This is a genomic window from Cupriavidus necator N-1, assembly GCF_000219215.1.
GTDB classification, from domain to species: domain Bacteria; phylum Pseudomonadota; class Gammaproteobacteria; order Burkholderiales; family Burkholderiaceae; genus Cupriavidus; species Cupriavidus necator.
On the sequence record NC_015726.1, the window covers coordinates 3,099,108 to 3,155,522 of the forward strand.

A 56,415-nucleotide genomic window follows, 5' to 3' on the forward strand; every position below is an offset into this window, starting at 1 on the left:
CGATCGAGCGCTTGGCCGACGACGTGATCGCCATCAAGCTGCAGCTGCCGGCGACCGAGCGCATGCAGTACCTGGCCGGCCAGTACGTGGAATTCCTGCTGCGCGACGGCAAGCGCCGCAGCTATTCGATCGCCACGCCGCCGCATGAAGACGGCCCGATCGAGCTGCATATCCGCCATATGCCGGGCGGCGCCTTCACCGACTACGTGTTCGGCGCTAAGGAAGGCCAGCCGGTCATGAAGGAGCGCGACATCCTGCGCTTCGAGGGCCCGCTGGGCAGCTTCTTCCTGCGCGAGGAATCCGAGGCCCCGATCATCCTGCTGGCTTCCGGCACCGGCTTCGCGCCGATCAAGGCCATCGTCGAGCACGCTGCCTACACCGGCATCGAGCGCCCGATGACCCTGTACTGGGGCGGCCGCCGGCCCAAGGACCTGTACATGCACGCGCTGTGCGAGCAGTGGGCGCGCGAGCTGCCCAACTTCCAGTACGTGCCGGTGGTCTCCGACGCGCTGCCTGACGACAACTGGCAAGGCCGCACCGGCTTTGTCCACCAGGCCGTGATCGCCGACCATCCCGACCTGTCGGGCCACGAGGTCTATGCCTGCGGCGCCCCGGTGATGATCAATGCCGCGCGCGGCGACTTCACCCGCCAGTGCAACCTGCACGAGGACGCGTTCTTCGCCGACTCGTTCACTTCCGAGGCCGACATGCACCCGGCCGGCTCGGCCCCGGCGGCCTGAGGCGCAAGCCGCCGCCAGCCGTTCCGTCAGCGCAACAATGCCCGGGCCTGCCAAAATTCGTTTTGACACCCGGGCGCATGCGCCTTATATTTGCCCGCATGCACATGACCTTCAACCGACGCCGCAGCTTCCGTACGTCGCTCCCCACTGGGGTGCCGCGCGGCTAACCGTCGACTGCGTCTGTTCATGTCAACGAGCCACGGGCAACCCCCGTGGCTTTTTGTTTTTATCCCGGTTGTTACGCCCGTCCGTCCATCGTTTAAAGCCGACCCCTGGAGTCCGCCATGGCATTTGCTGAGTATCCCGTCCAATCCCTGATGTACATCACCAACCGGCCCGAGCTCGTGTTCACCGAGGGCAAGGGCTCCTGGCTGACGGATCACAACGGCAAGCGATACCTGGACTTCGTGCAGGGCTGGGCAGTGAACTGCCTGGGCCATTCCAACCAGGGCATGATCGACGCGCTGGTGGCCCAGTCGCACCGGCTGATCAACCCGAGCCCGGCCTTCTACAACGAGCCGATGCTCAAGCTGGCCCGGCAGCTGACCGACCACAGCTGCTTCGACAAGGTCTTCTTCGCCAACAGCGGCGCCGAGGCCAACGAAGGCGCGATCAAGCTGGCGCGCAAATGGGGCCGCAAGCACAAGGACGGCGCCTTCGAGATCATCACCATGGACCACAGCTTCCATGGCCGCACGCTCGCCACCATGAGCGCGTCGGGCAAGGCCGGCTGGGACACCATCTTCGCGCCGCAGGTGTCGGGCTTCCCCAAGGCCGACCTCAACGACCTGGCTTCGGTGGAGAAGCTGATCACCGACAAGACCGTCGGCATCATGCTCGAGCCGGTGCAGGGCGAAGGCGGCGTGCTCCCCGCCACGCGCGAGTTCATGCAGGGCCTGCGCGCACTGGCCGACAAGCACAGGCTGCTGCTGATCGTCGATGAAGTGCAGACCGGGTGCGGGCGCTGCGGCACCCTGTTCGCCTACGAGCTGGCGGGCGTGGAGCCGGACATCATGACGCTGGGCAAGGGCATCGGCGGCGGCGTGCCGCTGTCGGCGCTGCTGTGCAAGGCCGAGGCCGCCAGCTTCGAGGCCGGCGACCAGGGCGGCACCTACAACGGCAACCCGCTGATGACCGCGGTGGGCAGCGCCGTGATCGAGCAGCTGACCGCGCCGGGCTTCCTCGACGACGTCAAGGCCAAGGGCGAATACCTGCGGGAACAGCTGCTGGCGCTGTCGGCCGAGTTTGGCCTGGGCGGCGAACGCGGCGACGGCCTGCTGCGCGCGCTGATGCTGGGCAAGGACATCGGCCCGCAACTGGTGGAAGAAGCCCGCGACATGGCGCCGCAAGGCCTGCTGCTGAACGCGCCGCGCGCGAACCTGCTGCGCTTCATGCCGGCGCTGAACGTGACGCGTGAAGAGATCGACCAGATGACCGGCATGCTGCGCACGCTGCTGAAGAAGCTGGCCTGACAAAAAAGCCTCGCGGGGGCGAGGCGTGAGGGCTACTGTTGAGCACTGCGTGCCGATGCGTCGATGACGCTCGCAGCAGGCTCCCCTCTCCCGCTTGCGGGAGAGGGGTGGGGGTGAGGGCAGGCGTTTGCCAGCGCTACGAGCTTATAAAAAACCGTTGGCCCTGCTTGATGTGGTTCCTGGCTAGACCACCCCTCACTCCAACCTGTAGTGGTCAAGTTATTTCGGACAGGCAGATAGGTTCTTTTTCTATCGATTTCGCCTCGTAGGCAGCGGGCGACAGATACCCCAGGGTTGAGTGCAAGCGCACCGGATTATAGAAACCAACGATGTACTGGGTGATGTCGCGCCGTGCCTCGGCGTGGTTGGCGTATTGACGCTGCCACACGCGCTCCATCTTCAGGTTCAGGAAGAACCGTTCCGTCACCGCGTTATCCCAGCAATTGCCTTTTCGACTCATGCTGCAAACAATCTGATGGCGTGCCAGCAAGGTCTGATACTCCGCGCTCGCGTACTGACTGCCCCTATCCGAGTGCAGCACCAGTCCCGGCGCTGGCCTTCGCTGCTGCAGCGCCATGCTCAGTGCCGACATCACCAGGTCGGCCGGCATGGTCGGCGCCATCGACCAGCCCACGACCTTGCGCGAGTACAAGTCCAGCACGACCGCCAGATACAGCCAGCCTTGAGCCGTGCGGATATACGTTATGTCCGAAGTCCAGGCCCGATTCGGCTCGGCCACGTCGAATTGCCGGTCCAGCACGTTCTCTGCCACTGGCAGCGTGTGCTTGCTGTCAGTCGTCGACACGAACTTACGCTTCCAGGTCGCGCGCAAGCCCGCTTCGCGCATCAGCCTACGAATCCGGTAGCGGCCAAGGCGCACCCCTTGTTCCCGCACCGCATGCATGACACGCCGGCTGCCGTAGCTGGCGCCGCTCGCAGCGAACGCCGCTTTGACGTGGGTCTGCTCCTGCAGAGTCTTCATGCTTGGCTTGGCGCGGCGGTGCGCATAGTAGCCCGAGCGGCTCACCTGCAATACCCGGCAGGCGTTACTGACCGATACGGCCTCCTGTTGCAAGTGGGCTACCACCCGGTAGCTCACTTCAGTTCCCGCGCAAAGAAGGCCGAGGCTTTTTTTAGCAAGGCGTTATCCTCGCGCAGTTGCCGATTCTCCGCCTCCAGTTGCCGGATGCGCTGCTGTTCCGCCGTCAGCGGCTTGCCCACGCCAGGCCCGCCGGCGCACTCTGCATCGTACTGCGCCATCCAGCGCCGAACGGCCGTCTCACCAAGCTCCATCGACCGGCAAACCTCGCTGACCGATAATCCTTGGTCTCGCACCATCCGTACTACTTCCAGCTTGAAGCTGGCGTCAAATTGTCGGCGCCTTCTTGTCATCTATCTTTTTTCCTCGTCGATTCCGGATTGTCCTCCTATCGACCTGTCCGAGGAAATTAGACCACCACAATCCTCTCCCCATGAGGGGAGAGGGAGAACACCTTGCTTAGGCGGGTTCGAATGGCTTTGGAGCACCCAAAACCGTTAGCCCCTTACTCGCCCAAGTAAGCCGCCCGCACCTTCGGATCGTCCAGCATCTCCTTGGCGTCCCCGCTCATGGTGATCAGGCCCGACTCCATCACGTAGCCGCGGTGCGCAGCCTGCAGCGCCAGGCGCGCGTTCTGCTCCACCAGCAGCACGGTCACGCCCTGCGCCGAGATGTCGCGCACGACCTCGAAGATCTTCTCGACCATGATCGGCGACAGGCCCATCGACGGCTCGTCCAGCAGCAGCAGCTTCGGCTGGCTCATCAGCGCGCGCGCCATTGCCAGCATCTGCTGCTCACCGCCGGACATGGTGCCGGCCAGCTGGTTGGCACGCTCCTTCAGGCGCGGGAAGATGCCGAACATGCGGTCGATGTCAGCCTTGATGCCGGCCTCGTCGTTGCGCGTGTAGGCGCCCATCTGCAGGTTCTCGGTGATGGTCATGCGGGCGAACACGCCCCGCCCTTCCGGCACCATCGCCATGCCATGCTTTAGCAGCGCATAACTGGGTACGCCCTTGATGGACTTGCCCATGTACTCGACATCGCCGCCGCCCCAGCCCTGCAGGCCGGTGATGGCCTTCATGGTGGTGGTCTTGCCGGCGCCGTTGGCGCCGATCAGCGTGACCAGCTCGCCGTCCTTGATGTCGAGGTCGATGCCCTTGACTGCCTGGATGCCGCCATACGCGACCTTCAGGCCCGAGATCTTCAATACTATGTCATTCATTTGCGGCTCCCCCGTCAGTGGGCCGAAGTGCCGAGGTAGGCCTCGATCACCGCCGGGTTGTTCTGGACGTCATGCGGCAGGCCCTGCGCGATGACCTTGCCGTAGTCGAGCACGGTCATGCGATTGCAAAGGCCCATCACCAGTTTTACGTCGTGCTCGATCAGCAGGATGGTCTTGCCATCGGAGCGGATCTTGTCGAGCAGGCCGCGCAGCTCAACCTTCTCGGTGGCGTTCATGCCGGCCGCGGGCTCGTCCAGCGCCAGCAGCTTGGGCTCGGTGGCCAGCGCGCGGGCAATCTCGAGCCGGCGCTGGTGGCCATAGGAGAGGTTGCGCGAGGTGAAGTTGGCGTACTTGCCGATGCCGACATATTCGAGCAGGTCGTGCGCCATGTCCTCGATGGCCTCTTCCTCGCGCCGCACCGAGGGCGGGCGAAACACCGCGCCCAGCAGATTGGCCTTGGTGCGCACGTGGCGCCCCACCATCACGTTCTCCAGCGCGGTCATGTCGCCGAACAGGCGGATGTTCTGAAAGGTGCGGGCGATGCCGGCCTTGGCCACTTCATGCACCGCGGTGGGCTGGTAAGGCTTGCTGTCCAGCACGAACTCGCCAGAGTCCGGTGTGTACAGGCCCGTGATCACATTGAAGAAGGTGGTCTTGCCCGCGCCATTCGGCCCGATCAGGCCGTAGATCTCGCCCTGCTTGATCTGCAGGCCCACTTCCGACAGGGCCTGCAGCCCGCCGAAACGCTTGTTGACCCCCTGTACCGACAGGAGGAAGTTGTCATTACTCATTATTCGTCCTCTTGCTCAGAAACGGCCCACGGTGCCGGCACGGCGCACCACCGGCCGGTCTTCCTTGCGCGGCGACGGCCACAAGCCGGCCGGGCGGTACAGCATCACCACCACCATGGCCAGGCCGAACAGCAGCTGGCGCAGCACTTCGGCATCGACCACTACATGACCGAAGATGGCGTGCTGGACCGGCTCGGCCACCACGCGCAGCAGCTCCTGGAAGCCGACCAGCAAGATGCCGCCCAGGATCACGCCCGGGATATGGCCAATGCCGCCCAGCACAACGATCGCCAGGACGTATATGGACTCCCACAGCGTGAACGATTCGGGCGAGACGAAACCCTGGAAAGCGCCGAACACGGCACCCGAGCAACCACCGAAGGAGGCCCCCATGGCGAAGGCCAGCAGCTTGATGTTGCGGGTATTGATGCCCATCGCCTTGGCGGCGATCTCATCTTCGCGAATCGCCACGAAGGCACGGCCGATACGCGAGTTCTGCAGGCGCAGGCAGACGAACACGATGACGATCACCAGCGCGACCAGCAGGTAGTAGTACATGAACACCGGCGTCAACTTGAGCCCAAAGATCTCGTGCGTTTTGGAAAAGTCGAAGCCGAAGATATGGACCGGGTCGATCGCGGTGACGCCCTTCGGGCCGTTGGTGATGTTCACCGGACGGTCCAGGTTGTTCAGGAAGATACGGATGATCTCGCCGAAGCCCAGTGTCACGATAGCCAGGTAGTCGCCGCGCAGCTTGAGCGTCGGTGCGCCAAGCAGCACGCCGAACGTGGCTGCCACCAGCACAGCGATTGGCAGCACAAACCACATGCTCAGGTGCAACCCATGCGGGAACAGGGCGTGGATTGCCTCGAACTGGTTGGCCAGATGGGGCGAGCCCAGCAAGGCCATCAGATAAGCGCCCACCGCGTAGAACGCGATATAGCCCAGGTCGAGCAGGCCGGCAAAGCCCACCACGATGTTCAGGCCAAGCGCCAGCATGATGTACAGCATTGCAAAGTCGAGCACGCGCACCCAGTAATTGCCGCCCAGCGTCTGCACGAGGAACGGCGCGCACATGGCGACCACCAGGAAGGACAGCAGCGCAGCCAGGGTCTTGGCCGGTACTCGGGACGGTGCTGCAACCACCGCCGTGGATGGAATCGGGGTATTCATGGATTCTCTCTCCTCAGGCGCGCTCGGCAACACGTTCGCCCATCAGGCCGGACGGACGGAACACCAGAACCGTGATCAGCACGATGAAGGCAAACACATCCTGGTAGTTAGAGCCAAAGATGCCGCCGGTAAGGTCGCCGATGTAGCCGGCGCCCAGTGCTTCGATCAGGCCAAGCAGCATGCCGCCGACCATGGCGCCGGCCAGATTGCCGATGCCGCCCAGCACCGCGGCGGTAAACGCCTTCAGTCCCGGGATGAAGCCCATGTAGAAGTGGGCGTTGCCGTAGTTGGTGGCCATCATCACGCCAGCCAGCGCGGCCATCGTGCCGCCGATCATGAAGGTGGCGGAGATCACGAAATTCGGGTTGACGCCCATCAGGCCGGCCACCTTCTGGTTCTCGGCGGTGGCGCGCATGGCGCGGCCGAGCTTGGTGCGGTTGACCAGCAGCAGCAGGCCTCCCATCACCAGCACTGCCATTGCGATGATCGCAATCTCCTTACCGGTGATGGTGGCGCCGGTCGTGCCGATATCGATCGGCGCGGAAGGCAGCAGTTGCGGGAAGGTCAGCGGATTGCGCGACCAGATCATCATCCCCACTGTCTGCAGGATGATGGAAACGCCGATCGCGGTAATCAGCGGGGCCAGCCGCGGCGCATTGCGCAGCGGTCGATAGGCGGCCCGCTCGATAGTGAACGAAAGCATGGCGCAGACCGGCATGGCGACCAGCGTGGCGATGACCAGCGTCAGCCATTCGGGCAGCCCCGGGGCAATTTTCTGCAGACCAAGGATGGCTGACAGGGCGGTCAGCGCGCCGATCATCAGTACGTCGCCATGGGCGAAGTTGATGATGCCGAGAATACCGTAGACCATGGTGTAGCCCAGTGCGATCAGCGCATAGATGCTGCCAATCACCAGGCCGTTCACGATCTGTTGGATAAAGATATCCATGAAAACTCCTGCTTCTGCCCCGACCGCTCGGCATAGTGTAGATGCCAGGGTGGGCGTTGGTGTTTATGAGTGGTGTGGTGGGTAAGGTGGTTGCTGGTAAGCGGCCTGCCGCGTTCGGCCCATGGTAAGGGCGCTATTACATATGGCTAGGCTAAAAATAACGGCACCGCAAGGTACTCACGGTGCCGTCCATACATTCGGGCGGGTAAGCCCGAATTACATCTTCACGATGTCAAGCACGGACTTCTTCTTGTCCTTGTACTCGTACAGCGTGATGGTGCCTTCCTTCATGTCGCCTTTCTCGTCGAAGGCGATGTTGCCGATCAGGCCCTTGTAGTTGGTCTTGGGCATCTCGACCAGGATGGCGGCCGGCTCGGCAGAGTTGGCGCGCTTCATGGCGTCGACGATGACCATCACCGCGTCATACGTGAACGGGGCGTAAATCTGCACCGGCGCATTGAAGCGGGCTTGATACTTTTTCTCGAACTCGGCGCCCTTCTCCATCTTCGACAGCGCCAGACCTGCCTCGGAGCAGATGATGTTGGAGACCGCATCGCCGGCCAGTTCGGCCACCTTGTCGGTACATACGCCGTCGCCGCCGACGATCTTGGCGCCGATGCCGAGTTCCTTGGCCTGCTTGGCGAACGGGCCGCCGGTGGCGTCCATGCCGCCGTACATGATGACGTCCGGCTTCTTGCCCTTGATCTTGGTCAGAATGGCCTTGAAGTCGGTGGCCTTGTCGTTGGTGGCTTCACGCGCCACCACGCTCACGCCGGCTGCCTTGGCAGTCTTCTCGAACTCGTCGGCCAGGCCCTTGCCGTAGGCGGTGGCGTCGTCGACGATCGCCACGCTCTTGGCGTGCAGGCTCTTGGTGGCGTAGTTGGCCAGCGCCGGGCCCTGCTGGGCATCGGTGGCCACCACGCGGAAGGTGGTCTTGAAGCCCTGCTTGGTGTAGTCGGGGTTGGTCGCGGACGGCGAGATCTGCACGATGCCGGCATCGCTGTAGATCTTCGAGGCCGGGATCGAGGTGCCCGAGTTCAAGTGGCCGACCACCGCCACCACCTTGGTGTCGACCAGCTTCTGCGCCACGGCGGTGCCGGTCTTCGGATCGCCTGCGTCGTCTTCGCCGACGAGTTCCAGCTTGATCTTCTTGCCACCGATTTCCAGGCCGGTCTTGTTGACTTCTTCCACGGCGAGGCGGGCGCCGTTTTCGTTGTCCTTGCCAAGGTGCGCAATGCCGCCGGTGAGCGGTGCCACATGGCCGATCTTGACGACGACTTCGCCGCCGCCCGCTGCAGGAGCTGCTGCAGCCGGCGCCGAAGACGCCGCATCAGCCGGCTTCTCTTCCTTCTTGCCGCAAGCTGCTACGAGCGCCACTGCGGCCGCAATCGGCAGAATCTTGGCAAACGTGATTTGCATGAGTGATCTCCTAGGATTCACGAAGACAGGGATTTTCAACGCCTCCCGGACGTTTCCCTGGACCGCCTTTGTTTAGTTTCAATTTGAAACGCGCGCATTGTATCCCCTTTCTTAGTCGATGCAATACGCGACGCAACATCCTTAACCATTTACCGACCAAATGAGCTAGGGAATTTCCCCAATGCACAGATTGCGGCAATTCCCGCTCACATGACGCGGCCGCCTCACCTACTTACAAGAATCGTGCCTGCGCCGCCCGGTGAGGCGTATAAGCATCGCCAGCACCACCTATAATGCGCCTTTATTAATTAGGTGTTTCATTTAAATTCAGTTGCGCCCATCTCTAATGTGCAGAATGTAGCGCCGCACCATAATAGGGAAAACCCCAGACCCGGGGATTACCCTGATTTGTCTGGTCAGCAGGACAGCCATGTTATTACCGGCACCATCCTCGTGCATTATTCGCACCGGCCGGCTGCAATTCGGGCGCACCAAAGACAAAGGGCGCCGCATCAAGCGGCGCCCTTGTTCAAGGCAAGGCTGGCAGGCGGGCGCAGCCCGCACCCATCAGGCGGCGGCGCTGGTTGGCAGCAGTCCGCGCGGCAGCGGGAACGCCATGTTCTCTTGAATGCCGTCGAGCGGCCGCACCTGGCGCGCACCAAGTTCGCGCAGGCGGTCAACGATGGACTGGGCCAGCGCCTCGGGCGCCGAAGCGCCGGCGGTCAGGCCGATACGGCGCTTGCCGGCGATCCATTCGGGGCGCACCTGCTCGGGGGCATCCACCATATAGGCCGGCACACCCAGGCGCTCGGCCAGCTCGCGCAGGCGGTTGGAGTTGGAACTGTTGGGGCTGCCCACCACGATCACCACCTCCACCTGCGGCGCCATGAACTTCACCGCGTCCTGGCGGTTCTGCGTGGCATAGCAGATGTCCTGCTTCTTGGGCTCGCGGATCTGCGCGAAGCGCGCCTTGAGCGCGGCCACGATCTCGCGGGTCTCATCCACCGACAGCGTGGTCTGGGTCACGTAGGCCAGCTGCGACGGGTCGGCAACCTGCAGCGTGGCGACGTCGGCCACCGACTCCACCAGCAGCATGCCGCCGCTGGCCTGGCCCATGGTGCCCTCCACTTCCGGATGGCCGCGATGCCCGATCATCACGATCTCGCAGCCCTCGGCGCGCATCTTGCTCACCTCGACATGCACCTTGGTCACCAGCGGGCAGGTGGCATCGAACACGTGCAGCCCGCGCGCGGCGGCATCGGCGCGCACTTCGCGCGACACGCCGTGGGCGCTGAAGATGACGGTGGCGCCCGCGGGCACCTCGTCGAGCTCGCGCACGAACACCGCGCCCTTGCGGCGCAGGTCGGCCACCACATAGGCGTTGTGGACGATCTCGTGGCGCACGTAGATGGGCGCGCCGAAGCGCTCGAGCGCACGCTCGACGATCTCGATGGCACGGTCCACGCCGGCACAGAAGCCGCGCGGCTGCGCCATCAGGATTTCTGCGTCGGGTGCGAGGGTCAGGTCAGGCATGCTGCGGTATCAGGATGGTTCGGCACGCGTGCGGCGTGCTCAGAGAATGCCGATCAGCTGCACGTCGAACAGGATGGTCTGCCCGGCCAGCGGATGGTTGAAGTCAAAGAGCGCAGCGGTCTCGCCGATCTCCTTGAGCACACCCGCGTACTTGCCGCCGCCGGGCGCGTTGAACTCCACCAGGTCGCCCGGGCTGTAGTCCTCTTCGAACGAACTGTTCTCGCGAAGCGTGGCCAGCGACACCCACTGCAGCAGCTCGGGGTTGCGCGGGCCAAAGGCCTGCTCCGGCGCTAGCCGGTAGGTCATGCGCTCGCCTTCGGGCATGCCGAACAGCGCCTGCTCCAGCGTCGGCGCGAACTGGCCCTGGCCGAGCAGCAGCGTGGCGGGTTTCTCCTCGAACGTGCTGACAACCTCGGTGCCGTTCTCGAGCGCGATGCTGTAGTGCAGGGTCAGGAAAGAGTCAGCCTGGACAGTCTTGCGGCCAGCCGTGCCGCCGTCGGTTTCCGACGCGAAAGTTTGCAAATTCATGGGTGATCAACCGGTCAACAACCCGTATTGTATTCGACTGGCCCATCGCCCGCCGCCCCGGGCCCGGCCTCACCCTCATCACGGCGTGACTACCCTGGAGTGCTCATGACCATTGCCAACTGGCCCGCCTGCGAGCGGCCCCGCGAGAAACTGCTGGAAAGCGGCGCCGCCGCCCTGTCCGACGCCGAGCTGCTGGCCATCTTGCTGCGCGTGGGCGCGGCCGGCAAAAGTGCCGTGGACCTGGCACGCGAGCTGCTGCACCGCTTCGGCTCGCTGACAGCCCTGTTCGCGGCCGAGGGGCGCGCGCTGGCCGAATCGCTGCGGCTGCCCACCGGCTTCGACTCCCCGGCGGCGGTGCGCAACTACCTGCGCCTGACGCTGGCATCGCTGCCGCACGAGGTGTTCCTGTGCCTGTTCCTGGATCCGCCCAACCGCATGGTGGCCAGCGAGGAGCTGTTCCGCGGCACCCTGACGCGCACCGCCGTCTACCCGCGCGAGGTGGCGCGCCAGGCGCTGGTGCATAATGCGGCCGGCATCATCGGCGCGCACAACCACCCGCGCGGCACCACCGCTGGCCGACTGCCGCGACCGCCCGCCCGGGCTGTGACGCCAACGCCACGGCACCGGCAGCGCAGCAACACCAGATAACGTCAAAGCACAGAAGGCATTGATTCGGCGAGGGAATCCGGTCTATAATGCCCGTTTTGCTGAAGTCTCAACCGCTGCAGTCCGGGCCCGCGCGCCTTTTGTTGATCTGTTGCGAACATTGTCCACGAATAGAAGATTTAGGAGTGCTTCATGGCACGCGTCTGTCAAGTGACCGGGAAAGCGCCGATGGTCGGCAACAACGTTTCCCACGCAAACAACAAGACCAAGCGCCGTTTTCTGCCCAACCTGCAGAATCGTCGTTTCTTCGTTGAATCCGAAAACCGCTGGGTGAGCCTGCGCGTCTCGAACGCCGGCCTGCGCCTGATCGACAAGAAAGGCATCGACTCCGTGCTCGCCGACCTGCGCGCACGCGGCGAAGTCTAATTAGGAGCACATCATGGCAAGCAAGGGCGGCCGCGACAAGATCAAGCTGGAATCGACCGCAGGTACGGGTCATTTCTACACGACCACCAAGAACAAGCGCACCATGCCGGAAAAGATGGAGATCATGAAGTTCGATCCCGTCGCCCGCAAGCACGTCGCTTACAAGGAAACCAAGATCAAGTAATTGATCCCGGTTCCCGCCAGAAAGCCCCGCCATGCCGCGGGGCTTTTTGTTTTGTCCATGCGGTGCTGGTGCGATAGGCGACCACCGCACCCGCGGCACTGATGCACGGCATGGCGGGCAGGTGTAGACTTTCCCGTTTCCCCCATCTGCCAAGCGCCCCCCGGCGCATCTCCGCATCATGAATTTCGACGTCGCCATCGTCGGCAGCGGCCTGGCCGGCCTTACGGTCGCACTGCAACTGGCCGACACCCACCGGGTGGCCATCCTCAGCAAGCGCGCCATGACCCAGGGCGCCAGCGACTGGGCGCAGGGCGGGATTGCCGCCGTGCTGGATTCCGGCGACAGCCATGACGAGCATACGCAGGACACGCTCGTCGCCGGTGCGGGGCTGTGCGACGAAGAGGCCACGCGCTTCATCGTGGAGCACGGGCGCGAGGCCATCCAGTGGCTGATCGACCGCGGCGTGCCGTTCACGCGCGACGAGCAGGCCGAACTGGGCTTCCACCTGACGCGCGAGGGCGGCCACAGCCGCCGGCGCATCATCCACGCCGCCGACGCCACGGGCCACGCCGTGGTCAGCACGCTGCTGCAGCAGGCGACGCAGCATCCGAACATCACCATCCTGGAAGACCACTTCGCGATCGACCTGATCACCTCGCGCAAGCTGGGCCTGCCGGGCAACCGCTGCTACGGCCTGTACGTGCTGGACGACAGCACCGGCGCAGTGCATACCCTCACCGCCACGCACACCGTGCTGGCCGCGGGCGGTGCCGGCAAGGTCTACCTGTACACCACCAACCCGGATACGGCCACCGGCGACGGCATCGCCATGGCCTGGCGCGCGGGCTGCCGGGTGTCGAACATGGAATTCATCCAGTTCCACCCGACCTGCCTGTACCACCCCTACGCCAAGTCCTTCCTGATCTCCGAAGCGGTGCGCGGCGAAGGCGGCCTGCTCAAGCTGCCCGACGGCACCCGCTTCATGCCCGAACACGATGCGCGCGCTGAACTGGCGCCGCGCGACGTGGTGGCGCGCGCGATCGACTTCGAGATGAAGAAGCGCGGCCTGGACTGCGTCTACCTGGACATCAGCCACCAGCCCGAGTCCTTCCTGAAGGAACACTTCCCGACCATCCACGCGCGCTGCCTGGAGTTCGGCATCGACATCACGCGCGAACCGATTCCCGTGGTGCCGGCCGCCCACTACACCTGCGGCGGCGTGGTCACCGACACCGCCGGGCGCACCGATATCGGCAACCTGTACGCCGTCGGCGAAACCGCGTGCACCGGCCTGCACGGCGCCAACCGGCTGGCCTCCAACTCGCTGCTCGAATGCATGGTGATCGGCCGCGCCGCGGCCGAGGACATTTCGTCCAAGGACAAGGCCGGCCTGCCGGACATCGCGCTGCCGGCCTGGGATGAAAGCCGCGTCTCCGATGCCGACGAGGAAGTGGTGGTGTCGCACAACTGGGACGAGCTGCGCCGCATGATGTGGAATTACGTCGGCATCGTGCGCACCAGCAAGCGCCTGGAACGCGCCCAACACCGCATCGGCCTGCTGCGCGAGGAGATCGCCGAGTACTACGCCCACTTCCGTGTCACCAGCGACCTACTGGAGCTGCGCAACCTGGTCGAGGTGGCCTCGCTGATCGTGGACAGCGCCTACTCGCGCCATGAAAGCCGGGGACTGCATTTCAGCCGGGACTATCCGGATGCACTGCCCAAGGCGCTGCCGACGGTGATGCAGCCGCCAGCCGCAAGGAAGCGCTGACGGCGGCCAGGCAAAGAAAAACGGGGTGGCGCCGCAAGGCCCCACCCCGTTTTTCTGGTATCGCGCGAAGCCTCAGCCGATGATCCGCAGCGAATAGTCCGTCGCCCGCACGTCCTTGGTCAGCGCACCGACCGAGATCCGGTCCACGCCGGTTTCGGCAAAGGTGCGGATGGTGTCGGCATTGACGCCGCCCGACACCTCCAGCAGCGCCCTGCCCCGGTTGAGCCTGACCGCATCCTGCATCATCGGCACGGTGAAGTTGTCGATCAGCACCGAATTCGCGCCGGCCGCCAGCGCTTCTTCCAGCTCGGCCAGCGTTTCCACCTCGATCTGCACCGACGCGCTGGTATCCAGCGCCAGCGCCGCCTGCATGGCCGCGCTGATGCTGCCAGCCGCGGCGATGTGGTTTTCCTTGATCAGGATGCCATCGTACAGCGCCAGCCGCTGGTTCTCGCCGCCGCCGATACGGACCGCGTACTTCTGCGCCAGGCGCAGGCCCGGCAGCGTCTTGCGCGTATCCAGCACGCGCGCACGGGTGCCGGCGATCAGGTCGGCATAGCGGCGCGTGGCGGTGGCCACGCCCGACAGCAGCTGCAGGAAATTCAGCGACGGGCGCTCCGCCGTCAGCAGCGAGCGCGCCGGACCGGTGATCTCGCAGACCACCGAATCGGGCGCCATGCGGGCACCTTCCTGCTGCAGCCAGCGCACTTCCAGCGCCGGGTCGACTGCACGCATGCAGGCATCGAACCAGGGCTGGCCGCATAGCACGGCGGACTCGCGCACGATCACGCGTGCGCGCGCCGCCTTGGCCGCAGGTACCAGCAGGCCGGTCAGATCGCCGCTGCCGACATCCTCGGCAATGGCGGCCTGCACATTGGCTTGCAGCGCGGCCTGCAGCGCCGGGCCATAGCTGTCGAAAATCGGGTTCACGCTCATGCCGGGCCAATCCCCTGGAACAGCGCCTGTTCCTTGGCCAGGTCTGCCGACGGACGCACATTGCGCTTCTGCGCGGCGGCGAAGTCCAACATGCGGTTGATGCAAGTCACCGCCTGGCGCCCGGTCACCGGGTCGACATGGATCTCGTTGCGGCCGGTTTCCAGCACCTCGGCCAGGTTGGTGAGCGCGTTCATGGCCATCCACGGGCAGTGCGCGCAGCTCTTGCAGGTGGCGCTGTTGCCGGCCGTGGGCGCTTCAATGAAGTGCTTGCCGGGCGCCGCCATGCGCATCTTGTGCAGGATGCCGTTGTCGGTGGCGACGATGAACTCGGTCGCGTCCAGCTTCTGTGCGGCCTCGATCAGCTGCGAGGTGGAGCCGACCACGTCGGCCTGCGCCACCACGTTTTCCGGCGATTCCGGATGCACCAGGATCTTGGCGTTGGGGAATTCGCGGCGCAGCAGGTCCAGCTCGATGCCCTTGAACTCGTCGTGCACCAGGCACGAGCCCTGCCACAGCAGCATGTCGGCACCGGTCTGCTTCTGGATATAGCTGCCCAGGTGCTTGTCCGGCGCCCACAGGATCTTCTTGCCCTGCGCATGCAGGTGCTCGACGATCTTCAGGCCGATGCTGGAGGTCACCATCCAGTCCGCGCGCGCCTTCACGGCGGCGCTGGTGTTGGCGTAGACCACCACGGTGCGGTCCGGGTGCGCATCGCAGAAGGCGGCGAACTCGTCGGCCGGGCAACCCAGGTCGAGCGAGCAGGTCGCGTCCAGGTCCGGCATCAGCACGGTCTTCTCGGGGCTCAGGATCTTGGCGGTCTCGCCCATGAAGCGCACGCCCGCCACCACCAGGGTCTGGGCCTCGTGGTCGCGGCCGAAGCGGGCCATTTCCAGGGAGTCGGAGACGCAGCCGCCGGTTTCCTCGGCCAGGTCCTGCAGGTCGGCGTCGACGTAATAGTGCGCCACCAGCACCGCATTGCGCTCCTTGAGCAGGCGGCGAATACGTGTCTTCAGGGACTGGCGCTCGTCGGGCGTCAGCACCGGCGGCACCTTGGCCCAGGCATGGGCCACGCAGCTACCGCCAGTGGCGTTTTCGGCATCCGACAGGTTCGGCTTTTCGAACTCGACGGTCTTGATCGATTGTGGGGTCATCTCCGGTACTCCTCTAGACCTCCGCCAGCAAGGGTGCGGCCCGGCCAGAATATTGGGGAGTTTATCTAAAACAAAAGCCCCGCCATGGGCGGGGCTTTGTCAAACCATACGGCGCGGCCGAATTGTATCAGGCGTAGCGGCGCAGGCGCAGCGAGAAATCTTGCAGCGCCTGGATGCCACTGGCCTCGGCACGATGGCACCAGGCCTGCAGCTGCTGCAGCAGCTGCTCGCGCGTCAGGTTGGAACGGCCCCAGATGGCGGCCAGTTCACGGCGCATTTCGACGAAGGTCTGCAGCGCCTTGTTCTGTTCGACGATGCTGGCGAGCTGTTCGCGCTGCGGCGCGGCCAGCTTGGTTTCCTCGCGGTGGAACCACTTGCTGGCCGGCTTGAAGCTGCGGTACTCGGCCACGCCGCCTTCCTTGAGCTTGTCCAGTTCCTGGCGGAACGCGCCCTTGACGGCCTTGGCGTAGCGCGCCATCACGTCATAGCGGTTGGCGATGATCGCTTCCAGCGTGTTGTGGTCAACCGGGCGGGCTTCCACCAGGCGCGCCTTGGGCGGGGTCTTCTTGACCTTGGCCAGGCCGACTGCCTGCATCGCGCGGATATAGCCCCAGCCCACATCGAACTCATACCACTTGATCGAGAACTTGGCCGAGGTCGGGTAGGTGTGGTGGTTGTTGTGCAGTTCTTCGCCACCAATGATCAGACCCCACGGCGACACATTGGTCGAGGCGTCCTCGCAATCGTAGTTGCGATAACCCCACCAGTGGCCAAGGCCGTTGATGATGCCGGCGGCATGGATCGGGATCCACAGCATCTGCACCGCCCACACGGTCATGCCGATCACGCCGAACAGCGCCAGGTCGATGATCAGCATCAGGCCGACACCCTGCCAGCCGAAGCGCGAGTACACATTGCGCTCGACCCAGTCATTGGGGCAGCCATGGCCGAACTTGGCGATGGTTTCCTTGTTCTTGGATTCGGCCCGATACAACTCCGCGCCCTCCAGCAGCACCTTGCGGATGCCGCGGGTCTGCGGGCTGTGCGGATCTTCTTCGGTTTCGCACTTGGCGTGGTGCTTGCGGTGGATGGCGGTCCACTCGCGCGTGACCATGCCCGTGGTCAGCCAGAGCCAGAAGCGGAAGAAATGCTGGGCGATCGGGTGCAGATCCAGCGACCGGTGCGCCATGCAGCGGTGCAGGAAGATGGTGACGCCGGCGATCGTGATATGCGTCATCACGAGCGTGTAGATGACGATCTCCCACCAGGTCCAGTTGGCAAGGCCGTTGGCGGCCCAGTCAAGAATAGTGTCGAACAAACTGTTCTCCGTCAGTTAAACAGGGACTTTCCCGTGCAGCCCGGCGGGGCCGGTGCACGCAATGCGCAGAAAAAAGGCTGCGAATCCAAGTGATTGCGATAGCTTTCTGGCGCCTGCCACGGGACCCGAAGTCATTCCGGGCTCCCAGGCACACGAGTCTCGCGCCGGCGCTGGGATGACCCTCCGCGGGCGGGACAAGGTACGAGCCGCTGCAATCTGGCGGCTGTCTGATGTGGGAGCGTGCGCTGCAACCTTAGCTGCAACCCGCGACAACCCGGCATTCTACCGGATCGCGCGACGCGCAAGCATACGCTATTTCCCGGATTTTGACGGGGTGCAACGGTTTTCGTTCCGTGGGTGGCGCATGCTGCGCCCGCCTGGCGGCCTATGCGGCACTCGCCGCATTCGCCTCCGCTACGATGTTAGATGGGGGCAGATCGGCACCGGGCAAGGGTGCTCCCCCCAGCACGCGGAGTTCGCGCTGCGGATAGGGGATGGAAATCCCATGCTCGCGGAGCGTGCGCCAGATCGCGCGGTTCATCGCGGACTGCACGCCCAGCTTGCCGTTCTGCGGATCGGCCACGAAGACCGCGACCTCGTACTCGATGCCGCTGTCGGCAAACAGCACCAGGAAAGCGGCGGGCTCCGGTTCGGGCAGCACGCGCGGCAGGTTGCGCACGCACGCGGTCAGCAGCGCGATCACCGTTTCCGGATCGGCGTTGTAGTCTGCCTGCACCCGGGTAGCCACGCGCACATTGGTGTTGGAGAACGAATGGTTCTGCACCGGCTGCGCCACCAGCTGCTCGTTCGGCACCAGGGTTTCGCCATCGCCGTTGCGCACCACCGTGTAGCGGGTGCGGATCTGCGACACGATGCCGGTGTACTTGTCCACCGTGATCTGGTCGCCCAGCTTGACCGAGCGGTCCAGCAGGATGATGAAGCCGGAGATGTAGTTGCTGGCGATCTTCTGCAAACCCAGCCCCAGGCCCACGCCCAGCGCGCCACCGAACACCGACAGCACGGTCAGGTCGATCCCCACCAGCGACAGGCTCAGCAGCAGCGACACCAGCAGCAGCAAGGCCTTGGAGATGCGCGTCAGCACCACCTTCAGGTTGCCGTCGAGGTTGGTCGAGCGCATCAGCCGCTCTTCCAGCCAGGAACCGAACCACAGCGCCACCAGCACCGTCAGCAGGATCCAGACCACCGCCATCAGGGTGTCGGCCAGGTTGATCTTCTGCTTGCCGCCGATCGAGAAGCGCACGCCCTCCATCCACGCCACCACGTCCGCCAGCACACCCAGCACGTACAGCGCCATGCCGGCCCACACCAGCGTGGTCAGCACCTTCTCCACCAGCAGCAGCATGCCGTGCAGCTGGCCGCTGCCCGACATTACCCGGCGCAGCACATAGAAGGTGAAATTCAGGAAGGTGATGCCGAACAGCGGCACCAGCGCCAGGCGCAGCACGCTGATCGGGATCAGCGGCGCCAGCGCGAAGCGGGCGATCAGCACCAGCACCCAGCCGGCCAGCGGGAACATGGCGCGCTCGAGGCTGGCGGCGGCAAAGCGCACGGAGAAGCTTGAGCTTTCGTAGCGCGCTTCCAGGCGCCGCACCACGAAGCGCGCCAGCGGCCACGCCACCAGCAGGCAGCCGGCCAGTACCAGCAGCTGCCAGAAGAAGCCCGGCCCGCCTGCGTCGCGGATCAGGTCGTCCAGCATCTTGCCGAACATGGAATGGGAGGCCTTCAGGTCCTTCAGGCCGCCCAGGTCGGACAGGGTCTCACCGTTCATGGAGGAAACTCAGGGTTGGCGCGGCCGCCCGCGCGATCGGCGGGCGGCCCGGCAGGCACGGCCGCTCAGCTGGTGCGTTCCAGCACCGCGGCAAAGAAGCCGTCGGTCTGGTGCAGGTGCGGATACAGGGCAAACATGCCGTTGTCCGGCAGCCCGGTCACTTCGATCTTCTGCTCGGCCAGCACTTCGGCGGCCGGCACCAGGCGGAAGTTGGGGTGCGCAGCCAGGAAGTCGCGCACGATCTGCTCGTTTTCAGCTTCCAGCACGCTGCAGGTCGCGTAGACCACGCGGCCGCCGCCCTTCACCAGCCGCGCGGCCGAGTCCAGGATCGCGCTCTGCTTGGCAGTCAGTTCCAGCACCGACTCCGGCGATTGCCGCCACTTCAGGTCGGGGTTGCGGCGCAGCGTGCCCAGCCCGCTGCAGGGCGCGTCGACCAGCACGCGGTCGGCCTTGCCGGCCAGGCGCTTGATCTTGGCGTCGCGCTCGGAGTCGATCAGCACCGGGTGGACGTTGGACAGCCCGCTGCGCGCCAGCCGCGGCTTCAGGTTGGCCAGGCGCTTTTCCGATACGTCAAAGGCATAGAGCCGGCCGGTGGAGCGCATCGCCGCGCCGAGCGCCAGGGTCTTGCCGCCCGCGCCGGCGCAGAAGTCGACCACCATCTCGCCGCGCTTGGGTGCGACCAGGTTGCACAGCAGCTGGCTGCCCTCATCCTGCACCTCGACCAGGCCGTTGACGAAGATCGGCAGTTGGTTCAGCGCCGGCTTGCCGGCCATGCGGATGCCGGCCGGCGCCATCGGCGTGGGCTCGGCGCCCAGGCCGGCGGCCTGCAGCTCGGCCAGTGCGGCCTCGCGGCTGGTCTTGGCCAGGTTGACGCGCAGGTCCAGCGGCGCCGGACGCAGCAGCGCGTCGCCCAGGGCCGCCGCAAAGGCCTCGCCGTGGCCGCGCACCAGTTCATCGTAGAGCCACTCGGGCAGGTTGGCGCGCACGCGCGGCGCCAGGCTGGAGCGCTCGATCGTGGTCAGTCGGTCCAGCCACTCGGCTTCTTCGGGATGCAGGAACGGCGTCAGCGTGTCGCGGCCCAGGGTCGCGGCCAGGCCCAGCAGCGCCAGCCGGCGCGAGGTCGCGCCCGTGCCGCTTTCGGCAAACTGCGCAAACTCGACGCGCCGGCGCAGCACCGCGTAGATGGCCTCGGCAATGATGCCGCGCTCGCGGTGGCCAAGCTTGCTGTTCTCGCGGAAGTAGTAGCTCACCACGGCATCGGCCGGGCGCGCAAACAGCATGACCTTGCCGAGCAGGCGGTCGATATGCTGGATATGGGTGGCATGCAGGCCGCCGTGCGAGCGGACCGCGGCGCCGTCGGCATTGGGCGACTTGCGGATGGGGCTGCCCTTGCCCTTGCTGCGCACGGGGGCGCGTCCTTCGCTGCGCGGGGATCGGGTTCCTGCCTGGGTGCGACTCATGCCTTGACTCCTCCCGCCGGGGTATTGGCGGAGATGGCCATCAGCAATTGCGATTCGGCCGGGTTGATAACGTTGACTACGCCGTCCTGCAGTTGCAGGCGGTTCTCGACGAACCATTGCACGGCGCGGGGATAGATCACGTGCTCGCATTCGAGCAGGCGCGCGGCCAGGCTCTCGGGCGTGTCCGCGGGCTGCACATCAAGTGCAGCCTGGATCACGATCGGGCCATGGTCGAGTTCAGGGGTGACAAAGTGCACGGTGGCGCCATGCAGCTTGACGCCGGCGTCCAGCGCCTGCTTGTGGGTGTTCAGGCCCGGGAAGCACGGCAGCAGCGACGGATGGATATTCAGCAGCCGGCCCGCATAGCGGTCGACGAAGCCGGGCGTGAGTATACGCATGAAACCGGCAAGTACCACCAGGTCGGGCGCGTAGGCGTCGATGGCCTCGGCCAAAGCCGCGTCGAAAGCAGCACGGTCAGGGTGCTGGCGATGGTCGACCACGCCGGTTTCGATGCCCTGCTGCTGCGCGAATTGCAGCCCGGCGGCATCCGGCCGGTTCGACAGTACTGCCGCCACCCGGGCAGGCCAGCCGCCCCCCGCGCAGGCACGGACGATGGCTTCCATATTGGAGCCTCGCCCGGAAATCAAGATGACAATTTTTTTCATCGCGCAATTCTACCAAGGCAAGGCGCTAAACTCCGGTAAAGCCAACGCATTACGTGCTTAATTCACGAGAATCGGACAGGGCGCGATGTCTCTAACATGTGACGGCGTGACCGTATACCCCCGATTGATGGATTGTGACGCTTCGCCCCCTCTGCTAGAGTGGGCGCTACGTCCACGCGCCAACCCTGTGCCTGACACAGTGCTCGCCAAGAGCTGGTGACAACAAGGACGAAACGGGAATTTGAACGGGAATTCGCATGTCGAACGCTGCACCGACGTTGTTGGTGGTCGATGATCATCCTATGGCTTTGTCAGGCACTACGGCTTTTCTCGCCGAAGTCATGCCGGATGTGGCCGTCCATGCCGCCGGCAGTGCCCGCGAAGCCCTGACAAGCCTGCAGCAGGGGTTGCGCCCCGATATCGTGCTGCTCGATATCTGGCTGAACGATGGCACGGGCTTCGACGCCATGCAGTCGTTCAAGACCGTCATTCCTGGCGCACGCTTCATCTTCATGTCCGCCGAGGCCACCCCCGAGATCGTCGGTCGCGCCCGCGCGCTGTCGGCCTGCGGCTTCGTCGGCAAGCACCTTGATGCCAATGCCTTCACCGCCGCGGTGCGCAAGGTGCTGGCAGGCGACACCTCCTTCCCCACCGATGAGGCCCTGAACGGCCGCGCGCAGTCGTTCGGGCCCGCCCACGGCATTCCGGTCACGCCGGCCGAACTCGGCCTGACGCCGCGCCAGGGCTCGGTGCTGGCGCTGGTGCTGGAAGGCCTGCCGAACAAGGTGATCGCGCGCCGCCTGGGGCTGACCGAGAACACCGTCAAGGAACACGTGTCGGCCATCCTGCAGCGCCTGGGCGTGCGCACGCGCATGCAGGTAATGTCGCGCATGGAGCGGTTCCGCCTGCGCCAGTAACGCAGGCCGGCACCCTTCGCCGTCCTCCCCCCGCCCTACGCCGGCCGCAGCCAGCGGCGCAGCAACAGCCGCAGCGAAGCCGGGTCCACCGGCTTGGGCAGCACGAAATACCCCGCCTCTTCCGCCGCCGCCAGCGCGGCGGATTTCAGGTCGCCGGTCAGCAGCGCGCTGCGCGCCTGCGGCTGCGTGTTCTGCCAGCGCTCGAGCAAATCCAGTCCGTTCTCGCTGCCGGGCAGGCGCAGGTCGCAGAAGATGATGTCCGGGCGCAGGCCCTTGGCAAACAGCTTGTCAGCCTCGGCGCCGTGCGCGGCGCAGGCCACGCGGATGCCCCAGGCCTCCATCAGCGCGATCCAGGCCTTGCGGATCTGGCTGTCGTCGTCGACCACCAGCACCGTGCCCTGCAGGCGGTCGGGCTTGGCCTCTTCTGCCTGCGCCATCGCGCGCATCTCGCGCACGCTGGCCACGGTCTCGGCCGGCACCGTCGCCAGCGCGAACCAGAACACCGAACCCTTGCCCGGCACCGAGCGCACGCCATAGGTGCCGCGCATCAGGCGCACGCATTCCTTGAAGATGGCCAGCCCCAGGCCCTGCGACGGGTCGCGCTGCGGGTTATGGACCTGGTAGTACGGCGAAAAGATGTCGGGCAGGTGCTCCGGTGTCACGCCGGCGCCGGTATCCCAGACTTCCAGCCGCACACTCTTGCGGCGCTGGCGCGCGGTCACCAGCACGCCGCCGCGCTGGGTGTAGCGCAGCGCGTTCTGCACCAGGTTGAACAGGGCCCGGCGCAACAGCACCGGCTCGGCCATGGCGTACAGCTCGTCGGGCACGCGCGGGGTCAGGGTCAGGCCGCTTTCGCGCGCATCGGCGGCAAACTGGCTCATCACGTCGCGGATCAGAGCGCCCAGCTCGCATGGCTCCAGCGTCGGCAGGACCTTGCGCCCTTCCAGCTTGGACAGGTCCAGCAGCGAACGGAACAAGAGGTCGATGGTCTGGGTGCCCGCCGCCACCTGCTCCACCAGCGGATGCAGCGCCGACGACTGGTTGCGCGCGCGCAGCGCCTCCACCAGCATCACCAGCGCATGCACCGGCTGGCGCAGGTCGTGGCTGGCGGCGGCCAGGAAGCGCGACTTCTCCTCGCTGGCATGCAGCGCGCGCTCTTTTTCCTCCTGGAACTGCTTGGCCAGGCGGCGGCTGTCGCCCTCGAGCTGGATGGCGCGCACCAGCGTGACCTGCAGGTTGAAGGCATGGCGCGACAGCATCCCCCCGTAGATCACCAGCAGTCCCTGCACATAGGCGCCATGGCCGGGGAAGGCGAATTCCGCCATCAGGATGTTGGGCACCAGGATCGGCACGCCGGCATAGACCAGGTTCGACGGCACCGGCGCCTGCGACACCGCGCCGCCAGCCAGCACCCCAAGGGTCAGCAGGTACAGCACGCTGGAGAACACCGCCGAGCCTGTATACAAATGCAGCAGTGCCGAGCTGCCCCAGGTTACGCCGGTCAGGAAGGCAACCGCGCGCATATTGTTCCACCACTTGCGCGTGTGCGCGGAACGGCTCATCGAGGCATGGTCGCGCTGGTAGCCGACGTAGAACCACAGGCCGCCGGCCGTCAGCAGCAGCATCACCGCGCACCAGCCGAGCAAGGCCGAGTGGCTCACGTCGTTCCAGAATCCCAGTGTGGTCAGCGCGGGCAGCAGCACCGAGGCCACGATTGCCGTAGGCGAGTTCTTGTGCACGATGGCCATCAGCTTGGCGCGCGTCTCGACGTCGAGCTGGGCGGTCGCCTGAGGCAGGACTCGGGGCAGGAGCCGGGAAAAGAACCGGTTGGGCAGCGCTTTCAAGTGTGGCTGGCTTGGAATGGGCGGATATCGGGGGCAGCAGGTGCCAGGGCCGAAGTGGAGCCGAAGTGGGCCATATCATGCCGCCTTTTGCGGCATCGCGCCATGCCGCGAGGGCCGGTTGCGGCACAAAAACAGCAGCGCGGCACCGGCCGCGGGCGGCGGGAGCGGTAAGCGGACCCATTCGCCTTATAATGCTCGCTTTAACTGAAACGTTTCCCGCCGTCCCCGTGAAAGTCTTCCGCGGCCTGCCCAACGCCGAAAGCCGGGCGCCCTGCGCGCTCACCATCGGCAATTTCGACGGTGTGCATCGCGGCCACCAGTCGCTGCTCGCGCGTGCGCGCGCAGCGGCCGACGCACGCGGCCTGCCGCTGTGCGTGATGACCTTCGAGCCGCATCCGCGCGAGTTCTTCACCCCGGACAAGGCCCCCACCCGCATCGCGCTGCTGCGCGACAAGCTGGAAAGCCTGCGCCGCAACGGCGTGGACCGGGTGGTGGTGGAACACTTCAACGCCCACTTTGCCGCCCAGTCGCCGCAGGCGTTCGTCGAGAACGTGCTGTGGCATGGCCTGCACGCGCGCTGGGTGCTGGTCGGCGACGACTTCCGCTTCGGCGCCAAGCGCGCCGGCGACTTTACCTACCTGCAGGAAGCCGGGCGCCGCTACGGCTTTGATGTCGAGCAGATGGGCTCGGTGTCCGAAGGCGGCATCCGCATCTCCAGCTCGGCGGTGCGCCAGGCGCTGGCTGACGGCGACCTGGAGCATGCCCGGCGCCTGCTTGGCCACGGCTATGCCATCAGCGGCCACGTGATCCACGGCCGCAAGCTGGGCCGCGACCTGGGCTTCCCGACGTTGAACCTGCGCATCTCGCACAAGCGGCCGGCAGTCAGCGGCATCTTCGTGGTGCAGGTGCATGGCATCGCCGACCAGCCCTTTCCGGGCGTGGCCAGCATCGGCGTGCGCCCCACCATCGAGGACGCCGGCCGGGTGCTGCTGGAAGTTCACCTATTCGATTTCAAAGAGAACCTGTACGGCAAGCTGGTGCGGGTTGAATTCATGAAGAAGCTGCGCGACGAAGCGCGCTTCGACAACCTGGACCAGCTCACCGCCGCCATCGCCAAGGACAGCGCCGATGCGCGCGCCTTCTTCGGCCTGACCGCCCCGGGCGCGGCCGAAGGCAGCGGCGGGCGCGACTTCGCCACCTCCGCCACCGACCGAATTAGGTAGCGGCCGGCGCCTGCCCGCATGCCAGTGGCGCGGGCCCGGCACGCACGCCGCCTGCCCCAGTCTTTCCGCGCGCCCGCCGGCCTGCCGCCGCCCGCGCGCCAACCCGAATTGCCCTGAGAATCGAAATGTCTGACGACAAACGCGCCAAGCCCGAGAAAAGCAAGTATCCGGTCAACCTGCTCGACACGCCCTTCCCGATGCGTGGCGACCTGCCCAAGCGCGAGCCGCAGTGGGTCAAGCAGTGGCAGGACAAGCAGCTCTACAAGAAGATCCGCGCGGCGCGCAAGGGCGCGAAGAAGTTCGTGCTGCATGACGGCCCGCCGTATGCCAACGGCGACATCCATATCGGCCACGCAGTCAACAAGGTGCTCAAGGACATGATCATCAAGGCGCGCGGCCTGACCGGGCTGGACGCCGTCTACGTGCCGGGCTGGGACTGCCACGGCATGCCGATCGAGATCCAGATCGAGAAGAAGTTCGGCAAGGGCCTGCCGGTGCAGGAGGTCCAGGCCAAGGCGCGCGCCTACGCCACCGAGCAGATCAAGCGCCAGATGGTGGATTTCGAGCGCCTGGGCGTGCTGGGCGATTGGGACCACCCCTACCTGACCATGAACTACAGCAACGAGGCGGATGAACTGCGCGCACTCGGCAAGATCATGGAGAAGGGCTATGTGTTCCGCGGCCTGAAGCCGGTGAACTGGTGCTTCGACTGCGGCTCGGCGCTGGCCGAGGCCGAGGTCGAATACAAGGACAAGGTCGACCTGTCGATCGACGTGGGCTTCCCGTTCGCGCAAGCCGACAAGCTGGCGCACGCGTTCAAGGTGCCGTTCGAGCAGCTCGACGGCAAGCCCGGCTGGATCGTGATCTGGACCACCACGCCGTGGACCATCCCGAGCAACCAGGCGCTGAACGTGCACCCGGAAGTGGAATACGCGCTGGTCGAGACCCCGCGCGGCTACCTGATCCTGGCCACCGAGCGCGTCGAGGAGCAGCTGAAGGTCTACGGCCTGGAAGGCAAGGTCGTGGCCACCACCACCGGCGCGGCACTGTCGGAAATCCGCTTCCACCACCCGCTGGCGAAGATGGACGCGGGCTATGACCGCCTGTCGCCGGTCTACCTGGGCGACTACGTCACCACCGACACCGGCTCGGGCATCGTGCACTCGGCGCCGGCCTACGGCGTGGAAGACTTCCAGTCGTGCAAGGCGCACGGCATGGCCGATTCGGACATCATCAGCCCGGTGATGGGCAACGGCGTCTATGCCGGCACGCTGCCGCTCTTTGGCGGGCTGTCGATCTGGGACGCCAACCCGAAGATCGTCGAGGTGCTGCAGGCCTCGGGCAACCTGTTCAATTCGCACAAGTACACCCACAGCTACATGCACTGCTGGCGCCACAAGACGCCGATCATCTACCGCGCCACCTCGCAGTGGTTCGCGGGCATGGACGTGGACCCGGCCGACGAGAACGGCAAGACCGGCCCCACCCTGCGCGAGACCGCGCTGGCCGGCATCGACGCCACCGAGTTCTTCCCGGCCTGGGGCAAGCAGCGCCTGCACAACATGATCGCCAACCGGCCGGACTGGACGCTGTCGCGCCAGCGCCAGTGGGGCGTGCCGATGGCCTTCTTCCTGCACAAGGAAACCGGTGCGCTGCACCCGCGCACGCCGCAGCTGCTGGAAGAAGTGGCAAAACGCGTCGAACAGCACGGTATCGAGGCCTGGCAGACGCTGGATCCGAAGGAGCTGCTCGGCGACGAGGCCAGCCAGTACGAAAAGAATCGCGACACGCTGGACGTCTGGTTCGATTCCGGCACCACGCACTGGACCGTGGTCCGCGGCTCGCACCGCGACGACTTGTACGATCCGTCAGCCGATACGCCCGATGGCCGCCTCGCCGACCTGTACCTGGAAGGCTCGGACCAGCACCGCGGCTGGTTCCATTCGTCGCTGCTGACGGCGTCGATGCTGTACGGCAAGCCGCCCTACAAGGCGCTGCTGACGCACGGCTTCACCGTCGACGGCGAGGGCCGCAAGATGTCCAAGTCGGTCGGCAACACCGTGGCGCCGCAGGACATCACCAACAAGATGGGCGCCGAGATCATCCGCCTGTGGGTGGCCTCGACCGACTACTCCGGCGAGCTGTCGATCTCGGACGAGATCCTCAAGCGCGTGGTGGAAAGCTACCGCCGCATCCGCAACACGCTGCGCTTCCTGCTGTCCAACCTGTCCGACTACGACCACGCCAGGCATGCGCTGCCGGCGTCGGAATGGCTGGAGATCGACCGCTACGCCGTGGCGCTGACCGCGCAACTGCAGCAGGAAGTGCTGTCGCACTACGAGTCGTATGAATTCCACCCGGTGGCGTCCAAGCTGCAGACGTTCTGCTCCGAGGACCTGGGCGGCTTCTACCTCGATGTGCTGAAGGACCGCCTGTACACCACCGCGCCGGACTCCAAGGCCCGCCGCGCGGCGCAGAACGCGCTGTACCACATCACCCAGGCGATGCTGCACTGGATGGCGCCGTTCCTGTCGTTCACCGCCGAGGAAGCGTGGCAGATCTTCGCCCACGGCACCGAGCACACCGACACCATCTTCACCAGCACCTACTACGCGGTGCCGGAAGTCGACGACGGCGCCGACGACCTGCTGCAGAAGTGGCACACGCTGCGCGAAGTGCGCGCCGAGGTCACCAAGCAGCTGGAAGCGGTGCGCGTGGAAGGCGAGATCGGCTCGTCGCTGCAGGCCGAGCTGACCATCCAGGCCGGCGGCCCCGTGCTGGATGCGCTGCAGAGCCTGGGCGACGACCTGCGCTTCGTGCTGCTGACCTCTTCGGCCAAGGTAACGCACGCGCCCGAGGCCGGCGACCTGCTGGTCACGGTGACCCCGTCGGCCCATGCCAAGTGCGAGCGCTGCTGGCACTACCGCGCCGATGTCGGCCACAACCCGGACCATCCGACCCTCTGCGGGCGCTGCGACAGCAACCTGTTCGGCGCCGGTGAACACAGGAGCCATGCCTGATGGCATCGACCACGTCCCGTTCCGCCCGCCCGGCACGCCGCAACAACAAGGCCGCCGGCAGCACCACCCCGCTGCTGTGGATGGCCTTCGCGCTGCTGGTGGTAGTGCTCGACCAGTTCTTCAAGATCGTCATTGTGCGCACCTTCACCTATGGTGAATCGCGCCCGGTGACCAGCTTCTTCAACCTGGTGCTGGTCTACAACAAGGGCGCGGCGTTCAGCTTCCTGGCCGATGCCGGCGGCTGGCAGCGCTGGTTCTTCACCGGTCTTGGCCTCGTGGTGGGCGCGTTCATCGTCTGGCTGCTGTACCGCCATACCGGCCAGCGCATGTTCTGCTTCGCGGTGTCGCTGATCCTGGGCGGCGCGGTCGGCAACGTGATCGACCGCGTGGTCTACGGGCACGTGGTCGATTTCCTGGACTTCTATGTGCGCAACTACCACTGGCCTGCCTTCAACGTGGCCGACTGCGCGATCACGGTCGGCGCGGTACTGCTGATCGTGGACGAGCTGCGGCGGGTGCGGCGCCACTGAGCGCCGCCAGACCACAGCAGGTGATGCCAGGGCCGCGAATGCGGCCCTGATGCCATCCGGTGCCGCTGCCGGCAGCAGCGAGCACGCTCAGCCGGTATCATGCCGTTTCCCACCCTTTGACGAGCCTTACCATGGATTTGCGCGGCAAGCACATCGTTCTCGGCCTGACCGGCGGCATCGCCTGCTACAAGTCGGCCGAACTGGTCCGCCTGCTGACCAAGGCCGGCGCCACCGTGCAGGTGGCCATGACCGAGGCGGCGACGCATTTCATCACGCCGGTGACGATGCAGGCCTTGTCCGGCCGGCCGGTCTTCCTGTCGCAGTGGGATGCCCGCATCGACAACAACATGGCGCACATCGACCTGTCGCGCGAGGCCGATGCCATCGTCATCGCCCCGGCCTCGACCGATTTCATGGCGCGCCTGGCCAACGGTCTGTGCGACGACCTGCTCAGCACCCTGTGCATCGCGCGCGACTGCCCGCTGCTGGTGGCGCCGGCGATGAACCGCCAGATGTGGGCTGCCCCCGCCACCCAGCGCAACGCCGCGCAGCTGCGCGCCGACGGCGTGATGATCCTGGGCCCTGGCAGCGGCGACCAGGCCTGCGGCGAGGTCGGCGACGGCCGCATGCTGGAACCCGAAGAGCTGCTCGACGACATCATCGCCTTCTTCCAGCCCAAGCCGCTGCAGGGCAAGCGCGTGCTGATCACCGCCGGCCCGACCTTCGAGGCGATCGACCCGGTGCGCGGCATCACCAACCTGTCGTCCGGCAAGATGGGCTTCTCGATCGCGCGCGCGGCGCGCGAGGCCGGAGCCGAGGTGCTGCTGGTGGCCGGCCCCACCGGCCTGCCCACCCCGCGCGGCGTGGTCCGGACCGACGTGCGCAGCGCGCAGCAGATGCATGACGCGGTGATCGCGCAGCTGCACGGCGTGGATGTCTTTGTCGCCGTGGCCGCGGTGGCGGACTGGCGCCCGGCTGAAGTCGCACAGCAGAAGCTGAAGAAGGCCAACGATACCGACACCCCCACGCTGCAGTTCGTGCAGAACCCCGACATCCTGGCCTCGGTCGCGGCGCGGGCTGACGCACCCTACTGCGTCGGCTTCGCCGCCGAGAGCGAGAACCTGGAGCAGTACGGCGAGCAGAAACGCCAGCGCAAGGGCGTGCCGCTGCTGGTCGGCAATATCGGCCACCATACCTTCGGCCTGGACGACAACGAGATCGTGCTGTTCGACGCCGCCGGCATGACGCGGCTGCCGCGCGCCGACAAGCTGTCGCTGGCGCGCCAGCTGGTGGCGGCGATCGGCCAGCGCCTGCCCGGGCGCGCACGGCCCTGATGGCGCGCGCGCGTCCGGTATCATGCGCGGCTGCCACCTATTCCGTTGAACCGATTTTCCCCAGGATTCCCATGACCCAGCCACTGAACCCGACCGTCGAAATCAAGGTGCTCGATGCGCGCCTGAATGAATGGGGCCTGCCCGCCTACCAGAGCGAAATGGCCGCCGCCATCGACCTGCATGCCTGCGTCGACGCCCCGGTATCGATCGCGCCGGGCACGCCCGCGCAACTGGTGCCGGCCGGCATCGCCGTGCACATGGGCAACCCGTACATGGCCGCGACCATCGTGCCGCGCTCGGGCCTGGGCCACAAGAAGGGCCTGGTGCTGGGCAATTCGATCGGCGTGATCGATGCCGACTACCAGGGCCAGATCATGGTCAGCGTGTGGAACCGCAATGCGCCCGGCACCGAGCCGATCGTGATCCAGCCGGGCGAGCGCATCGCGCAGATGATGTTCGTGCCGGTGCTGCGGCCGGTGTTTTCGACGGTGGCAGAATTCAGCGAAGACAGCGAACGCGGCGCGGGCGGCTTTGGCTCGACCGGCGTACATCACGCCAAGGCCAGCGCCTGACGCAGCCTAAGGCCGCACAAGACACTGGCGCCCCGCGGGGCGCCAGTTTGCATTTCAGCCCAGCTGCTCGAACAGCAGCGCCACGCCGCTGGCGGCATCCGCCAGCACCAGGGTCTCGCGCGGGCCCAGATCGTGGGTCGGCACACCCTGTTCGCGCCACCCGGCACGCGCCGTCGCCAGGTCATTGGTGCGCAGGCGGATCGCCGCGTAGCCCAGCCCCTCGCGCCGGATATGCGCGGTGCCGGTGGCCGAAGCCAGCGCCTGCGGCGTGCTGACCACCAGCGTGGCATCGTCCAGCGCCAGGCTGCAGACATGTTCGCTCAGCTGCGTCAGCTCGCCGCCGGTCAGCTCCGCGTAGGCGCGCGCGGCGGCGTCCACCAGCGCGGGCGCCACCACCAGGAACATGGTGGCGATGCTCTGCGCGCCGTTGGCATGGCGGGTCCATTCGGGCCGCCACAGCAGTTCGGGCGTACGGTGCTCGCAAACGAAGTAGCGCGCGCCCGGCGCATCGTCGAGCGCGGTCACGCGAAAGGTGGCCGGATGCTCGCTGCCGTCATCCAGCCGCACCGGACGCGAGAACTCGATCGGGTCCGAGGTGTGCCAGCCCGCCGCGCGCAGCCGTGCCGCGGTGGCAAAGGCATCGGCGCTCTTGCACGACATCGCCGCGCAGCCGCCGCCGTGCGCCTGCGCATCCCAGTAGTACTGGCGGCTGGGGCTGGGCGCGGTCACGTGCAGCAGCTCAACGTAGTCCCGCCGCAGCATGATGCAGTGGTTCTGCGAGCCGAGCGTGTGGTAGCCGCGCGGCGTCAGCGTAAAGCCGAGCCGGCGCCAGGCCTGGGCCCCGGCATCGAGGTCTGGGCACACCACCACGGCGTGGTCGAACATTTCCGCTTGCGTTGCCATCGGCGTCCTCTCGGTTTCACGGCGCACCGGCGCCGGACATCGTCATTCGAACTGGATATTGGCCTTGTGCGCCACGGCCTGCCATTTGTCATGCTCGCGGCGCACCAGGTTGCCGAGGTCGGCCGGGCTGCCGCCCACGATCTCGAAGCCCTGCGCAGCCAGCGCATCGACCACGCGCGGCTGGCGCAATGATTCGACCAGCGCGTCGTGGATGCGCGTGACCGTGGATGCCGGCAGGCCGGCCGGGCCGAACACGCCGATCCAGGAGTAGGCCTCGAAGCCCTTGAGCCCCTGCTCGGCCACCGTCGGCACCTGCGGCAGCTGGCGCAGCCGGCTGGTGCCGGTCACGCCCAGCACCTTGATGGTGCGGGCGGCCACGTGCGCCTGCACCGCGGCATAGCTGCTGAAGAAGATATCGACCTCGTTGGACAGCACCGCCTGCACGGCCGGGCCGCCGCCCTTGTAGGGCACATGCAGCATGCGCACGCCGGCTTCGGTCGCCAGCGCCTCGGCCGCCAGCTGGTTCAGGCTGCCGATGCCGGACGAGGCATAGCGCACGCCGTCGGGCCTGGCCTTGGCCAGCGCCACCAGTTCGCGCACATTGGCCACCGGCAGCGCGGGATTGGCGGCAATCACCAGCGGAAAGCGCACCAGCTGCGAAATTGGCGAGAAATCGCGGAAGGTGTCGTAGGGCAGCTGCTTGTAGGCGAAAGGGTTGATGGCGTGGGTGTCGAAGGCCATCAACAGAGTGGTGCCGTCCGGCTTCGCGCGCGCCACGGTGCTCGATGCGATCAGGCCGCCGGCACCCGGCTTGTTGTCGACCACCACGGTCTGCCCCAGCGCCGCCTTCAGCCCGGGCTGCAGCTGCCGGGCCACGATGTCGACGCTCCCGCCAGGCGGGAACGGCAGCACCAGCGCGATCGAGCGGTTGCCCGCCGGCGGTTCGGCGCCGGTGGCGGCAGCGGCGTGAAGCATCGGGACGGGCATGGCGCCCAGCGGCAGGATCTTGAGCAGCAGGCGGCGGCGCCGCGTGCGTTCGGCAGAGGACATCAGGGTTTTCAGGCTGGATTCCTGGCCGGTTGCGCGGCCAGCCGCGGCCGCAAACTCGTGCCCCGACGGGCATGGCCGGCGGCCGCCGGGACAAAAGAAAAGGGGCGGCATGACTGCCACCCCCGTATTTTGCCCGATGACCGGCCACGTTGCAGGCAACGCGGCCGATAACCGCTCAGGCTTCGGCGCGCTGTTCCTCGGGCGCCTCGGGCGGTTCCGGCTCGATCTCGGAGAAATCGAGCTTGATCTGGTCCTGCTCGTCCAGGTCCACCACCACCTTGCCGCCCGAAACCAGCCGGCCGAACAGCAGCTCGTCGGCCAGGGCCTTGCGGATCATGTCCTGGATCAGGCGCTGCATCGGGCGCGCGCCCATCAGCGGATCGAACCCCTTGTGCGCCAGGAACTTGCGCAGCTTCTCGGTAAAGCTGGCCTCCACCTTCTTCTCGTGCAGCTGCTCTTCCAGCTGCATCAGGAACTTGTCGACCACGCGCAGGATGATCTCCTCATCCAGCGACCGGAAGCTGATCATGGCATCCAGGCGGTTACGGAATTCCGGCGTGAACATGCGCTTGATGTCGGCCATCTCGTCGCCCTGCTCGCGCGAGCTGGTGAAGCCGATGGAGGCGCGGTTCATGGTCTCCGCCCCCGCGTTGGTGGTCATGATGATGATCACGTTGCGGAAGTCGGCGCGCCGGCCGTTGTTGTCGGTCAGCGAACCATGGTCCATCACCTGCAGCAGGATATTGAAGATATCCGGGTGCGCCTTCTCGATTTCATCCAGCAGCAGCACGCAGTGCGGCTTCTTGGTGACAGCCTCGGTCAGCAGGCCGCCCTGGTCAAAGCCGACGTATCCCGGCGGCGCGCCGATAAGGCGGCTCACCGCGTGGCGTTCCATGTACTCGGACATGTCAAAGCGCAGCAGCTCGATGCCCATGATGAAGGCGAGTTGCTTGGCGACCTCGGTCTTGCCCACGCCCGTGGGGCCGGAGAACAGGAACGACCCGATCGGCTTGTCGGTCTTGCCCAGGCCGGCGCGCGACATCTTGATCGCCGAGGCCAGTGCCTCGATCGCCGGGTCCTGGCCGAACACCACCGACTTCAGGTCGCGGTCCAGCGTCTGCAGCTTGCTGCGGTCGTCCTGGTTCACGCTCTGCGGCGGGATGCGCGCAATGCGCGAGACGATGTCCTCGATCTCGCCCTTGCCGATGGTCTTCTTCTGCTTGGACTTCGGCAGGATGCGCTGCGCCGCGCCGGCTTCGTCGATCACGTCGATCGCCTTGTCGGGCAGGTGGCGGTCGGTAATGAAGCGGGCCGACAGCTCCGCTGCCGCGGTCAGCGCCGAGGCCGCGTACTTGACGCCATGGTGCTCCTCGAAGCGCGACTTCAGGCCGCGCAGGATCTGCACGGTCTGGTCCACCGAAGGTTCGACCACGTCGATCTTCTGGAAGCGCCGCGACAGCGCCGCGTCCTTCTCGAAGATGCCGCGATATTCCGTGAAGGTGGTCGCGCCGATGCACTTGAGCTGGCCCGACGACAGCGCCGGCTTGAGCAGGTTGCTGGCGTCCAGCGTCCCGCCCGAGGCAGCACCCGCGCCGATCAGCGTGTGGATCTCGTCGATGAACAGGATCGCGTTCGGATTGTCCTTGAGCGACTTCAGCACGCCCTTCAGGCGTTGTTCGAAGTCACCACGGTACTTGGTGCCGGCCAGCAGCGCTCCCATGTCGAGCGAGTAGACGGTGGCCTTTTCCAGGATGTCCGGCACCTCGTTCTTGGTGATGCGCCACGCCAGGCCCTCGGCGATCGCGGTCTTGCCGACGCCGGCCTCGCCGACCAGCAGCGGGTTGTTCTTACGCCGGCGGCACAGCACCTGGACCACGCGCTCGACTTCGCTCTCGCGGCCGATCAGCGGGTCGATCTTGCCAGCCTTGGCCAGCGTGTTCAGGTTCTGGGTGTATTGCTCGAGCGGGCTTTCCTTGCCGTCGCCGCCCTCGCCTTCGCCAGCGGCATCGCCATGCTTGGCGGGCTCGGACTGGTCCTTGCGGATGCCATGGCTGATGAAATTGACCACGTCCAGGCGCGTTACGCCCTGCTGCTGCAGGTAATAGACCGCGTGCGAATCCTTCTCGCCGAATATCGCGACCAGCACGTTGGCACCCGTCACTTCCTTCTTGCCGTTGGAAGTGGACTGGACGTGCATGATCGCGCGCTGGATCACGCGCTGGAAACCGAGCGTGGGCTGGGTATCGACCTCGTCGGTACCCGGCACCACCGGCGTGTTATCCGCGATGAAGTTCTTCAGGCTGGTGCGCAGGTCTTCTATATTGGCCGCGCAGGCGCGCAAGACTTCCGCTGCCGTGGGATTGTCGAGCAATGCCAGCAGCAGGTGCTCCACGGTAATGAACTCGTGGCGTGCCTGCCTGGCTTCGACAAACGCCATATGCAGGCTCACTTCCAATTCTTGCGCAATCATGCTTCCTCCATCACGCACTGCAGGGGATGCCCCGCCTGCCGCGCGTGCGTTGACACCAGCTCGACCTTGGTCGCTGCAATATCCCTGGTGTAGATACCGCAGACGCCCTTTCCTTCCCGGTGCACGGTGAGCATGATCTGCGTCGCCGTTTCCCGGTCCCTGCTGAAATACTGCTGCAGGATCATCACTACAAACTCCATCGGAGTGTAGTCGTCATTAAGCAGCACCACCTTGAACATGGCGGGCGGTTTAAGCGCCTGCTCTTTCCGCTCCAGGATGGTGCCCGCTTCGCGTTGTGGAACATTCGCAAGCCGTGTAGCCATGGCTTTATTCTAACCCTTACTCGCAACTCTGCAATTTGGGGAAAAGGCGCCGGATTCAAGAGCCGGGTCACCTGTTTCCGGTGGTGGAAGGACGCGGGATTTCACGCGGGAGGCATTGCAAGGCACGTGGCCGGCGCGGCGGGACTCCATCCACGGCAGCCCTAGCGTATGCCGCCAAGGTACCACCAGGTGCCGTCCGATTCCCGCCACACCCTGCTGGCAGTGGGGAATCCGCCAACTTGACAGTATCCGGCTTTGCCAGAAGAATCGTTCGCACACCTGCCGACGGCCAACGAGCCAAAGCAACAGCCGAGGCAGGTGATCCGTGAGCAGGGAGGCCACGGCCGCCGCGGCGGCGAGTCAGCATCGAGACTGTCCGCCACGCGATTGCACCTCGCCGCGCGTCATCGCCTGCCGCACCTCAGGACGCGGCAGGTCATGGCGCCGCAGTCCGTGCCGTCTGGCCGGCAAGGCTTCCCCGCTTTGAAATCTGCTATTTCGTGGGGGAGTATATGGCAAGCGGTATCGTCAAATGGTTCAATGACGCCAAGGGCTTCGGGTTCATCAAGCCGGACGAGGGCGAAGAAGAACTGTTTGCGCACTTTTCGGCTATCCAGATGTCCGGCTTCAAGACGCTGAAGGAAGGTCAACGCGTCTCGTTCGAGGTGGTCCAGGGCCCCAAGGGCAAGCAAGCCACCAATATCCAGGACGCCAGCTAAAGCGCGCCGCGACCGCATCCCGGCCGCAGAGCCGCGGAGCGGTCAACCAGGGTGTGGGGGGGCTCCCCCGGGACGGGATCGATGCCAGCGCCCCGCCTTGCCGCCACGGCGGCGCGGCGGGTGCCGGCTCGGATCAGCTGCACGCACCACATCCGACGGAAAGCCCGGCCTCGCGCCGGGCTTTCTGCTTTTTGGGCCCCAGGGTCCGGGCCATCAGGCCCAGCCGTCGATCTTCAGCCCGCTGGCCTGCTCGGCCTCTTCCCTGGTGACCTTGCGTACAGTCTGGCCAAAGGTCCAGACATGTCCCTCCGTGTCCCGGGCCGTGTAGGTCCGGTCGCCGTAGAACTCGTCCTGCGGCTCGCGCAGGATCACGGCCCCGGCGGCGCGCGCGTGCTCGCAATGCTGGTCCAGCCCTTCCTGCAGATGCACGTGCAGGGTCTGGGTATTCTTGCCTCCGATCGAGGCCGGGCTGGCGGTAAAGTCCGCCCACTCGCTGCCCACCATCAGGTAGCTGTCGCCGAAACGCATTTCAGAATGCACCAGCTGGTCCTGCTGGTCGCGGATCACCATGACCCGCTCAAAGCCGAAGGCGCGCTCCAGCCAGTCCAGGGCCGCCAGCGGGTCCTTGTAGAAGAGGGCCGCACCGAACGCGGTGCGGCGGAAGGGATCGTCCATGCCTGTCTCCTCGGGCCGCCAGGCCCGTCAGTCCAACCCCTGACGTTCTAGGCAACACTGGCGCCCGGGGCAAGAAAAAAACCCCGGCGCCGACCAGGCGGCACCGGGGTTTTCCTTGGCAGGTCGCCCGCTGCAGCGGGAGTCCGTGCTTACATATTGTCGATCATCACCTGGCCAAAGCCCGAGCACGACACCTGCGTCGCGCCTTCCAGCAGGCGGGCGAAGTCGTACGTCACCTTCTTGGACAGGATCGACTTCTCCATCGACGAGATGATCAGGTCCGCGGCTTCGGTCCAGCCCATGTGGCGCAGCATCATTTCGGCCGACAGGATTTCAGAGCCCGGGTTGACGTAGTCCTTGCCGGCGTACTTCGGCGCGGTGCCGTGGGTGGCCTCGAACATGGCGACCGAGTCAGACATATTGGCGCCCGGGGCAATGCCGATGCCGCCGACCTGCGCGGCCAGCGCGTCGGAGACATAGTCGCCGTTCAGGTTCAGCGTGGCGATCACCGAGTATTCGGCCGGACGCAGCAGGATCTGCTGCAGGAAGGCGTCGGCAATGGCGTCCTTGACCACGATGTCCTTGCCGGTCTTCGGGTTCTTGAACTTGCACCACGGGCCGCCGTCGACCAGCTCGGCGCCGAATTCCTTTTGCGCCAGCTCGTAGCCCCAGTCACGGAAGCCACCTTCGGTGAACTTCATGATGTTGCCCTTGTGCACCAGCGTCACCGACGGCTTGTCGTTGTCGATGGCGTACTGGATCGCCTTGCGCACCAGGCGCTCGGTGCCCTCGCGCGAGACCGGCTTGATGCCGATGCCCGAGGTCGCCGGGAAGCGGATCTTCTTCACGCCCATCTCGTTCTGCAGGAAGGCGATCAGCTTCTTGGCCTGGTCGCTCTCGGCCGCCCATTCGATGCCGGCGTAGATGTCCTCCGAGTTCTCGCGGAAGATCACCATATCGGTCTTTTCCGGCTCACGCACCGGCGAGGGCACGCCCTTGAAGTAGCGCACCGGGCGCAGGCAGACGTACAGGTCCAGCTGCTGGCGCAGCGCCACGTTCAGCGAGCGGATGCCGCCGCCCACCGGCGTGGTCAGCGGGCCCTTGATCGAGACCACATAGTCCTTGAGCACCTCCAGGGTTTCGTCCGGCAGCCACACGTCCGGGCCGTAGACCTTGGTCGACTTCTCGCCGGCGTAGATCTCCATCCAGGCGATCTTGCGCTTGCCGCCATAGGCCTTGGCCACGGCCGCGTCGACCACCTTGATCATCACCGGAGTGATATCGAGGCCCGTACCGTCGCCTTCGATATAAGGAATGATCGGATTGTCCGGGACATTCAGCGAAAAATCCTGGTTGACCGTGATCTTTTCGCCGGCCGGAACCTTGATATGTTGGTACATGACGTCTCCAGTACGGAACGGTTGTGACTGCCGCCGGTTCGTGGCCGGTCGGCGAGATTCGGGGAGAGGGCGCTGACGCATTGTAGCGGGCCTTACCGCACACCCGTGCTGCATTGCATCACCCTGGCGCCACCCTGCGCTGCCTTCAGTCTTATATAAGACACAAGACTAATTTCGTATTATGCAGCAATTTTTCATCATCCGCCAATCGGGCCGGACCCCAGATCCTCTCCCCCGCCCCTGCGCGCCACTGCGGCATACTTGCGCCCCATGACCCTGATTGCCCTGAACAAGCCGTTTGGCACCATGAGCCAGTTCTCGGAACACCCGACGCGCCCGACGCTGGCCGCGTGCGTGAGCATGCCCGGCGTCTACCCGGCCGGGCGGCTCGATGCCGACAGCGAGGGCTTGCTGCTGCTGACCGACGACGGCGCGCTGCAGGCCCACATCGCCGACCCGCGCCACAAGCTGGAGAAGACCTACCTGGCACAGGTCGAAGGCATTCCCGATGCCACCGCGCTGGCCCGGCTGCGCGCCGGGGTAGACCTGGGCGACTTCGTCACGCAGCCGGCCAGGGTACGCGCGATCGAGGCGCCCGACTGGCTGTGGCCGCGCCAGCCGCCGGTGCGCTTTCGCGCGGCGATCCCGACCGCGTGGCTGGAACTGAAGATCCGCGAGGGCAAGAACCGGCAGGTGCGCCGCATGACCGCCGCGGTCGGCTTTCCCACGTTGCGGCTGGTGCGGGTCGGGATCGGCCCGCTTGACCTGCGCGCCCTGGGGCTGGCGCCCGGCGAAAGCTGCGAGGTGTTCGCCGCCCAACTGGGACTGGCGGCCGTTGCTCGGCATGCCCGGCCGGATCCGGCGCGGCGGCCGGATGTATCGAAAGCCAGGACGGATGACACCAAGCGCCGCTCTCGTTACAAAAAAAAACAAATCGCGGGTCAACCCTGACGGCAACGGCCTCGTTCTTGTCGGGGACACGTCCTATCGCGCGTCATCATTTCCGACTTTTCTTATCCTTCGAGGTAATACGCCATGAAAAAACTGATCGCTGCTCTGGTTGTTGGCCTGTTCGCCACCGGCGCCTTCGCCCAGGCTTCGGCACCTGCTGCTGCCGACACTGCAGCGCCCGCGGCCACCAAGGAAGCCCCGAAGGCCGCCAAGAAGAAGACCACCACCAAGAAGCACAGCAAGAAGAAGGCCGCCGCGTCGGCCCCGGCTGCCCAGTAATTGCTGGCGCCCTCCCTGCCCCGTGCGTGCGCGAGGCAGGAAAGAAATGGCAGGCTGCCGCCAGGCGCCTGCCTTTTTTATTGCCGGTATAGGATTGTCGAGGTGCGGCGTACCGTCGGCCGCACATCAGCATGCCGCGTGTGCGCTATGCTTGCGGCTGCCGCGGCCCGCGCCATTTCAGACTGAACACCATGTCCTTCCTGTCCAAGACGCTGTTGTCACAATGCTCCTCCCTTGCCGGCCTGCTCGCGCTGAGCGCCGGGATCGCGCACGCGCAGGCCGCGCTGCCGATGGTGCCGCTCACTGCGGGCATGTTTGCGATCCAGGCGGAGGTTGCCGCCACGCCGGCGGCACGCGAGCAGGGACTGATGTACCGCACGACCATGGCCCCCAACGCCGGCATGCTGTTCGTGTTCGAGCAGAAGGCGGGCCACTGCTTCTGGATGCGCAATACCGAGCTGCCGCTGTCGATCGCCTTCCTGGCCGATGACGGCACCATCGTGAATATCGAGGACATGGCGCCGCGCACGGAGAGCAACCATTGCCCGAAGGCGGCGATCCGCTATGCGCTGGAAATGAACAAGGGATGGTTCACGCAGAAAGGCATCAAGGCCGGCGCGAAAATCGGCGGACTGCCGCAGCCTCGCTGAGGGCGGCAGCGCCAGGCGGCGCCGGCAGGAGCGCCGGCGCGGAGGGCAAGGGTCAGTCGCGGAAGTTGTTGAAGTCCAGCGGCGCCTCGGAAACATCCTTGCGCAGCATCGCCATCACGCTCTGCAGGTCGTCGCGCTTGGCGCCCGACACGCGCACCGCATCGCCCTGGATGCTGGCCTGCACCTTGATCTTGCTGTCCTTGATGATGCGCACGATCTTCTTGGACAGGTCGCCGGTCACGCCCTTCTTGATCGTGATCACCTGCTTGACCTTGTCGCCGCTGATCTTGTCGATCTTGCCGTAGTCCAGGAAGCGCACGTCCACGTTGCGCTTGGCCATCTTGTTGATCAGCACATCCTTGACCTGGCTCAGCTTGAAATCATCGTCGGCAAAGGCAGTCAGTTCATTTTCCTTCTGCTCGACCCGGGCGTCCGAGCCCTTGAAATCGAAGCGCGTCGAGATTTCCTTGTTAGCCTGCTCGACGGCATTCTTCACCTCGACCATGTTCGCTTCGCACACTACATCAAACGACGGCATTGCATTCTCCTTGTGATCCGTATGCCCGGAAGCCGGCCGCGCACGGCGCCTTCCGTATAATCCAGCCTACCTCGCAGTTCCGGGTCGCTTGCCTACCAGCGGCGGCCGCGTCACCTTTTCCTTGCATGGCAGATTTCCACGAATTCTATCCCCTGCGTCGCCACAATACATTCGGATTCGACGCGCGCGCGCGCTTTGCGGTGCATGTGCGCAGCGAAGCCGACCTGACCGCGGCACTGGCCGACCCGCGTGCCGACGGCCTGCCACTGGTGGTCCTGGGCGGCGGCAGCAATGTGGTGCTGACGGGCGACCTGGACGCGCTGGTGCTGCTGATGGAAATACCCGGCTACCAGCCGGAGGAGACTGGCGATGCCTGGCTGGTCACCGCCGGCGCCGGCGAGAACTGGAACGGACTGGTCAACCGCACCATCGCCGACGGCATGCCCGGGCTGGAAAACCTGGCGCTGATCCCCGGCACCGCGGGCGCGGCGCCGATCCAGAACATTGGCGCCTACGGGGTGGAGCTGCGCGAGCGCTTCGAAGGCGTGCGCGCCTATGATCGCCACACCGGCGCATTCGTCTGGCTGGACCTGCGGGCGTGCGGCTTCGGCTACCGCGACAGCCTGTTCAAGCGCGCCGGCGCCGGCCGCTACATCATCACGGCGGTGACGCTGAGCCTGCCCAAGGCGTGGCAACCGGTGCTGTCGTACGGGGAGCTGGCCCGCGAACTCGATGGCCGGGCTGCGCCCGATGCGGCCACGATTCGCGACGCCGTGGTCGCGATCCGCTCGCGCAAGCTGCCCGACCCGGCGCAAGTCGGCAATGCCGGCAGCTTCTTCAAGAACCCGCTGGTCAGCGCGGCACAGCGCGACGCGCTGTTGCAGGCCAATCCGGACCTGGTCAGCTACGCGCAGCCGGACGGCAGCTACAAGCTGGCCGCCGGCTGGCTGATCGACCGCTGTGGTTTCAAGGGCGTCAGCGACGGCCCGGTGGGCGTCTATGGCAAGCAGGCGCTGGTGCTGGTGCACCACGGCGGCGGCACCGGCGCGATGCTGCTGGCGCTGGCCAACCGCATCGCCGATGCGGTGCAGGCACGCTTTGGCGTGCGCATCGAACCGGAACCGGTGGTGCTGTAAAGCAGGCGGGCCAGGACTGACCCGCCGCGCCTGTCACGCGAAGTGGCAGACGTAGTCCAGCGTTTCCTGCACCTCGATATCGAAGCTGCTGTTGCCCGGCACGCTGAACTGCTGGCCCGCGCCGTAGGTCTGCCAGTCTTCCGAACCGGCCAGGCGCACGCGGCAGGTGCCGGCATTGATTTCCATGATCTCGGGCGCGCCGGTGTTGAAGGTCAGCGCGGCCGGGAAGATCACGCCCAGCGTCTTGCGGGTGCCGTCCGGGAACAGCACGGTATGGCTGACGCACTTGCCGTCAAAGTACAGGTTGGCTTTCTTGACGACCGACACGTTGTCGAACTGGCTCACTTCCATCTCCTTGGGTTTCTGTCCGAAAGACGTAAAAAGAGGGGCCATCGCGGCCCCTCCCCTGTTCACTCCGCGCCGCGCTGGTTCAGTAGCGGCCGCAGAGCAGGTATTCCATCAGCGCCTTCTGCACGTGCAGGCGGTTCTCGGCCTCTTCCCAGACCACGCTCTTGGGGCCGTCGATCACGGCGGCCTCGACTTCCTCGCCGCGGTGCGCCGGCAGGCAATGCATGAAGAGCGCGTCGGACTCGGCGCGGTCCATCATCGGGGTCGTGACCATCCAGTCCTTGAAAGCGCGCTTGCGGGCGTCGTTCTCGGCCTCGAAGCCCATGCTGGTCCAGACATCGGTGGTGACCAGGCTGGCGCCCTGGCAGGCCGTGAGCGGATCGTCGAAGACCTTGACCAGGCCCGCGGCAGACGCCGGCACCATGGCCGGATCGAGCTGGTAGCCCGGCGGCGCCGAGAAATGGAAGGAGAAGCCCAGACGCTCGGCGGCCTGGATCCAGGTGTAGGCCATGTTGTTGGCATCGCCGATCCACGCCACGGTCTTGCCGCGGATGCTGCCGCGCTGCTCGATGTAGGTGAAGACGTCGGCCAGCACCTGGCACGGGTGGTATTCGTTGGTCAGGCCGTTGATCACCGGCACGCGCGAATGCGCGGCAAAGCGCTCGATGATGTCCTGGCCGAAGGTGCGGATCATGATGATATCGACCATGCGCGAGATCACCTGCGCCGCATCCTCGATCGGCTCGCCGCGGCCCAGCTGCGAGTCGCGCGTGTTCAGGAACACCGCGTGGCCGCCCAGCTGGTGGATGCCGGCTTCGAACGACAGGCGCGTACGCGTGGAATTCTTCTCGAAGATCATGGCCAGCGTGCGGTCGTGCAGCGGGTGCCAGGTCTCGTAGTTCTTGAACTTGGCCTTCAGGATCCGCGCGCGATCCAGCAGGTACTCATACTCGTCGGGAGTGAAGTCGCTGAACTGGAGGTAATGCTTGATCGGGGTTGAGCTCATAAAACAAAGAAGGCGGCTCGGTGGGGACGCGCCGTCACGAAGTGTTCATGACTCAAGCGCGCCGCGGAGCCGCCTTTCGCGTCGCATACGCAATTTAACTGCAAGAATCATAAGGGATTATTTCTGCTTTGGCGAGTCCGGGACAACCCGGCACGAACTCGCGCCCTGCCCGGCGCGGTGCCGCTGACAGGTTCCCGACAGGATTTCGCCCTTATGCGCAACTCTTATATAAGATATAATACCCGCTGATTCACGCGGGGCCCGGCACACCCATGCCGCTGCCCGCCGCCGGCATCAAAAGTGCCCCCGCAAGACACCGACGCCCCGCCTTCCGGCTGGAACCAGCGCGAACCAAACGCGCCCCGGCCGCGTCAAACGGGCGCCCGTCCAGCGGGTTTACCGTCGAGTCATCCGCCTCACCCGCAGTGTCCAGCCTCATGAACCCCAACGTTCGCGAATACTTTATCCAAGGCATTACCAAGGAAGGCAAGACCTTCCGCCCGAGCGACTGGGCCGAACGACTGTGCGGCGTGATGGCGCAGTTCCGCCCCGAGGGCGACAGCGGCGACCCGCGCCTGACCTACTCCCCTTACGTGCGGCCGATCTTCGCCGGCAACGTCAAATGCGTGGTGGTGGACGTGCGGCTGCGCGATATTGAACCGAAGGCGCTGGATTTCGTGCTGAATTTTGCGCGCGACAACAACCTGCAGCTGGTTGAAGCCTGTTCGCTGGAATAAGCCTGCCGGCCTGGCGCCGGAAAGCAAAAAAGCTCGTCGGATGACGAGCTTTTTTGTTGGCGGATGCCTGGGCACCCGCCTCTGCTGGACCGCCGGGGCGGCCCGGGCAGTGATCAGGCAGCCATCGACTTGATGGCGGCCGACAGGCGCGACTTGTGACGTGCAGCCTTGTTCTTGTGCACGATCTTCTTGTCGGCGATGCTGTCGATCACGGCTTGCGAGTTCTTGAAGATCTCGGCGGCAGCGGCCTTGTCGCCAGCGACGATGGCCTTGCGGACGGCCTTGACGGCGGTGCGCAGGCGCGAACGCAGGCTGGAGTTGTGAGCGTTCTGGGCAACGGCCTGGCGGGCGCGCTTGCGAGCTTGTGCGGAATTTGCCATGTAAAAATATCCTGAATTCAGATGCGTGCCGCGGGGGACACAACAATTAAGTCATATCGAGCGACCCGGGATGCACTGACACACGAATCCGGAACGCAACTGTCCTTGTGAATCGGCAATTATACACAGATGCCGGCACACAAAGCAACACGACGGACACTTTGCCAGCTCGGGCCGGGCGGGCGCCGGGCCGATCCGTATAATAAGCGCCACATTGTGCCGGGGCACATGGCGCGCCGGCAACTTTATCGCCCGGACCGCGTCTCAGAGGCGTCCCCGGCATGCGGTGCGCCCGCACCGATCCACCGTCCCGCACCGACCCGCACCTTGAACCTGCTCAAAGCGCTCGCCACCATCAGCAGCCTGACGATGCTCTCGCGCATCACCGGCCTCGTGCGCGAGATCCTGATCGCCCGCGCCTTTGGCGCGTCGGAGATGACCGACGCGTTCAACGTGGCCTTCCGCATTCCCAACCTGCTGCGCCGCATTTTCGGCGAAGGCGCGTTCTCGCAGGCCTTCGTGCCGATCCTGGGCGAATACCACGCCAAGCGCGGCGACGAGCCGACCAAGGCACTGATCGACGCCGTCGCCACGGTCATGACCTGGGTGCTGATGGGCGTGTCACTGCTTGGCGTGATCGGGGCGCCGCTCGTGATGACCGCGGTCGCCACCGGCTTCCGCGGGCAAAGCGAGACCTATACCGCGGCCGTGTTCATGACGCGGGTGATGTTCCCGTATATCGGCCTGATCTCGCTGGTGGCGCTGGCGTCCGGCATCCTCAATACCTGGCGCAAGTTCGCGGTGCCGGCCTTCACGCCGGTGTTGCTGAACCTGTGCCTGATCATCGCGGCCCTGTTCGTCGGCCCGCACATGGACCAGCCGATCTACGCGCAGGCGTGGGGCGTGCTGGTTGGCGGCGTGCTGCAACTGGCGATCCAGGTGCCGGCGCTGCGGCGCCTGGGCGTGATGCCGCGGCTGAGCTTCAACCTGCGCGCGGCGTGGTCCGATCCCGGCGTGCGCCGCATCCTGCGGCAGATGGGGCCGGCGCTGCTGGCCGTGTCGGTGGCGCAGATCAGCCAGATCATCAATACCAATATCGCCTCGCGGCTGGCCGCGGGCAGCGTCTCCTACCTGACCTATGCCGACCGGCTGATGGAGTTCCCGACCGCGCTGCTGGGCGTGGCGTTGGGGACGATCCTGCTGCCGAGCCTGTCCAAGGCCAACGCCTCGGGCGACCATGCCGAGTACTCGAGCCTGCTCGACTGGGGCCTGCGCCTGACCTTCCTGCTGGCGGTGCCCTGCGCGGTAGGGCTGTTCGTGTTCGGCGCGCCGTTGACCGCCGTGCTGTTCAACTACGGCAAGTTCGACGCCCACGCGGTCGAGATGACGCGCCAGGCGCTGGTCTCGTACGGCGTCGGCCTGATGGGGCTGATTTCGATCAAGATCCTGGCGCCTGGCTTCTATGCGCGCCAGGATATCCGCACGCCGGTGAAGATCGCGCTGCTGGTGCTGGTGATCACGCAGGCCTGCAACTATGCGTTCGTGCCGTGGATCAGCCATGCCGGGCTGGCGCTGTCGATCAGTGCCGGCGCCACCATCAACGCGCTGCTGCTGTTCTTCGGCCTGCGCCGGCGCGGCCTGTACCGGCCGGCGCCGGGCTGGTGGCTGTTCCTGGCGCAGTTGGGCGCCTCGGTGCTGCTGCTGTCCGGCATGCTGCTCTGGTTCGCGCGCAACTTCGACTGGATCGGGCTGGGCGCGACGCCGCTTCTGCGCGTCGCGCTGCTGGCTTCGTGCCTGGTACTTGCAGCGGTGGTCTACTTCGGTACACTGTGGCTCATGGGACTGCGCTACTCTGCCTTCAGGCGCCGCGCCGGCTGATGGGCCAGCGAATCTGCCAACGCATGGGCCACCTAATGAGCCGGCAATGGTGACCCACGCTGCGCGCGGTGCCGGCGGCTGCACCGGGAAACCGACATGACATCCACCAAAGTCCTGGATTATTTCGCCAGCCTTGTGGCCGACGAAAACGGCATCCCGCTGACCGAAACCGCGCTGTCCATCGCGCAGGACGCCTACCCCGACCTGGACCTGCAGGCCGAGCTTGCGGCGCTGGACGTGCTGGCGCTGCGCCTGAAGCGCCGGATCGCCGAAGGCACCCCCGCGATCCAGCGGCTGCGCCTGCTGAACCATTTCTTCTATCGCGACCTCGGTTTCGGCCCGAACGCGAACGACTACTACGACCCCGACAACTCCTACCTGAACGTGGTGCTGCGCCAGCGCCGCGGCATCCCGATCTCGCTTGCGGTGCTGTTCATGGAGCTGGGCCAGCAGATCGGCCTGCCGCTCAAGGGCGTGTCGTTCCCCAATCATTTCCTGCTGCGCATGACGATTCCGGCCGGCGAGGTGATACTGGACCCGCTCACCGGCGAGACCCTGTCGAAGGAACAGCTGCAGGAAATGCTGGATCCGTACCTAGAGCGTGAAGGCATCAGCGATGCCAGCCAGGTACCGCTGGGCTTGTTCCTGCGCGCGGCCAGCCACCGCGAGATCGTCGCGCGCATGTTGCGCAACCTGAAGGCGATCTACCTGCAGGAGTCGCGCTGGCAGCGGCTGCTGGCGGTGCAGAACCGCCTGGTGATCCTGCTGCCGGGTTCGATCGAGGAAGTGCGCGACCGGGGCCTGGCCTATGCCAACCTGGAGTGCTTCCGCCCCGCGCTGGCCGACCTGGAAGCCTATGTCCTGGCCCGGCCCGATGCGGCCGATATCGGCCAGATCCGCGAGCGCATGCCCGCGCTGCGGATGATGAGCCGCAGCCTCAACTAAGAACCCGTTTCATAGTGAAAAAGGGGCGCAAAGGCTGCGTGACCTCACTGGCTTAGCGCTCCACGCGCGAAGGCCGGCGGCGATTGCCGCGCACCAGCTTCCACAGCCCGCCCAGCACCAGCGGCACCACGGCCGCCCCGATGCCGGCCAGCACGATCAGGTTCAGGTACTGGCGGATAAACGGCAGGTTGCCGAAGAAGTAGCCGGCGAACACCAGGCCCACCACCCAGGCCACGGCGCCGACCACGTTGAACATCTGGAAGCGCGCAAAGGTCATCTGCGACACGCCCGCGACGAACGGGGCGAAGGTACGCACGATCGGCACGAAGCGCGCCATCACCAGCGTCTTGCCGCCGTGCCGCTCATAGAAGTCATGGGTGCGGCGCAGCGCATCCTGGTCCAGGAAGCGCCACTGGTGGTCGAACACCTTGGGCCCGATCCAGCTGCCCACCAGGTAGTTGACGGTATTGCCGGAAATCGCCGCCACCAGCAGCAGGCCGATCAGTGCCCACTCGTTCATGGCGCCGGTTGCGCAGAAGGCGCCCGCGATAAACAGCAGCGAGTCGCCCGGCAGGAACGGCACCACCACCAGCCCCGTTTCCGCGAACACAATCAGGAATAGGATGGCATAGACCCAGTGGCCGTACTGGTCGATGACCGTGCCGAGATATTTGTCGACATGCACCAGCATGTCGATGAGCTGCAAAGCGAGATCCAAGTCGTTCCCCGTTGTTGGTTTGGTTGACTGCGTTCGGTCCGATGCGGCCCGGGCCGCCCTGGCCTGAATCATACAAGAGCCACCGCTCCAATCCGTCACCTGCGGCGCCTTTGTGCGTCCGACTCCGTGCGAGCGTCCACGTATAATCGCCGGATGCCTGCCTCCGCCTCCAGCACCGCCCTGCGCACCACCCAGCAGCCGCGCCCGATCCGGCCGCTGCCGGACCAGCTCATCAGCCAGATCGCCGCCGGCGAAGTGGTGGAACGACCGGCCTCGGTGGTCAAGGAGTTGCTGGAAAACGCGCTCGACGCCGGCGCCACGCAGCTCGGCATCCGGCTGGAAGAAGGCGGCGTGCGGCGCATCGTCATCACGGACAATGGCTGCGGCATCCCTGCTGCCGAGTTGCCGGTCGCGCTGATGCGCCACGCCACCAGCAAGATTGCTTCGCTCGACGAACTGGAATCGGTGCTGACGCTGGGCTTCCGCGGCGAGGCCCTGGCCTCGATCGCCTCGGTGTCCCAGCTGGCCCTGACCAGCCGCACCGCGGCCGATGCCCATGCCACCCAGGTCAGCGCCGATACCGGCACGGTGCAGCCTGCCTCGGGCGGGGTCGGCACCACCGTCGACGTGCAGCATCTCTACTTCAACACGCCAGCGCGCCGAAAGTTCCTCAAATCGGAGCAAACCGAGCTGGGACACTGCCTGGAGATGGTGCGGCGCGTGGCGCTGGCGCGGCCCGACGTGACCATCTCGGTCCACCACAACGGCAAGCCGCTGGAACACTGGAATGCCGGCGACGTCGCCACCCGTACCGCGCAGGTGCTGGGCACTGACTTTGCCCGCGCCCGCCTGCCAGTGGACGAAGAGGCCGATACGCTGCACCTGTATGGCTTTGCCGGGCTGCCCACCGCCTCGCGCGGGCGGCCGGACCAGCAGTATTTCTTTGTCAACGGCCGCTTCGTGCGCGACAAGCTGCTCAACCACGCGGCGCGCAGCGCCTACCAGGACGTGCTGCACGGCGACCGTTTCCCGTCCTATGTGCTGTGCCTGGACCTGCCGCCGGAGATGGTCGACGTCAACGTGCATCCGTCGAAGATCGAAGTGCGCTTCCGTGAATCGCGCGCCGTGCACCAGTTCGTCTACCACGCGGTGCAGCGCTGCCTGGCGCGGCAGGCCGGCGGGAACGGCGACAGCCTGCATACCGACGCCGACGGCGAGATCACCCTTCCGCCTGGCGGTGCGATACCGGCGGGCGGCGCACGGCCGGGCTATGGTGGCGGCAGCGGCGGCGGCGGCCAGTGGATCAACTATTCCGCGGCACGCCAGACCGAACTCGGCATCGCCCAGCCGCGCCAGGCCTACCTGGGCATGGTGCGCGATGCCGCCGCACCGGCAGCGCGGCCCTATGGCGCCATGCCCGGCACCCCGGCGCAACCGCCGGCCTGGCTGGCCGACGCCCAGGCGGCACGCGCCGACGACCCGCCCGGCGTGCTGGACCGGCTGCCGCCAGCCGCGCGCGCCGGCTTTGCCGATCCTGCCGACGCCCCCGACGACCACCCGCTCGGCTACGCCATCGCCCAGCTGCATGGCATCTATGTGCTGGCGCAGAATGCGCGCGGCCTGGTGCTGGTGGACATGCATGCGGCGCACGAACGCATCCTGTACGAGCAGATCAAGGCCGGCCTGGACGCGCGCGACCTGGCGGTGCAGCCGCTGCTGATCCCAGTCACGCTGCCCGGCAGCCCGGTCGAGATCGGCGTGGCCGAAGAACACCAGGAGACACTGACGCTGCTGGGCTTCGATATCGCCCCGGTGTCGCCCACCACGCTGGCGGTGCGAGCGGTGCCGGCGCTGCTGCAGCAGGCCGATGCCGAAGCGCTGGCGCGCGACGTGCTGCGCGACCTGCATGCCTATGGCGGCTCGCGCGTGCTGGCCGAGCGCCGCAATGAACTGCTGGCCACCCTCGCCTGCCACAGCGCGGTGCGCGCCAACCGCAAGCTCACGCTCGAGGAAATGAACGCGCTCTTGCGCCAGATGGAGCAGACCGAGCGCGCCGACCAGTGCAACCACGGCCGCCCCACCTGGGTGCAACTGACCGTGACCGAGCTGGACCGGCTGTTCCTGCGCGGGCAATAAGCCGCTCGCCCCACGATTCACCCAAGGCTTTCGATGTCCGCCGTACCCCACTATTCCGCCACGCATCCGCCCGTGGTCTGCCTGCTCGGCCCCACCGCCTCGGGCAAGACCGCGGCCGCGCTGGCGCTGGCGGCCGACGCGCCGGTGGAGATCATCAGCCTGGATTCGGCGCTGGTGTACCGCGAGATGGATATCGGCACCGCCAAGCCCACGCGCGAAGAACTTGCAGCCGCGCCGCACCACCTGATCGACATCATCGACCCGGCCGACAGCTACTCCGCGGCGCAGTTCGTCACCGATGCCGAACGGCTGATCGCACAGATCCGCGCACGCGGCCATGTGCCGCTGATCGTCGGCGGCACCATGTTGTACTACAAGGCACTGACGCAGGGGCTCAATGACCTGCCCCAGGCCGATGCCGCGCTGCGCGCGGAGCTGGACCAGCTTGCCGCCGAGCGCGGCTGGCCGGCGCTGCATGCGATGCTGGCCGAGGTCGACCCGGTCACCGCGACGCGGCTCGCGCCCAATGACGCGCAGCGCATCCAGCGCGCGCTGGAAATCCATCGCCTGTCCGGCCAGCCGATGTCGGCGCTGCTGGCGCGCCAGGCCGAGGGCCGCACCTTTGCCGGCGCGGCGGACCAGCGCTTCCGCGTGATTGCGCTGGAGCCATCGGACCGCCTGGCGCTGCACGCGCGGATCGCGCAGCGTTATGACGCGATGCTGGCCAACGGCTTTATCGAGGAAGTCGAGCGGCTGCGCAGGCGCGGCGACCTGCATCCGGGCTTGCCGTCGATCCGCTGCGTCGGCTACCGGCAGGTATGGGAGTACTTGGACGGCGACGCCGATTTCGCCACCATGCGCGAGCGCGGCGTCGCCGCCACGCGCCAGCTGTGCAAGCGCCAGCTGACCTGGCTGCGCAGCACGCCGGAGCGGCTGGTGGTGGATTGCCTGGCGCCCGGGTATGTCGACCAGGTGCGCAAGCTGGCGGACTTCGGGCACTGACCCGATTGCATGCAAACTGGCGCGGCAAGTGACGCACAGGCGATAATTCCGAATCCCTGTTTTCCGGAAAGCCGACCCAGCATGTCCAAGCCCGCCTTCACGCTCCGCCCCGCCACCGCCGCCGACAGCGAGACGCTGTTCAACCTGATCCTGGCGCTGGCCGAATACGAAAAGCTGACGCATATCGTCGAAGCCACGCCGCAGAAGATCCAGGATGCACTGTTCGGCGCCACGCCGCATGCCGAAGCGGTGCTGGTCGAAGTCGACACCGCTGGCGGCCGGCAAGCCGTCGGCTTTGCCCTCTTCTTCCACAATTTCTCGACCTTCCTGGCCAGGCCCGGCCTGTACCTGGAAGACCTGTATGTTGATCCGGCATGGCGCGGCCACGGCCTGGGCAAGGCGCTGCTCAAGCACCTCGCGGCGCTGGCGGTCGAGCGCGGCTGTGGCCGCTTCGAATGGTCGGTGCTGGACTGGAACCGGCCGTCGATCGACTTTTATCAGGCCATGGGCGCCGACGTGCTGCCCGACTGGCGCATCTGCCGCGTGACCGGCGAGGCGCTGGACAAGCTCGGCGAGCAGTAAGACGGCAACCGGTCCGACGCCGGTGTTATACACTTGATGGCGAACCGCCATACAATAACGACACCGACTGTCTTTTTTCCGGGCCGCCAACGCCGACCGCCATGCCACGAACCAAAGCCGACCTGCCCGCTACCGACGGTATCAATGAGACCGACGCGGACAGCGCGCGCGGCGCGTCGGTCGAGGCCATCGCCGACCGCATCCTGACCGCGATCTGGGAGCACCGGCTGCCGCCGGGCACCAAGCTGGTCGAGGAAAAGCTGGGCGGCGTGTTCGGCGTGAGCCGCACCAAGGTGCGGCTGGCCTTCGCCAAGCTGGCGCATGAGGGCGTGCTGACGGTGCATCCCAACCGCGGCACCTTCGTCTCCAGCCCGAGCGTGGCCGAAGCGCGCCAGGTGCTGCATTCACGCCACCTGCTGGAACCCGCGCTGGTGCGCGACCTCGCCGGCGCCATCGGCGCGCCGGGCGTGCGCGCGCTGCGCGAGACCACGCGCCAGGAAGCACAGGCGCGAGACAGCAACGACCGCCGCGCCATCATCCGGCTGTCGGGCGAGTTCCACTGCAAGCTGGCGGAAATGACCGGCAACCAGTACCTGGGCAAGTACATGCGCGAGCTGTGCTCGCTGACCTGCCTGATCATCGCGCTCTATGACGCGCCGGGCGTGCCGTCGTGCCCGCACCATGAACACGACGACATCGTCGATGCACTGGAAGCCGGCGACGGCGAGCGCGCCGCGCGGCTGATGACCGAGCACCTCGGCCATGTCGAAAGCACGCTGCGGCTGCAGGCGCCGGCCGAGGAAAAGGTCGATCTGGAAGCGGTATTCGCCGCGGTCTGAGCCGCGGCGTCATCGGAAGGGAAGCGGCTTAGCGGTGCTCGATGCGCGCCGCCAGCGCCGCGGGCAAACCCAGCGTGGGCTTGGCATCCGGGCGGCGGAACGTGCCCGCGGTGGCCTTGCGCGGCTGCAGCGCGACCAGCGCCTCGGCCTGCTTGACGGCGGCGGCCATCTGGTCGACCACCGGCACCGGAATGCGGTCGCGCACGCGCGCGGCCAGGCCGGCCAGCGGCGCGCCGGCCAGGATCACCACATCGGCTTCATCCTCCGCCACGGCGCGGTTGGCCAGTTCCACCAGCACGGCTTCCTTCTCTTCCTGCACATCCGACACCGAGGCAAAGCTGCCGTCCAGCATGCGGATGCCGGCCAGCCGGCTGCGCAGGCCATGCATGTCCACGCACTCCTCATACCAGGGCCCCAGCGCCCGCGCAAAAGTCACGATGGCAAAGCGCCGGCCCAGCATGCAGGCCGACAGCATCGCCGCCTCGGCCATGCCCACCACCGGCAGGTCGAACAGTTCGCGCGCGCCCATCAGGCCGGGGTCGCCAAAGGCCGCGATGATGGCCGCGTCGAACTGGCCATGGTGCTCGGCCAGCATCTCCAGCGCGATGGCGCCGCCGATCTGCGCCTCGGCGCGCGTGGCGATATAGGGCACGCCGCGGCTGGCGGTCAGCGGCACCAGCTCGGTGCCGGGGGCCGCGGCCTCGGTGGCCGCCGCCATCAGCCGCGCGGTGATGCCTTCGCTTGTATTGGGATTCAGGACAAGGATTCGCATGACGGTTATCCGGCAGGGTTGAGCAGCGGCGCCAGCACGCTCTCGGCCAGCCTGGCCGCGGCCAGCACGCTGCGGTCGGCACCGCGCGGGCCGGCGATCTGCAGGCCCGCCGGCAGCCCGTCGCGGCCGTGGCCGCAGGGCACCGAGATTGCCGGCGCCAGCGCATGGTTGAAGAAGGGCGTGAACACCGCATGGGCGCGCGGCTCCACCGCCACGCCGCCGATCCGCTCCGGCCCCAGCCGGTCGTTGCGCCACGCCACGCACGGTGTGGTCGGGCACAGCAGCAGGTCATAGCGGGTAAAGAACCCGGCCACGGCCAGCGCGATCTGGTGGCTGGCTTCGCGCGCGCGCGCCACATCGGCGCCGCTCCAGGCCAGCCCGCGCTCGATCTGGCGCGCCACGTCGGGATCGAACACCTCCGGGTCGCGGCGCCAGGCCTCGCCGTAGAGATTGGCCAGGCCGACATGCTGCAGCGGCATCAGCGCGGCCTCGTCGGCGCCCTTTGGCCAGGCCGGGTCGGCACGCTCGATGGTCAGGCCCGCGGCCTGCAGCCGGGTCACGGCCTGCTCGAAGGCCTGCGCGACATCGTCGTCGACCGGGGTGTCCAGGCCCAGGCGCGGACTGACCGCGATCTTCAGCGTATGCAGCGGGCGCGCGGCGCCAAGCGAGAAACCCAGCGTATCGGGATCGCGCGGATCGGCGCCGGCCAGCGCCTCGAACATCAGCTCGGCGTCGGCCACCGTGCGCGTGATCGGCGCAATCACCTGGATGCCGTTGAAGGCATGGGGAAAGCCGACTGAATCGGGAATCGCGCCGTAAGAAGGCTTGAAGCCGACCACGCCCGCATGCGCGGGCGGGCGCCGGCTGGAACCGCCGCCGTCGGTGCCCAGCGCCAGCGGCGCCATGCCGGCCGCCACCGCCACCGCGCAGCCGCCAGACGAGCCGCCCGCAGTCAGCGTGGCATCGAGCGGATGGCGTGTCAGCCCGTAAACCTTGTTGGTGGTCAGGCCCTTGCAGGCGAACTCCGAGGTATTGCCCATGCCGAGCACGATCGCGCCGGCCTGGCGCAGGCGCTCGACCGCAATCGCGTCGGCGGGCGCAATGAAGTCGCGGTACAGCTGCGAACCCTGCGTGACGCGGCGGCCCTGGCTCCAGATCACGTCCTTGACGATCACCGGCACGCCCGCCAGCAGCGGGCGCTCCCCCTGCGCAAGGCGCGCGCGCAGCTGCGCCAGGTCGGCATCGACCAGCTCCTGGCGCAGCTCGAACACGGCGTTGAGTTGGTCATTGCACGCCGCGATGCGGGCCTGGAAGGCGGCGACCACCTCGGCGGGATCGAGGCGGCCGGCGGCGACGCGGGCCGCGATAGTGGTGGCGTCCAGGCGGCTGGTCAGTTCCATGTCAGTCGTTTCAGTCAAAGCATCGGCAAGGCTGCCGTCACAGGCTGCCGCCCGAGGTGCGATAGCGCGGCCTGGCCATCTCCGGCAGGCCGCACGGCAGGAACTGGCCGTGGCCGGCCTCGGCCAGCACCTCGCCCTCATGCGCCACCACCTTGCCGCGCACCAGCGTGGTCACCGGCCAGCCGGTCACGCGCACGCCTTCGTACGGGGTGTAGTCGACCGCATGGTGCAGGTCGGCGTTGCGGATCGTCACTTCACGCTGCGGATCCCAGATCGCCAGGTCGGCATCGGCGCCGATGGCGATGGTGCCCTTGCGCGGATGCAGGCCGTAGAGCTTGGCGGGGTTGGTCGAGGTCAGCGCGACGAACTGGTTGACCGAGATGCGGCCGCCCACCACGCCAGCCGAGAACAGCAGCGGCAGCCGCGTTTCCAGCCCGGGGATGCCGTTGGGGATGTACTGGAACGGGACCTCCTTGCCGCCAGGCTTCTTGCCCTGCGCGTCTTCGTAGCGGAACGGTGCATGGTCGGACGAGAAGATGGTGAAGAGGCCGTCGGCCAGGCCGTCCCAGATCACTTCCTGGTTGCCGCGGTCGCGCGGCGGCGGGCTGCACACGCACTTGGCGCCGTGGTAGCCGGGCTGGTCGAGGTCTTCCGCAGTCAGGAACAGGTACTGCGGGCAGGTCTCGGCAAAGATCTTCATGCCGCGGTTGCGCGCCCAGCGGATCTGCTCCACCGCTTCCTTGCCCGATACATGGACGATCAGGATCGGCACGTCGACCAGCTCGGAGAACGTGATGGCGCGGTGCGTGGCCTCGCGCTCGATCGCCATCGGGCGCGCCAGCGCGTGGAACTTCGGCGCGGTGTTGCCCGCCGCTCCGAGCTTCTCGGTCAGCCAGGCGATGCAGTCCGAGTTCTCGGCGTGCACCATCACCAGCCCGCCCTCCTGGCGCGCCACCGACAGCACCTCAAGGATCTCGCGGTCGTTCAGCTTGAGGTCGTCGTAGGTCATGTAGATCTTGAACGACGAATAGCCCTCACGGATCAGGCCAGGCAGCTCGTCGTTCAGCACCGCCTCGGTCGGATCGGACACGATCAGGTGGAAGGCGTAGTCGACCACGGCCTGGCCGCCGGCGCGCTGATGGTAGTCGGTGACCGCCGCGCGCAGCGAATGGCCCTTCTCCTGCGCGGCAAACGGAATCACCGTGGTGGTGCCGCCGCACGCCGCCGAGACCGAGCCGGTGCGGAAGCCATCAGCCATCTTCAGGCCATCCGGCATGGGCTGGTCCAGGTGGCAGTGCGCATCGACGCCGCCCGGCAGCACCAGCTTGCCGCTGGCGTCGATGGTCTGCGCCGCCTCGCCCAGGTCAAGGCCAAGCTGCACGATGCGGCCGCCGGCGATGCCGATATCGCACTGCATGGTGTCGCTGGCGGTCACCACGGTGCCGTTGCGGATGATCAGGTCGAACTGTTTCACGATACTGCTCACGAAAAGGTTGGGACGGCGGCGCTCAGTGGTCCGCGTCGGACAGGTGCATGTGTGCGGTTTCGCGCGCGGCGGCAGCGGCCACTGCGATCAGCGCGCACACCGCCGCCAGGTAGAGGGCCACCGGCGTGGTGCTACCGAAGCGGTCGAGCAGGCCCACCGCGATCAGCGGGGCCAGCGCGCCACCGAACACGCCGGCAAACTGGAAGCCGAGCGAGGCACCAGTCACGCGCACCCGGGTGGCGAACAGCTCGGGCAGGAACGAGGCCAGCGGCGAGAACATGAACGACACCAGCACCATGCCGACGAACGAGCCCAGCATGATCAGCGCCGGGCTGCCGGTCTTGATCATCGCGAAGAAGACAAAGGCCCACACCGCGCCGCCGACGCCGCCGATCATCAGCACCGGGCGGCGCCCGATGCGGTCCGCCAGCAGGCCGGCGATCGGGATGAACAGGATCTGCGCCAGCGCGCCCAGCAGTA

The 56,415-nt window shown here is 66.3% G+C and carries 54 protein-coding genes (2 of these 54 running past the window's edge); 24 read left to right on the forward strand and 30 right to left on the reverse strand.

The window, feature by feature from the left end; all coding sequences use genetic code 11:
- Nucleotides 1-740 carry the 3' portion of a CDP-6-deoxy-delta-3,4-glucoseen reductase gene (locus CNE_RS14520; RefSeq protein ID WP_013957860.1) on the forward strand. It extends 325 nt beyond the left edge of the window, so only the last 740 of its 1,065 coding nucleotides appear in the window; its start codon lies off the left edge, out of view; it ends in the stop codon at nt 738-740.
- 284 nt (nt 741-1,024) lie between these two features.
- Nucleotides 1,025-2,212: an acetylornithine transaminase gene (locus tag CNE_RS14525; protein WP_013957861.1), complete on the forward strand. Its 1,188-nt coding sequence runs from the start codon at nt 1,025-1,027 to the stop codon at nt 2,210-2,212.
- A 214-nt stretch (nt 2,213-2,426) separates the two neighbouring features.
- Here the strand turns inward: CNE_RS14525 and CNE_RS14530 are convergent.
- From CNE_RS14530 to CNE_RS14570, 8 genes are all read right to left on the reverse strand, one after another.
- Nucleotides 2,427-3,604, reverse strand: a protein-coding gene (locus CNE_RS14530) for an IS3 family transposase (RefSeq protein ID WP_202947886.1) whose coding sequence is annotated in 2 segments (ribosomal slippage) — nt 2,427-3,337 and nt 3,337-3,604 — 1,179 coding nt in all. Because the reading frame shifts where the segments join, the coding sequence is not laid out codon by codon here.
- Nucleotides 3,605-3,756: 152 nt separating this feature from the next.
- The gene (locus CNE_RS14540; protein WP_013957862.1) at nt 3,757-4,473 is read right to left on the reverse strand and encodes an ABC transporter ATP-binding protein; all 717 of its coding nucleotides are present in this window, start codon (nt 4,471-4,473) and stop codon (nt 3,757-3,759) included.
- Nucleotides 4,474-4,487: 14 nt separating this feature from the next.
- Nucleotides 4,488-5,264, reverse strand: a complete 777-nt coding sequence (locus CNE_RS14545) for an ABC transporter ATP-binding protein (RefSeq protein ID WP_013957863.1) — start codon at nt 5,262-5,264, stop codon at nt 4,488-4,490.
- Between the two features lie 15 nt (nt 5,265-5,279).
- Complete coding sequence (locus CNE_RS14550) at nt 5,280-6,437, reverse strand: ABC transporter permease subunit (RefSeq protein WP_013957864.1); 1,158 nt, start codon at nt 6,435-6,437, stop codon at nt 5,280-5,282.
- 13 nt (nt 6,438-6,450) lie between these two features.
- Nucleotides 6,451-7,386, reverse strand: coding sequence for a branched-chain amino acid ABC transporter permease (locus tag CNE_RS14555; RefSeq protein WP_013957865.1), 936 nt, complete (start codon nt 7,384-7,386; stop codon nt 6,451-6,453).
- 216 nt (nt 7,387-7,602) lie between these two features.
- Nucleotides 7,603-8,805, reverse strand: a complete 1,203-nt coding sequence (locus CNE_RS14560) for a branched-chain amino acid ABC transporter substrate-binding protein (RefSeq protein ID WP_013957866.1) — start codon at nt 8,803-8,805, stop codon at nt 7,603-7,605.
- A 567-nt stretch (nt 8,806-9,372) separates the two neighbouring features.
- Nucleotides 9,373-10,338 (reverse strand): 4-hydroxy-3-methylbut-2-enyl diphosphate reductase, encoded by a 966-nt coding sequence (gene ispH / locus CNE_RS14565; RefSeq protein ID WP_013957867.1) that lies wholly within the window; start codon nt 10,336-10,338, stop codon nt 9,373-9,375.
- 39 nt (nt 10,339-10,377) lie between these two features.
- Nucleotides 10,378-10,866, reverse strand: a complete 489-nt coding sequence (locus CNE_RS14570; RefSeq protein ID WP_013957868.1) for an FKBP-type peptidyl-prolyl cis-trans isomerase — start codon at nt 10,864-10,866, stop codon at nt 10,378-10,380.
- Nucleotides 10,867-10,971: 105 nt separating this feature from the next.
- Here CNE_RS14570 and CNE_RS14575 point away from each other — a divergent pair, with 105 nt between their 5' ends.
- The 4 genes from CNE_RS14575 to nadB all read left to right on the forward strand — a co-directional run bounded on the left by CNE_RS14575 (nt 10,972) and on the right by nadB (nt 13,853).
- Nucleotides 10,972-11,514, forward strand: a complete 543-nt coding sequence (locus tag CNE_RS14575; RefSeq protein ID WP_013957869.1) for a UPF0758 domain-containing protein — start codon at nt 10,972-10,974, stop codon at nt 11,512-11,514.
- 150 nt (nt 11,515-11,664) lie between these two features.
- Entirely contained in the window at nt 11,665-11,898 is a 234-nt protein-coding gene (gene rpmB, locus CNE_RS14580) for a 50S ribosomal protein L28 (protein ID WP_006575661.1), read from the forward strand.
- Nucleotides 11,899-11,911: 13 nt separating this feature from the next.
- Nucleotides 11,912-12,082, forward strand: coding sequence for a 50S ribosomal protein L33 (gene rpmG / locus CNE_RS14585; protein ID WP_010814980.1), 171 nt, complete (start codon nt 11,912-11,914; stop codon nt 12,080-12,082).
- Nucleotides 12,083-12,260: 178 nt separating this feature from the next.
- Nucleotides 12,261-13,853 carry an L-aspartate oxidase gene (gene nadB, locus CNE_RS14590; protein WP_013957870.1) on the forward strand — a complete coding sequence of 531 codons (1,593 nt, stop codon included), beginning with the start codon at nt 12,261-12,263 and terminating at the stop codon, nt 13,851-13,853.
- Nucleotides 13,854-13,925: 72 nt separating this feature from the next.
- On the opposite strand, the gene nadC is transcribed toward nadB, so the two are convergent.
- From nadC to purN, 6 genes are all read right to left on the reverse strand, one after another.
- On the reverse strand, nt 13,926-14,789 hold the full coding sequence (nadC, locus tag CNE_RS14595) for a carboxylating nicotinate-nucleotide diphosphorylase (RefSeq protein WP_013957871.1): 864 nt from the start codon (nt 14,787-14,789) through the stop codon (nt 13,926-13,928).
- On the reverse strand, nt 14,786-15,940 hold the full coding sequence (gene nadA / locus CNE_RS14600; protein WP_013957872.1) for a quinolinate synthase NadA: 1,155 nt from the start codon (nt 15,938-15,940) through the stop codon (nt 14,786-14,788). Before nadA ends, nadC begins: the two co-directional genes overlap by 4 nt.
- Nucleotides 15,941-16,067: 127 nt before the next feature.
- Complete coding sequence (locus CNE_RS14605; RefSeq protein WP_013957873.1) at nt 16,068-17,258, reverse strand: DesA family fatty acid desaturase; 1,191 nt, start codon at nt 17,256-17,258, stop codon at nt 16,068-16,070.
- A gap of 385 nt (nt 17,259-17,643) precedes the next feature.
- Nucleotides 17,644-19,047 (reverse strand): mechanosensitive ion channel family protein, encoded by a 1,404-nt coding sequence (locus CNE_RS14610; RefSeq protein WP_013957874.1) that lies wholly within the window; start codon nt 19,045-19,047, stop codon nt 17,644-17,646.
- 65 nt (nt 19,048-19,112) lie between these two features.
- Entirely contained in the window at nt 19,113-20,507 is a 1,395-nt protein-coding gene (locus CNE_RS14615; protein ID WP_013957875.1) for an RsmB/NOP family class I SAM-dependent RNA methyltransferase, read from the reverse strand.
- On the reverse strand, nt 20,504-21,172 hold the full coding sequence (gene purN, locus CNE_RS14620; RefSeq protein ID WP_013957876.1) for a phosphoribosylglycinamide formyltransferase: 669 nt from the start codon (nt 21,170-21,172) through the stop codon (nt 20,504-20,506). The genes CNE_RS14615 and purN overlap by 4 nt, the downstream gene beginning before the upstream one ends.
- A 257-nt stretch (nt 21,173-21,429) precedes the next feature.
- On the opposite strand from purN, the gene CNE_RS14625 reads away from it, so the two are divergent.
- Nucleotides 21,430-22,089, forward strand: a complete 660-nt coding sequence (locus CNE_RS14625; RefSeq protein WP_011615962.1) for a response regulator — start codon at nt 21,430-21,432, stop codon at nt 22,087-22,089.
- A 35-nt stretch (nt 22,090-22,124) separates the two neighbouring features.
- Here the strand turns inward: CNE_RS14625 and CNE_RS14630 are convergent, their stop codons facing one another.
- Nucleotides 22,125-23,933: a hybrid sensor histidine kinase/response regulator gene (locus CNE_RS14630; RefSeq protein ID WP_013957877.1), complete on the reverse strand. Its 1,809-nt coding sequence runs from the start codon at nt 23,931-23,933 to the stop codon at nt 22,125-22,127.
- A gap of 227 nt (nt 23,934-24,160) precedes the next feature.
- On the opposite strand from CNE_RS14630, the gene CNE_RS14635 reads away from it, so the two are divergent.
- The 5 genes from CNE_RS14635 (at nt 24,161) to dut (ending at nt 30,612) form a co-directional block, all read left to right on the forward strand.
- Nucleotides 24,161-25,156 carry a bifunctional riboflavin kinase/FAD synthetase gene (locus CNE_RS14635; RefSeq protein ID WP_041228102.1) on the forward strand — a complete coding sequence of 332 codons (996 nt, stop codon included), beginning with the start codon at nt 24,161-24,163 and terminating at the stop codon, nt 25,154-25,156.
- A gap of 125 nt (nt 25,157-25,281) precedes the next feature.
- Entirely contained in the window at nt 25,282-28,176 is a 2,895-nt protein-coding gene (gene ileS / locus CNE_RS14640; RefSeq protein WP_013957879.1) for an isoleucine--tRNA ligase, read from the forward strand.
- Complete coding sequence (gene lspA, locus CNE_RS14645; RefSeq protein ID WP_013957880.1) at nt 28,176-28,706, forward strand: signal peptidase II; 531 nt, start codon at nt 28,176-28,178, stop codon at nt 28,704-28,706. The genes ileS and lspA overlap by 1 nt, the downstream gene beginning before the upstream one ends.
- A gap of 131 nt (nt 28,707-28,837) precedes the next feature.
- Complete coding sequence (coaBC, locus tag CNE_RS14650; protein ID WP_013957881.1) at nt 28,838-30,040, forward strand: bifunctional phosphopantothenoylcysteine decarboxylase/phosphopantothenate--cysteine ligase CoaBC; 1,203 nt, start codon at nt 28,838-28,840, stop codon at nt 30,038-30,040.
- Nucleotides 30,041-30,111: 71 nt separating this feature from the next.
- The gene (gene dut / locus CNE_RS14655; RefSeq protein WP_011615967.1) at nt 30,112-30,612 is read left to right on the forward strand and encodes a dUTP diphosphatase; all 501 of its coding nucleotides are present in this window, start codon (nt 30,112-30,114) and stop codon (nt 30,610-30,612) included.
- A gap of 54 nt (nt 30,613-30,666) precedes the next feature.
- On the opposite strand, the gene CNE_RS14660 is transcribed toward dut, so the two are convergent.
- From CNE_RS14660 to clpS, 4 genes are all read right to left on the reverse strand, one after another.
- On the reverse strand, nt 30,667-31,515 hold the full coding sequence (locus tag CNE_RS14660; protein WP_013957882.1) for a VOC family protein: 849 nt from the start codon (nt 31,513-31,515) through the stop codon (nt 30,667-30,669).
- A gap of 42 nt (nt 31,516-31,557) precedes the next feature.
- On the reverse strand, nt 31,558-32,565 hold the full coding sequence (locus tag CNE_RS14665) for a tripartite tricarboxylate transporter substrate binding protein (RefSeq protein WP_041228104.1): 1,008 nt from the start codon (nt 32,563-32,565) through the stop codon (nt 31,558-31,560).
- A gap of 175 nt (nt 32,566-32,740) precedes the next feature.
- Entirely contained in the window at nt 32,741-35,035 is a 2,295-nt protein-coding gene (gene clpA / locus CNE_RS14670) for an ATP-dependent Clp protease ATP-binding subunit ClpA (protein ID WP_013957884.1), read from the reverse strand.
- On the reverse strand, nt 35,032-35,358 hold the full coding sequence (clpS, locus tag CNE_RS14675; protein WP_010814998.1) for an ATP-dependent Clp protease adapter ClpS: 327 nt from the start codon (nt 35,356-35,358) through the stop codon (nt 35,032-35,034). The genes clpA and clpS overlap by 4 nt, the downstream gene beginning before the upstream one ends.
- Before the next feature lie 512 nt (nt 35,359-35,870).
- Between clpS and CNE_RS14680 the strand changes: the two genes are divergently transcribed.
- Nucleotides 35,871-36,077, forward strand: coding sequence for a cold-shock protein (locus tag CNE_RS14680; protein ID WP_010814999.1), 207 nt, complete (start codon nt 35,871-35,873; stop codon nt 36,075-36,077).
- A 213-nt stretch (nt 36,078-36,290) separates the two neighbouring features.
- Here the strand turns inward: CNE_RS14680 and CNE_RS14685 are convergent, their stop codons facing one another.
- Nucleotides 36,291-36,752 carry a VOC family protein gene (locus tag CNE_RS14685; RefSeq protein WP_013957885.1) on the reverse strand — a complete coding sequence of 154 codons (462 nt, stop codon included), beginning with the start codon at nt 36,750-36,752 and terminating at the stop codon, nt 36,291-36,293.
- Nucleotides 36,753-36,901: 149 nt separating this feature from the next.
- A complete protein-coding gene (gene icd / locus CNE_RS14690) occupies nt 36,902-38,152 on the reverse strand; it encodes an NADP-dependent isocitrate dehydrogenase (RefSeq protein ID WP_013957886.1) in 1,251 nt (416 codons plus the stop codon).
- 270 nt (nt 38,153-38,422) lie between these two features.
- Between icd and CNE_RS14695 the strand changes: the two genes are divergently transcribed.
- From CNE_RS14695 to CNE_RS14705, 3 genes are all read left to right on the forward strand, one after another.
- Entirely contained in the window at nt 38,423-39,103 is a 681-nt protein-coding gene (locus CNE_RS14695; protein WP_013957887.1) for a pseudouridine synthase, read from the forward strand.
- Nucleotides 39,104-39,187: 84 nt separating this feature from the next.
- Entirely contained in the window at nt 39,188-39,382 is a 195-nt protein-coding gene (locus tag CNE_RS14700; RefSeq protein WP_013957888.1) for a hypothetical protein, read from the forward strand.
- A 191-nt stretch (nt 39,383-39,573) separates the two neighbouring features.
- On the forward strand, nt 39,574-40,032 hold the full coding sequence (locus tag CNE_RS14705) for a DUF192 domain-containing protein (protein WP_041228459.1): 459 nt from the start codon (nt 39,574-39,576) through the stop codon (nt 40,030-40,032).
- Nucleotides 40,033-40,084: 52 nt separating this feature from the next.
- Here the strand turns inward: CNE_RS14705 and CNE_RS14710 are convergent, their stop codons facing one another.
- Entirely contained in the window at nt 40,085-40,570 is a 486-nt protein-coding gene (locus CNE_RS14710) for a YajQ family cyclic di-GMP-binding protein (RefSeq protein WP_013957890.1), read from the reverse strand.
- Nucleotides 40,571-40,695: 125 nt separating this feature from the next.
- On the opposite strand from CNE_RS14710, the gene murB reads away from it, so the two are divergent.
- The gene (gene murB, locus CNE_RS14715; RefSeq protein ID WP_013957891.1) at nt 40,696-41,706 is read left to right on the forward strand and encodes a UDP-N-acetylmuramate dehydrogenase; all 1,011 of its coding nucleotides are present in this window, start codon (nt 40,696-40,698) and stop codon (nt 41,704-41,706) included.
- 33 nt (nt 41,707-41,739) lie between these two features.
- On the opposite strand, the gene ppnP is transcribed toward murB, so the two are convergent.
- Both ppnP and argF read right to left on the reverse strand, forming a co-directional pair.
- Nucleotides 41,740-42,051, reverse strand: a complete 312-nt coding sequence (gene ppnP, locus CNE_RS14720; RefSeq protein WP_010815007.1) for a pyrimidine/purine nucleoside phosphorylase — start codon at nt 42,049-42,051, stop codon at nt 41,740-41,742.
- 85 nt (nt 42,052-42,136) lie between these two features.
- Nucleotides 42,137-43,060: an ornithine carbamoyltransferase gene (argF, locus tag CNE_RS14725; protein ID WP_013957893.1), complete on the reverse strand. Its 924-nt coding sequence runs from the start codon at nt 43,058-43,060 to the stop codon at nt 42,137-42,139.
- A 437-nt stretch (nt 43,061-43,497) separates the two neighbouring features.
- On the opposite strand from argF, the gene CNE_RS14730 reads away from it, so the two are divergent.
- Entirely contained in the window at nt 43,498-43,797 is a 300-nt protein-coding gene (locus CNE_RS14730) for a DUF3579 domain-containing protein (RefSeq protein ID WP_012353767.1), read from the forward strand.
- A 113-nt stretch (nt 43,798-43,910) separates the two neighbouring features.
- Here CNE_RS14730 and rpsT read toward each other — a convergent pair whose 3' ends face one another.
- On the reverse strand, nt 43,911-44,177 hold the full coding sequence (rpsT, locus tag CNE_RS14735) for a 30S ribosomal protein S20 (protein ID WP_013957895.1): 267 nt from the start codon (nt 44,175-44,177) through the stop codon (nt 43,911-43,913).
- Nucleotides 44,178-44,504: 327 nt separating this feature from the next.
- Between rpsT and murJ the strand changes: the two genes are divergently transcribed.
- Entirely contained in the window at nt 44,505-46,055 is a 1,551-nt protein-coding gene (gene murJ / locus CNE_RS14740; protein WP_041228107.1) for a murein biosynthesis integral membrane protein MurJ, read from the forward strand.
- 96 nt (nt 46,056-46,151) lie between these two features.
- Nucleotides 46,152-47,000, forward strand: a complete 849-nt coding sequence (locus CNE_RS14745; RefSeq protein WP_013957897.1) for a SirB1 family protein — start codon at nt 46,152-46,154, stop codon at nt 46,998-47,000.
- Between the two features lie 52 nt (nt 47,001-47,052).
- On the opposite strand, the gene CNE_RS14750 is transcribed toward CNE_RS14745, so the two are convergent.
- Nucleotides 47,053-47,691 carry a VTT domain-containing protein gene (locus tag CNE_RS14750; RefSeq protein ID WP_319609863.1) on the reverse strand — a complete coding sequence of 213 codons (639 nt, stop codon included), beginning with the start codon at nt 47,689-47,691 and terminating at the stop codon, nt 47,053-47,055.
- A 180-nt stretch (nt 47,692-47,871) separates the two neighbouring features.
- On the opposite strand from CNE_RS14750, the gene mutL reads away from it, so the two are divergent.
- From mutL to CNE_RS14770, 4 genes are all read left to right on the forward strand, one after another.
- Complete coding sequence (gene mutL, locus CNE_RS14755; protein WP_013957899.1) at nt 47,872-49,854, forward strand: DNA mismatch repair endonuclease MutL; 1,983 nt, start codon at nt 47,872-47,874, stop codon at nt 49,852-49,854.
- A 33-nt stretch (nt 49,855-49,887) separates the two neighbouring features.
- Nucleotides 49,888-50,856 (forward strand): tRNA (adenosine(37)-N6)-dimethylallyltransferase MiaA, encoded by a 969-nt coding sequence (gene miaA / locus CNE_RS14760; RefSeq protein ID WP_013957900.1) that lies wholly within the window; start codon nt 49,888-49,890, stop codon nt 50,854-50,856.
- 81 nt (nt 50,857-50,937) lie between these two features.
- Nucleotides 50,938-51,438: a GNAT family N-acetyltransferase gene (locus CNE_RS14765; protein ID WP_013957901.1), complete on the forward strand. Its 501-nt coding sequence runs from the start codon at nt 50,938-50,940 to the stop codon at nt 51,436-51,438.
- 101 nt (nt 51,439-51,539) lie between these two features.
- Entirely contained in the window at nt 51,540-52,277 is a 738-nt protein-coding gene (locus tag CNE_RS14770; protein ID WP_013957902.1) for a GntR family transcriptional regulator, read from the forward strand.
- A 28-nt stretch (nt 52,278-52,305) separates the two neighbouring features.
- Here CNE_RS14770 and CNE_RS14775 read toward each other — a convergent pair whose 3' ends face one another.
- The 4 genes in view from CNE_RS14775 to CNE_RS14790 are tightly spaced (at most 37 nt apart) and all read right to left on the reverse strand, a layout consistent with a single transcriptional unit that may run on beyond the window.
- Nucleotides 52,306-53,049: an aspartate/glutamate racemase family protein gene (locus CNE_RS14775; RefSeq protein WP_010815018.1), complete on the reverse strand. Its 744-nt coding sequence runs from the start codon at nt 53,047-53,049 to the stop codon at nt 52,306-52,308.
- A gap of 5 nt (nt 53,050-53,054) precedes the next feature.
- Complete coding sequence (locus CNE_RS14780) at nt 53,055-54,449, reverse strand: amidase (protein ID WP_013957903.1); 1,395 nt, start codon at nt 54,447-54,449, stop codon at nt 53,055-53,057.
- Nucleotides 54,450-54,486: 37 nt separating this feature from the next.
- A complete protein-coding gene (gene hydA / locus CNE_RS14785; protein WP_013957904.1) occupies nt 54,487-55,923 on the reverse strand; it encodes a dihydropyrimidinase in 1,437 nt (478 codons plus the stop codon).
- 34 nt (nt 55,924-55,957) lie between these two features.
- Nucleotides 55,958-56,415, reverse strand: the final stretch of a protein-coding gene (locus CNE_RS14790) for an MFS transporter (RefSeq protein WP_013957905.1). The gene runs 874 nt beyond the window's last position; the window shows 458 of its 1,332 coding nt (coding positions 875-1,332); its start codon lies beyond the right edge, outside the window; the stop codon is at nt 55,958-55,960.

Excerpts from the sequence above, each read along its gene's own strand:
- CNE_RS14525 (WP_013957861.1), top strand. The coding sequence starts at position 1,025 with ATGGCATTTGCTGAGTATCCCGTCCAATCCCTGATGTACATCACCAAC.
- CNE_RS14540 (WP_013957862.1), bottom strand. The coding sequence starts at position 4,473 with ATGAATGACATAGTATTGAAGATCTCGGGCCTGAAGGTCGCGTATGGC.
- CNE_RS14545 (WP_013957863.1), bottom strand. The coding sequence starts at position 5,264 with ATGAGTAATGACAACTTCCTCCTGTCGGTACAGGGGGTCAACAAGCGT.
- CNE_RS14550 (WP_013957864.1), bottom strand. The coding sequence starts at position 6,437 with ATGAATACCCCGATTCCATCCACGGCGGTGGTTGCAGCACCGTCCCGA.
- CNE_RS14555 (WP_013957865.1), bottom strand. The coding sequence starts at position 7,386 with ATGGATATCTTTATCCAACAGATCGTGAACGGCCTGGTGATTGGCAGC.
- CNE_RS14560 (WP_013957866.1), bottom strand. The coding sequence starts at position 8,805 with ATGCAAATCACGTTTGCCAAGATTCTGCCGATTGCGGCCGCAGTGGCG.
- ispH (WP_013957867.1), bottom strand. The coding sequence starts at position 10,338 with ATGCCTGACCTGACCCTCGCACCCGACGCAGAAATCCTGATGGCGCAG.
- CNE_RS14570 (WP_013957868.1), bottom strand. The coding sequence starts at position 10,866 with ATGAATTTGCAAACTTTCGCGTCGGAAACCGACGGCGGCACGGCTGGC.
- CNE_RS14575 (WP_013957869.1), top strand. The coding sequence starts at position 10,972 with ATGACCATTGCCAACTGGCCCGCCTGCGAGCGGCCCCGCGAGAAACTG.
- rpmB (WP_006575661.1), top strand. The coding sequence starts at position 11,665 with ATGGCACGCGTCTGTCAAGTGACCGGGAAAGCGCCGATGGTCGGCAAC.
- rpmG (WP_010814980.1), top strand. The coding sequence starts at position 11,912 with ATGGCAAGCAAGGGCGGCCGCGACAAGATCAAGCTGGAATCGACCGCA.
- nadB (WP_013957870.1), top strand. The coding sequence starts at position 12,261 with ATGAATTTCGACGTCGCCATCGTCGGCAGCGGCCTGGCCGGCCTTACG.
- nadC (WP_013957871.1), bottom strand. The coding sequence starts at position 14,789 with ATGAGCGTGAACCCGATTTTCGACAGCTATGGCCCGGCGCTGCAGGCC.
- nadA (WP_013957872.1), bottom strand. The coding sequence starts at position 15,940 with ATGACCCCACAATCGATCAAGACCGTCGAGTTCGAAAAGCCGAACCTG.
- CNE_RS14610 (WP_013957874.1), bottom strand. The coding sequence starts at position 19,047 with ATGAACGGTGAGACCCTGTCCGACCTGGGCGGCCTGAAGGACCTGAAG.
- CNE_RS14615 (WP_013957875.1), bottom strand. The coding sequence starts at position 20,507 with ATGAGTCGCACCCAGGCAGGAACCCGATCCCCGCGCAGCGAAGGACGC.
- purN (WP_013957876.1), bottom strand. The coding sequence starts at position 21,172 with ATGAAAAAAATTGTCATCTTGATTTCCGGGCGAGGCTCCAATATGGAA.
- CNE_RS14625 (WP_011615962.1), top strand. The coding sequence starts at position 21,430 with ATGTCGAACGCTGCACCGACGTTGTTGGTGGTCGATGATCATCCTATG.
- ileS (WP_013957879.1), top strand. The coding sequence starts at position 25,282 with ATGTCTGACGACAAACGCGCCAAGCCCGAGAAAAGCAAGTATCCGGTC.
- lspA (WP_013957880.1), top strand. The coding sequence starts at position 28,176 with ATGGCATCGACCACGTCCCGTTCCGCCCGCCCGGCACGCCGCAACAAC.
- coaBC (WP_013957881.1), top strand. The coding sequence starts at position 28,838 with ATGGATTTGCGCGGCAAGCACATCGTTCTCGGCCTGACCGGCGGCATC.
- dut (WP_011615967.1), top strand. The coding sequence starts at position 30,112 with ATGACCCAGCCACTGAACCCGACCGTCGAAATCAAGGTGCTCGATGCG.
- CNE_RS14660 (WP_013957882.1), bottom strand. The coding sequence starts at position 31,515 with ATGGCAACGCAAGCGGAAATGTTCGACCACGCCGTGGTGGTGTGCCCA.
- CNE_RS14665 (WP_041228104.1), bottom strand. The coding sequence starts at position 32,565 with ATGTCCTCTGCCGAACGCACGCGGCGCCGCCGCCTGCTGCTCAAGATC.
- clpA (WP_013957884.1), bottom strand. The coding sequence starts at position 35,035 with ATGATTGCGCAAGAATTGGAAGTGAGCCTGCATATGGCGTTTGTCGAA.
- clpS (WP_010814998.1), bottom strand. The coding sequence starts at position 35,358 with ATGGCTACACGGCTTGCGAATGTTCCACAACGCGAAGCGGGCACCATC.
- CNE_RS14680 (WP_010814999.1), top strand. The coding sequence starts at position 35,871 with ATGGCAAGCGGTATCGTCAAATGGTTCAATGACGCCAAGGGCTTCGGG.
- CNE_RS14685 (WP_013957885.1), bottom strand. The coding sequence starts at position 36,752 with ATGGACGATCCCTTCCGCCGCACCGCGTTCGGTGCGGCCCTCTTCTAC.
- icd (WP_013957886.1), bottom strand. The coding sequence starts at position 38,152 with ATGTACCAACATATCAAGGTTCCGGCCGGCGAAAAGATCACGGTCAAC.
- CNE_RS14695 (WP_013957887.1), top strand. The coding sequence starts at position 38,423 with ATGACCCTGATTGCCCTGAACAAGCCGTTTGGCACCATGAGCCAGTTC.
- CNE_RS14700 (WP_013957888.1), top strand. The coding sequence starts at position 39,188 with ATGAAAAAACTGATCGCTGCTCTGGTTGTTGGCCTGTTCGCCACCGGC.
- CNE_RS14705 (WP_041228459.1), top strand. The coding sequence starts at position 39,574 with ATGTCCTTCCTGTCCAAGACGCTGTTGTCACAATGCTCCTCCCTTGCC.
- CNE_RS14710 (WP_013957890.1), bottom strand. The coding sequence starts at position 40,570 with ATGCCGTCGTTTGATGTAGTGTGCGAAGCGAACATGGTCGAGGTGAAG.
- murB (WP_013957891.1), top strand. The coding sequence starts at position 40,696 with ATGGCAGATTTCCACGAATTCTATCCCCTGCGTCGCCACAATACATTC.
- argF (WP_013957893.1), bottom strand. The coding sequence starts at position 43,060 with ATGAGCTCAACCCCGATCAAGCATTACCTCCAGTTCAGCGACTTCACT.
- CNE_RS14730 (WP_012353767.1), top strand. The coding sequence starts at position 43,498 with ATGAACCCCAACGTTCGCGAATACTTTATCCAAGGCATTACCAAGGAA.
- rpsT (WP_013957895.1), bottom strand. The coding sequence starts at position 44,177 with ATGGCAAATTCCGCACAAGCTCGCAAGCGCGCCCGCCAGGCCGTTGCC.
- CNE_RS14745 (WP_013957897.1), top strand. The coding sequence starts at position 46,152 with ATGACATCCACCAAAGTCCTGGATTATTTCGCCAGCCTTGTGGCCGAC.
- CNE_RS14750 (WP_319609863.1), bottom strand. The coding sequence starts at position 47,691 with ATGCTGGTGCATGTCGACAAATATCTCGGCACGGTCATCGACCAGTAC.
- mutL (WP_013957899.1), top strand. The coding sequence starts at position 47,872 with ATGCCTGCCTCCGCCTCCAGCACCGCCCTGCGCACCACCCAGCAGCCG.
- miaA (WP_013957900.1), top strand. The coding sequence starts at position 49,888 with ATGTCCGCCGTACCCCACTATTCCGCCACGCATCCGCCCGTGGTCTGC.
- CNE_RS14765 (WP_013957901.1), top strand. The coding sequence starts at position 50,938 with ATGTCCAAGCCCGCCTTCACGCTCCGCCCCGCCACCGCCGCCGACAGC.
- CNE_RS14770 (WP_013957902.1), top strand. The coding sequence starts at position 51,540 with ATGCCACGAACCAAAGCCGACCTGCCCGCTACCGACGGTATCAATGAG.
- CNE_RS14775 (WP_010815018.1), bottom strand. The coding sequence starts at position 53,049 with ATGCGAATCCTTGTCCTGAATCCCAATACAAGCGAAGGCATCACCGCG.
- CNE_RS14780 (WP_013957903.1), bottom strand. The coding sequence starts at position 54,449 with ATGGAACTGACCAGCCGCCTGGACGCCACCACTATCGCGGCCCGCGTC.